The following is a 56816-nucleotide window of genomic DNA, read 5'->3' on the forward strand; positions in this document are numbered from 1 at the left end:
CGGCGGGGCCTATCCAGCGGCTGATCGCCGATAAAGCCTACGATGCCAATAGTTTGCGAATGCTCCTCGCCGAGCACGGGGCCAAGGCCGTCATTCCGTCCACCACCAGCCGCAGCCAGCCGATCCCCTACAGCAAAAGACTCTACCGCCGGCGCAACCTGATCGAGCGCATGTTCGCTCGTCTCAAGGACTTCCGTCGTATCGCTACCCGCTACGACAAACTCGCAAGAAATTTCCTTGCTGGCGCCTTCATCGCCGCAGCCGTAACTTGGTGGCTCAATTGAGTCCGGACCCTAGCGCTGCAGCCACGGCCCGGTCGCTCGCTTCGCGACCGGGCCGCCAGCTTTCACAAGCGCGGCTGCTGCTGCGTCACGCAGTGGATGCCGCCGCCACCGGCGGCGATGCCGTCGATATCGAGCTGGATGATTTCCCGGTCCGGGTACAGGTCGCGCAGCTTGTCGCGCGCGTTGCGGTCCGCCGCCGCATCACCGAATTCCGGCGCGATCACGGCACCGTTACAGACATAGAAATTGATGTAGCCGGCGGCGAAGCTGTCGTCGTTTCCGTACTTTGGACGGACCGTCGACGGTCCCTGCAACTCCACGACCTTCAGGTGTCGACCTCTTGCGTCTGTCGACTTGCGCAGGATTGCCAGGTGTTCTCTCGTCACCTCGTAATCGTCGAACGACGTATCCATCTCCAGGCCCGCGACAACGACGCCCGGGCTGCTGAAGCGCGCGTAGAAATCGGTATGGCCATCGGTAATGTCGTCTTTGTTGTGACAGCCGGGTAGCCAGATGATCTTCTGCAGCCCGAGCAGGCGGAAGAGTTCAGCCTCGCATTCATCCTTCGTCAAACCGGGATTGCGATTGTCGTTGAGAACACAGCTTTTGGTGATGATCGCTGTCCCCTCGCCGTCGACTTCGATGCCGCCGCCCTCCAGCTTCAGGCCGGCCTTGATGAACTCAGCTTGCGCAAGCTCGGCCACACGTTCCGCGATCTTGGCATCATGCGCATGCCTTTGCTTCCCGCCCCAGCCGTTGAAGTTGAAACCGATGGCGCCGAGCTGCCCTGACGGGTTCGTTACAAAGACCGGTCCGGTGTCCCTGATCCAGATGTCGTCGAGCGGTTGAACAATGAGGTTCACCCGAGGGCCGCATAGCCGCGCGGCAATATCGTAGTCTTCCTTGCGCACCAGCATGTTCACGGGCTCGTCATGGGCCGCGATCGCCTGTGCCACCAAGGCAAGGTTTTCCCTGACCACTGGAAGCAGCCGTTTGCCCCAGATGTCCGTGTTGTGGGCGAAGGCCATCCAGGTGGCGGCATGCGGAGTGCTCTCGTCCGGCATCCGCCAACGGCCGCCAGCATCCTCTGCAGCACGATCCATGGCAGCGCCGCCCCGCCGCCCTAACCGGCCCGGTCAGCCGTCCCCACCATCCGCGCGGCGACACGGTCGCGCTTGACGAAGTGGTGGAAGGCGACCGCGGCGAGGTGCAGCACGATCAGCGCCAGCAGCACATAGGCGAAGAAGATGTGGCGATCCTCATAGGCATCCGCCGCCGCCTTGTCGGGCGAGGTGATCTGGGGAACGTGAAACAGGCCGAAGAAGCTCGAATAATCCTGTGCGCGGGCGCCGGAATGCGCCCAGCCCAGCATCGCCACCAGGATGGTGACGGCATAGAGCGCGCCGTGGCTGACCCGGGCGGCGATCCGCTGCCAGGAGGGCATCTCGGCCGGCAGCGCCGGCGTCGGGTTGACGCCGCGCCAGAGCAGCCGCAGCACGGTGAGCAGCAGCACCAGGTAGCCGATATCGGCGTGGATCGAGCGGTAGAAGAACTTGTCCGCCCGCGCCGGGACGTGGTTCATCCACCAGCCATAGGCCAGCATGCCGATGATGGCGATGCCGAGCACCCAGTGGAACGCGCGGGCGAGCGAGCCCCAGCTCGCGGTGGTATTGCGGATCATGTCACGTGGCCCCCTTGCGGCCGCATTTTTGGATTTCACACGTCGCAGCAATAGTTTGCCGTGATACTTGCAGCTATCGGTCAAGGCCATGTGAAATTCCCGGCTTCACCGCCTTTTGTCGGCCGAAGCGGCCGGATAGCCAAAAACAACTGAATGGTAACCCTGCTTCGGATAGAGTTTTCGCGTGTCCACTCCCCCGACCATCCTTGTGTTCGATTCCGGTCTCGGCGGCCTCACCGTGCTGCGCGAGATCGTCCGCGCCCGGCCCGATGCGCATTACGTCTATGTCGCCGACGACGCCTTCTTCCCCTATGGCCACCACGGCGAGGACGAGATCATCGCCCGTGTGGTGCCGCTGGTCGGCGAGCTGATCGCGGCCCACGCGCCCGACCTCGTCGTGATCGCCTGCAACACGGCATCCACCCTGGTCATGTCGCATCTGCGCGACGCCTATCCTTTGCCCTTCGTCGGCACCGTGCCGGCGATCAAGCCGGCCTGCGCCTCGTCGAAAACGAGGCGCGTGTCGGTGCTCGGCACAAGGGGCACCGTGAAGCGCGAATATACCCGCAAGCTGATCTCGGACTTTGCGCAGGGCTGCGAGGTGACGCTGGTCGGCTCCGGCGAGCTCGCTTCGCTGGCGGAGGCCGCCCTCAGCGGCGCGAGCGTGCGCGACGAGGATATCGCGGCCGAGCTCGCGCCCTGCTTCGTCGGCGATGGCGCCCACGACCCCGCCCGCACTGACACCGTCGTGCTCGCCTGCACGCATTATCCGCTGCTGCTGGAACGCCTTAAGAGGCTCGCGCCCTGGCAGGTCGACTGGATCGATCCGGCGCCGGCGATCGCACGCCGCGTCGCCGACCTGCTCGGCCCTGCCGGCCACGAGAGCGACCAGGCCGGCGCCGAGATGATCTTCACCTCGAAGCGCCCGCACGCGCTGACGGAAGCCTTGACGCCATTCTTCGGCGGCCGCGTCCCGGCCTGATCCTTTTCGCCGTCACAACGCGCTGCTAGCCTCTGCTCTCCTTCGAGGGAGGACCAAATTTGACCGCAGCCCCGCTGACACCGCTCAATCGCCTGCGCGAGGCGTGGCGCGACAAGTGCCCGACCTTCGGCGCGATCGCGACCATTCCGAGCATCCAGACCGTGCAGATCATGGCGCAGTCGCTGGACTGGATCATCGTCGATCTCGAGCACGGCCCGATCGATCTCGGCACCGCCCATGCGATGATCGTGGCGACCTCGGGCACGCCCTGCGTGCCGATGGTGCGGATCGCCGCCAACGAGCCGCATCTCGCCAAGGCACCGATGGACATCGGCGCGCTCGGCATCAATTTTCCGATGATCTGCAACGCAAGCGATGCGGTGAAGGCGGTGCGCAGCGTGCGCTATCCGCCGCAAGGCGACCGGCTCTGGGGACCGTTCCATGCGCCGTTCCGCTGGGGCGTCTCGATGAACGACTACATGGCGACCGCTGACGACGACATGATCTGCATGATCACGATCGAGCACGTCGATGCCGTGAACCGCATCGACGAGATCATGGCGACACCGGGCATTGATCTCGCGGTGATTGGACCCGGCGATCTCGCCACCTCGATCAACAAGCGCGGTCTGCCCGACGATCCCGAAGTGGTCGCGCTGATGCAGCGCGCCGAACAAGGCATCATGAAGAGCGGCGTGCCGATCGGCGGCGTCGCGCGCACCGCCGAACAGGCCAATGCGATGATCGAGCGCGGCTACCTCGCGCTCGCGCTCGGCTTCGACTGGTCGCTGTTCCAGCGCGGCATTGCGGCCGCGTTCGCGGGGATCAAGCGGTAGGCGTCAAACGCGGCCGCGCGGCGCTCCCGCTTGTTCACAGCTGCCGGCGAGCAGGTTCCAGTCACGTCGTGAAGGAACCGCGGGTGCAACTTCCGGCATCGCGCCTGCGACGGAGTGAACGATGCGTGTCGCCGATACAGCTCGTTCGCCTGAGTAGCTCATGAATAAGCGGCACAAACCCGCGCTGTTCGATGAACGGACTAATCCCAACGTCGCAAGTGCACATCACATATCGCCCGCTTTCCGCCGCGATTCCGCGCTGCTAGAGTTTTGCGGGTTGGGAGGAAAATGCATGTTCAGGAAATTACTGCTTGGTCTCACTGTGATTGCCCTTGCCGGTGCCGGCGCTGCTTTGGCGCAGCAGAGCGGCATCAAGCGGACGCCGCTGCAGAAGGTCGATTTTCCGACAGGCTACAACACGATCACCGCGATCGCCGAGGTTCCGGCCGGGGGTGCGTCGGGGCGTCACACCCATCCCGGCGCTGAAACCGGCTATGTGCTCGAAGGCGAGCTCGAGCTTCTGATCGACGGCAAACCGCCGCTGAAGCTGAAGGCGGGCGATTCCTACCAGATCCCGGAAGGCGCGGTGCACGACGCCAAGACGTCCGGCGACAAGCCGCTCAAGGTGCTCGGCGTCTATGTGGTCAAGGCCGGCGAGCCGTTGGCAAAACCCGCGCCGTGAGCAGAACCCTTTGGTCTCCGACCAGTTGGTTCATCTGAGCTTCAGGTGCGGCGAGCAACCATTTGAGCTCGCCGGGCCTTTGATTTTTTGCCTGTTTGCTAAGGAACTGAACCGAACGGATGCGCGGTAAATTTCGTCAGATTTCATTGCCGCGCCGTCTCGTCGCCGATCTGATGCATGCATCGGCCGGCGTGCCGCTGGTCTCCCTGAAGCGCACCCTGAACGTGCGGGCAATCGTCGAGGCTCGTGCACGTGCGGCGCAGGCACCGGGCTGGGCCGCCATCTTCGTCAAGGCATTCGCGCTGGTCGCCAGGACCGAGCCGACGTTGCGCACGCTGCACGTCAAATGGCCGTGGCCTTGCCTCTACGAGTTGCCGCGCAGCGTCGGCATGGTGGCGATTGCCCGCGTTGAGAAGGGCGAGGATTGCGTGCTGTTCGAGCGCATCTGTGCCGCCGACGAGATGCCGCTCGCCGAGGTCGACGCGCTGATCCGCCGCGCCAAGACCGCGCCGCTGCACGAAATCCCCTCGTTCCGCAAAATGCTCTGCGTCACGCGCCTGCCGCTTCCGCTGCGCCGCCTGGCGTGGACGATCGGGATGAATTTTGGCCGGCAGCGCGCCAATTTCTGCGGCAGTTTTGGCGTGACCTCGGTCGCGGCCTATGGCCCCGGCGAGTTGCACGCGCTGAGCCCAGGGCCATTCCTGTTGAGCTACGGCGTGATCAGGCCGGACCACACTGTCGACGTGGTGCTGCGCTGGGACCATCTGGTCTGCGACGCCGCCCTGATCGCGCAGACCTTGATCCGCCTCGAGCAGGTGCTGGGCGGCGAAATCGCCGCGGAACTGGGCGCGGGCCGGCCGCAAGCCGATGCCCGGCTGGTCCGGGCGGCCGGAAGCCGCCTCTGAGGGGCAAAATCGGCGAATTTTGACGCCAATTCGGCCCAAAATGCCCTGCGTTTTGTTTGACAGAACCGGACTTTCTCCTTAAGACCACCTTGCTCGCGGGCCGGTTTTCGGCCCGCGATGCGTTTCGCGACCCGTGGTCCTCCCCGAGCTTTCGAGGCGGACCTGTCGGTACAGGCCTTTTGGCCGGTACACAGGAGGGCGCGTCTCCTCAAACCCTAGACTGACAAAACGCCGGGCGCTGGGTGCGACGGCTGTACAAAGAGGACGCGATGACAAAGCGCAGTGAGGCGAAGTACAAGATCGATCGCCGCATGGGCCAGAATATCTGGGGCCGCCCGAAGAGCCCCGTGAACCGCCGCGAATACGGCCCCGGCCAGCACGGCCAGCGCCGCAAGGGCAAGCTCTCCGACTTCGGCGTGCAGCTGCGCGCCAAGCAGAAGCTCAAGGGCTACTACGCCAACATTTCCGAGCGCCAGTTCCACGGCATCTATGTCGAAGCCAGCCGCCTGAAGGGCGACACCGGCGAGAACCTGATCGGCCTCCTGGAGCGCCGTCTCGACACCGTGGTCTACCGCGCCAAGTTCGTCTCCACGATGTTCGCCGCGCGCCAGTTCATCAACCACGGCCACATCAAGGTGAACGGCCGCAAGGTCAACATCGGCAGCTACAAGCTGAAGGTCGGCGACCTCATCGAGGTCAAGGACTCCTCCAAGCAGCTGACGCCGGTGCTGGAAGCGGCCCAGCTCCCTGAGCGTGACGTGCCTGACTTCATCGAGGTCGATCACTCCAAGATGACCGCGACGTTCGCGCGCACCCCCGGCCTCTCGGACGTGCCATTCCCGGTGCAGATGGAGCCGCATCTGATCGTCGAATTCTATTCGCGCTGATCGCTGCAGCATTGCGATATCCGAAAGGCCCCGGTTTTGCCGGGGCCTTTTTGTTTGCCCACAAGACGACTATGATATTCGGGACTTGGCAGATGACTGCCCGTTGAGGTTTCTTGCCGATGACCCGGTTACTGGAACAGGCCTTCGAGACAGTTTCAAACTTGCCTGACACAGAGCAGGACGAGCTCGCGCGCATCATGCTGCAGCTTGCCGGCGTCGACCAACCACCGCTTCAGCTCGCGCCGGAAGAAGACGCCGATCTGGCTGAAGCCGACTCCGAGATTGCACGCGGCGAGCTGGCAACGGCCGAGGAAGTCCGTGCGATGTGGGCAAAGCACGGGCTGTGAACGTCCGTTACACGCGACGCGCTCTTGTTCAGATTGATCAGGCACTCTCCTATATCGAGACACGATCGCCCCAGGGGGCGGTCGACGTGCGGGACCGCATCTTGGCACTTGTCACGCTGCTGCAAGAGCAGCCGCGTGCAGGGCGCCCGACAAGCCGCTCAGGCGTCCGCCGGCTTTCGGCGACACCTTATCCCTACCTGATCGACTATCGCGTGACGCCCAACGAGATCATCATTATGCGGTTTCGTCACGCTGCCCGGAGGCCTATACGCTAGCGGCGATTCCGCACGCCAGCGGAGCGATGAGGAAAGCCCATGCACTACACCCCTGCCCGGCCCGATCCCAAGGCCCCGCCCGTCCGCATCAACCTTCTGTCCGATACGCAGACCAGGCCGACGCCGGCGATGCGCGAGGCGATGGCGAAGGCGGAGGTCGGCGACGAGCAGGTCGGCGACGATCCGACCACCAATGAGCTCTGCGCCCGCGTCGCCGATCTGCTCGGCAAGGAGGCTGCCGTCTTCATGCCGTCGGGCACCATGTGCAACGTCGCGGCGACGCTGGCCTATTGCCGCCCCGGCGACGAGATTTTGGCGCATGCGACCGCGCATATCATTGCGCGCGAGGGCGGCGCCCATGCCGCGCTCGGCGGTTTCCAGATCACGCAGCTGCCGGGCGATGACGGCCAGTTCACGCCTGAGACCTTCCAGGCCGCGCTGCATCCGCGCACCCGCTACCAGCCCCCGCAGGTGCTCGTCAGCGTCGAGCAGACCGCCAATATCGGTGGCGGCACGATCTGGAAGAAGGCGGCGCTCGACGAGGTCGTGCGCATCGCCAAGGCCCACGGCCTTGTCACCCACATGGACGGCGCGCGGCTGCTCAATGCGACCGTCGCGTCCGGCATCTCGCCGCGCGACATGACGGCAGGCTGGGATTCCGCCTGGATCGATTTCTCCAAGGGCCTCGGCGCACCGATCGGCGGCGTGATCGCCGGCACCCGCGCCTTCATCGACGATGTCTGGCGCTGGAAGCAGCGGCTCGGCGGCTCGATGCGGCAGTCCGGCGTCTGCGCCGCCGCCTGCATCCATGCGCTCGATCACCATGTCGACCGCCTCGCCGACGACCATGCCAATGCGCGGGCGCTGGCGCGCGGCCTGTCGCAGATCAACGGCATCGCGGTGCAGGCGCCGGAGACCAACCTCGTCTTCTTCAAGCCCGACGGCGCCGGCGTCTCAGGCGACAAGATGGTCGCCGAGCTGCGCAAGCGCGGCGTGACCCTGGCGATGATGGACGGCCGGATCAGGGCCTGCACGCATCTCGATGTCACCGCGGCGATGATCGAGGAAGCGGTCGGACACGTCAGGGACATCGTGCGCGCGGCGTAACTCCCGTAGCCCAGATTGCGCTTCGCTTCATCCGGGCTTCGAAGCTGAATTCTACCGTCCCATCGCCTGGTAGATCAGCGTCTTCAGCTCCTGCTGGATCCGGCCACGCTGCGACGGCGTCTGCACCATGAAGATCCCGAACAGGTCGTCCGCGGGATCGATGAAGAAGAAGGTGCCGCCGACACCGTCCCAGCGATACTCGCCCAGCGGCCAGTCTGTGTTCGCCGGCACCGAAGTGCGGACCGCGAAGCCGAGGCCGAAGCCGGAGTTCGGACCGGGATAGTAGTTCTGGTCGCGCACGACGCCGGTCTCCGGACCGATATGGTCCCTCGCCATCAGCGCGATGGTCTCCGGCTTCAGATAGCGCCTGCCCTCATAGCTGCCGCCGTTCAGCAGCATCTGCGAGAAGCGCGCATAGTCGCCGATGGTGCCGACCATGCCGCCGCCGCCGGATTCCCATCGCAGCGGCTTGCGCGGATTGCGGACGTCGGCGACCGGACTGATGGTGCGATCCTTCGGCATCGGCTCGGCGATCAGCGGCCATTTCGCCCGGTCGGCGACATAGAACGCGGTCTCGTTCATCCCGAGCGGGCCGAGCAGCCGCTCCTTCTCGACCTGAAACAGCGATTTCCCCGTGATCACCTCGATGATGCGGCCGAGCACGTCGGTGGAATGGCCGTAATCCCATTGCGTGCCGGGTTGTTCGGCCAGCGGCAGCGCCGTGAGCCGCGCCACGAATTCGGCATTGTCGGGATCGTTGTTGAACAGGCCGGCATCGGCGTAGGTCTTGTTCACGACACCACCGCCGTAATAGCCGTAAGGCAGGCCGGCGGTGTGGCGCATCAGGTCTTCGATGGTGATGGGGCGCCTCAGCGGCTCCAGCGTCATCGCCATCTTGCCTTCATCGCCGCGCTTTTCCACCCCGACCTTCATGTCGGCAAAGGCCGGGAGATATTTCGACACCGGATCGCCGAGGGCGAGCTTGCCTTCCTCGACCAGCATCATCGCGATGACCGTGGTGATCGGCTTCGACATCGAATAGAGGCGGAAGATGGTATCGGCGCTCATCGAGAACTCGGTGGCGACGTCGCGAACCCCGAACTTCTCGTAGTAGACCGGCTTGCCGTGCTGCTGCAGCAGCAGGATCGCGCCCGGAATCTTTCCGGTCGCGACCTCGTTCCGGACATAGTCGGAAACCTTGGAAAGGCCCTCCGCCGAGAAGCTGTGCGCGGCCGGCCCCGCGGAGCCGGCCTTCGCAATCGTTGCGACCAACGCGAACGCGAGTGACGCGACGAACGCGCGGCCCCCACGCATGCAAGCGCATGAGCCGATCCGCCTGAATCGGATCATGCCGTCATTCCCTTCTTTTCAACGCGTTTGTTCACGCGAACCGGTATCCACTTCGCTCGAAAACGCTCTAGTTTTCCATGGCTTCATAGACGAGCTGCTTCAGCGTCCGCTGGATGCGCTGACGCTCGGTCGGCGTCTGCTCCAGCAGAACGAAGAAGAAATCCTGCTTGCGGTCGATGACATAATAGCAGCCGCTGGCGCCGTCCCATTTCAGCTCGCCGAGATCGCCGGGCGGTGGTGGCTTCGCAGTGCCGGGATCGGTGCGCACCGCGATCCCAAGCCCGAAGCCGAAGCCGTCGCCGGGGAAGTAGAAAAAGTCGCGCTCGACGCCGGAGCGAGGCCCGACGCGGTCGGTCGTCAGCTCCTTGAACGTCTCGGGCTTCAGGATGGTCTTGCCGTCGAGGGTGCCGCCATTGAGCAGCATCTGCGCGAAGCGCGAATAATCCGCCATGGTCGAGACCATGCCGCCGCTGGCGGACTCCCATTTCTTGACCTTGGTCGGATCGTTGACCCGGCCGACCCGGAAGTCGCTGTCGTTCGGCATCGGTTCGGCCATCAGCTTCTGCTTCTCGGGATCGGTGACGAAGAAGCCGGTGTCCTTCATGCCGAGCGGATCGAGCAGCCTTTCGCGCTCGATCGCCGAGAGCTTCTCGCCGGTGGTCACCTCCATCACGCGCGCCAGAATGTCGGTGGAATGGCCGTATTGCCAGAGCGCGCCGGGCTGGTTGTGCAGCGGCAGCTTGGCGATCCGCTCGGCGAATTCGGCGAGATCGAAATCTCCGCCGTAGATATTGGCTTCCTTGTAGGCCTTGCGGACCAGGCTGTCGCCATAGAAGCCGTAGGTGATACCCGACGTATGCGTCATCAGATCGAGGATCGTGAGCGGCCGCTTTGGCGGCACCAGCTCCAGAGTCTTGGTGCCGTCCTCGGCCTTCTTCTCGACGCCGACCTTCACGTTGGCAAAGGACGGGATGTATTTCGAGACCGGATCGTCGAGCTTGTATTTCCCTTCCTGCAGCAACTGCATCGACACCACGGCGGTGATCGACTTGGACATCGAGGCCAGCCGGAAGATGGTCTTGTCCGTGATCGGCACCTTGCTGACCACGTCCTGCACGCCGAAGGCCTCGTGATAGACCGGCTTGCCGTGCTGCTGGATCAGGACGATGGCGCCGGGAATCTTCCCGGTCGCGACCTCGTTCTTGAAGAACTCGCTGATCTTGGCGAGCTTGTCGCGGTTGAAATGCGCACCCGCCGGAATCTCGTAGGTGCCCTCGGTGTGCGGGTACGCCGGCGCCGCCAGCACCACCGCGGCGGCCGCGGCCGCGCACGTCAGACGAAATGAATGCATTTGGATTATCCCTCCCCGGAAATCACGGGGAAGTGTAGCGGCGGCATCATCAGGCACAAGGGCTGCCAAAGGCCCCCAGGACCTTCTGATGAAGCTCGCCGCTTTGGGCAGAAAAGCAGCAAAAGATCACCTGCGCGAGGCCGGGTGCGGCGGCCAGGGCATCGACGACGGCCTTGACCGCGATGTCGGCGGCGCGATCCGGCGGGAAGTGATAGACGCCGGTCGAGATGGCGGGAAATGCGATGGAGCCCAGCTGATTGGCGTGGCACAGCTCGATGCCGCGGCGATAGCAGGATGCGAGCAGCGCATCCTCGTTTTGAATGCCGCCGTGCCAGATCGGGCCGACGGCGTGGATCACGTGCTTCGCCGGGAGCCGATAGCCTTTGGTGATCTTGGCATCGCCGGTCTTGCAGCCGTGCAGGGTGCGGCACTCAGCGAGCAGCTCGGGGCCCGCGGCACGATGGATCGCACCGTCAACGCCGCCACCGCCGAGCAGCGATGAATTGGCCGCGTTGACGATGGCGTCAACGCGCAAGGTCGTGATGTCGGTAACGATGACTTCGAGCCGCGCCTTGCCGATCTGGCGCGCCGTCAAGGTCAGGCAGCCACGTCGACCGGGATGCCCTTGTCGGCAAACAGCTGCTGCAATTCGCCGGCCTGGAACATCTCGCGGATGATGTCGCAACCGCCGACGAACTCGCCCTTCACATAGAGCTGCGGAATCGTCGGCCAATTCGAATAGACCTTGATGCCGTTGCGCAGTTCGGCGGATTCGAGAACGTTGAGGCCTTTGTAGCCGACGCCGATGTGGTCGAGGATCTGCACGACCTGACCGGAAAACCCGCACTGCGGGAATTGCGGCGTGCCCTTCATGAACAGGACGACGTCGTTCGACTTCACTTCGTTGTCGATGAATTGCTCGATGCTCATTTTCGCTTCCTTCGGGGGCGACGCTCTCAGGCCTTGACGGGCCGGCCCGCCCTTCTAACCCGTGACTGACTATATATGTAGCTCAAACCATTGTGCATCCAAAGCAAAATGGCGGAAATCTGGCATGCGCCGGGCGCTGCCGGCGCCCCAAATGGGCCGGGATTATCTGACGGCCCCAATATCATCGCGGGGGGAGGCTTTTTTCCCGTAACGGAGCCCCTATCTAGGACGAACTGTCCGTTGGGAACCAGTTTGCCGAAGCAACGTTCTCTCCATTGAATCGGAGACCCCTGTGACGAAACCAGCCTCTGCCGCGGCCGCCCTTCCCGCCGTCCCCCCGTCACTGTCCTCCGAATCCGGCCCGCTCGCCCAGCGCTTGGTGGACGCCTATCGCGCCGTCCGCGACGAGACCGAACGGCGGGCCGCACCGCTGTCGCCCGAAGACCAGCTGATCCAGTCGATGCCGGACGCGAGCCCAGCCAAATGGCACCGCGCCCATACCACCTGGTTCTTCGAGCAGTTCCTGCTCGGCGAGCACGTCAAGGGCTACACGCCATTCCATCCGGACTACGCTTATCTGTTCAATTCTTATTACGTCAGCGCCGGGCCGCGGCACGCCCGCCACCAGCGCGGCCATTTGACCCGCCCGACCGCCGACGAAGTCACCGCCTACCGCCGCCATGTCGACGCCGAGGTGGTGAAATTCTTCCAGACTGCCGGAGCCGACACGCTCGAGGCGCTGGTGCCGCTGGTCGAGGTCGGGCTCAATCACGAGCAGCAGCATCAGGAGCTGATGTACACCGACATCCTGCATGCCTTCGCGCAGAACCCGATCCCGCCGGCCTACGATCCGGCGTGGCGCTTCCCGGTGTCGCAGCACGGGCCTGAGGAATGGGTGACGCTCAACGAAGGCATCCACACCGTCGGCCATGGCGACGACAGCTTCCATTTCGACAATGAGAAGCCCGCGCATCGCGCTTTGGTCGGCCCGGTCAAGCTCGCGAAGAACCTCATCACCAATGCAGAGTGGCTCGCCTTCATGAAGGACGGCGGCTATTCCACCGCCACGCTGTGGCTGATGGATGGCTTTGGCACCGTGAGCAACGAGGGCTGGCAGGCACCCGGCCATTGGCGCGAGATCGACGGCGAATGGAGGATCATGACGCTGGGCGGCCTGCAGCCGATCGATCCGTCCGCGCCGGTTTGCCATGTCAGCTATTACGAGGCCGACGCCTTCGCCCGATGGGCCGGCAAGCACCTGCCGACCGAGATGGAATGGGAGGTCGCCGCGCGCGCCGGCCTGCTCAACGACGCTTACGGCATCGTCTGGCAATGGACCCGCAGCTCCTATTCGCCCTATCCGGGCTACCGCGCGATCGAAGGCGCGCTCGGTGAGTACAACGGCAAGTTCATGGTCAACCAGCTCGTGCTGCGCGGCTCGTCGCTGGCGACGCCTTCGGGTCACAGCCGCGTCACCTATCGCAACTTCTTCTATCCACACCATCGCTGGCAATTCACGGGGTTACGCCTCGCAGACTATGCCTGATTGAGTCCTGTCGACATCAATAACGCGTCGGTAAGCGCGTTCGGGAGAGTATCATGAATGTGCATGCCGCCGCTTTGGCCAAAGCGTATCCGTTCGACGAAGCGACGTCGGTGTTTGCCGGCGACGTGATTGGCGATCTCGCCCGTCACCCGAAACGGCTGTCGCCGAAATATTTCTACGACGCCACCGGCTCCGAGCTGTTCGAGCAGATCACGGTGCTGCCGGAATATTATCCGACGCGCACCGAGCTTGGCATCCTGCGCGACCGCGGCGACGAGATCGCCGCGATCATCCCTGACGGCGCAGCGCTGGTCGAGTTCGGCGCCGGCGCGACCACCAAGGTGCGCCTGCTGCTCGAGCATTGCGAATTCGCAGCCTATGTGCCGGTCGATATCTCAGGCGATTTCCTCAAAGCCCAGGCCGACGGGCTGCGGAAGGATTTCCCTCGCCTCGGCATCTACCCGGTCGCTGCCGATTTCACCACGCCGTTCACGCTGCCCGAGGCCGTCGCCACGATGCCGAAGGTCGGCTTCTTTCCCGGCTCGACGCTCGGCAATTTCGAGCCGAGCGAGGCCTTGGCCTTCCTGCGCAGCGCGCGAAAAATCCTCGGCCACGGCGCGCAGATGATCATCGGCGTCGACCTCGAGAAGGACGAGCGCGTGCTGTACGACGCCTATAACGACGCAGCCGGCGTCACCGCGCGGTTCAACCTCAATGTGCTGGTTCGCATCAACCGCGAGCTCGGCGGCAATTTCGATCTGTCGGGATTCACGCACCGCTCGATCTACAACCGCGATCGCCATCGCATCGAGATGCACCTGATCAGTCGCAAGGCGCAGACCGTGCGCATCCTCGGCAACACCTTTGCGTTCCGTCCGGGCGAGAGCATCCACACCGAGAACAGCTACAAATACTCGCTCGAGCGCTTCACCGCGCTCGCCCGCAGCGCGGGCTGGACGGTGCGCGAAAGCTGGACCGACGCCAACACGATGTTCTCGGTGCACGCACTGGTCGCGGACTAGCGCCCAAACCAGGACGGGGCAAATCATGGGCAGGCGTCCGCTGCAGATCGCGACGGCGTTGCTCGCCCTAGTCCCGATCCTGACCGGCATCATCACCATGCTGGGCGTCAGCGATCCGCTCTACGCCTCAGCGGGCGTTCCGGCGCTGCCGGTGCTCGACAGCAATCTGCGCTTCTTCGGCGGGGTCTGGCTTGGTCTCGGCCTCGCGCTGCTCTGGCTGGTACCGCGGATCGAAAGCGAGAGCGTGCTGTTTCGGGTGGTCTGGGGCGGCATCTTCCTCGGCGGCATCGGCAGGCTGCTGTCGATGCTGATGGTCGGCTTGCCGCCGCTGCCCTTCGCGGGCTTCACCGCGCTCGAAGTGATCGGCGCACCGCTGTTCGTCTATTGGCAGCACCTGGTAGCAAAGGCCGGCCGCGAGTAACGGCCGCCGCTATTCCTCTTCCCCCGTCGACCGCAGCGAGATCGACTCCCACGCGGCGACCACGATCATGATCGCGGTGGTGACGATTGAGAGCACCAGCGGCGACATCTCGCGGGCGAAATAGGCCGTGATCGCCAGCGCGACGATGCCGACGCCGTGCGAGAGCTGGAGGAAGTTGCGGATCACATATTTGAACAGGATGGTCCCGACCAGGAACAGCATGGGCCCGCCGACCGAGCTGACGATCGTGTTCAGATCGGAATGACCGGACGGGTGCTTCAGCACCAGTTCGTCGGCCACCGCGGTAAGGATGATGCCGCCGACGATCGGCATGTGCAGATAGGTATAGGCGATCCGCGCCACGCGGCCGGATTCCTCTGACTTGGAGATCATGTCCGAGCCGGCCTCGGCGCCCTTGTGGAAATAGATCCACCACATCGCGATGCTGCCGACCAGCGCCGAGATGAACGCGGCGACGTTCTCCGGCGTCCAGGTCAGCTCGGCAAAGGTCGCGCCGTCAACCACGATGGCCTCGCCGAGCGCAATGATGATGAAGCCGGCGCAGCGCTCGGCCATGTGGCCGCCCTCGACCGACCACGCCTCGATCGAGGAAAAGCCGAGCCCAGGGGTCCAGAACCGCGCGGCCGGCGCGATATATTCGATGGTCAGCGCCGCAATCCAGAGCCACATCCGCGTCTCGTGCTCGGCGAATCCGCCGAGAATCCACAGCACGGCCGAGCAGGACAGCCAGGTCAGGATGCGGATGGCGTTGTGGCGCACCGCCGTCCGGCGCCGCGGCGTCGCCAGCAGCCAGAACGTGGTGCGGCCGACCTGCATTGCCGCATAGGTCCCGGCGAACCACAGCCCGCGGCCCTCGAAGGCGGTCGGTATGGAGGTCGACAGCAACAGCCCGCCCAGCATCAGCACGAACAGCAGCAGGCGGACCGGCGTCAGCTCGGGATTGAGCCAGTTGGTGACCCAGGTGGTGTAGACCCACACCCACCACACCGCGAGGAACAGCAGCGTGACCTGCACCGCCCCAAGCAGGGTGAAGTGGTGCAGCAGCGTATGCGACAGCTGCGTGACGGCGAAGACGAAGACGAGGTCGAAGAACAGCTCGGCATTGGTGACGCGGCTGTGCTGGTTCGGCACGATGACGCGAAACATCGCGCCACGCGGATTGTCCACCATGCTTGAGGCCCCCGCCCGCAGCTTTGCCGGGCCCTAGCCTTCCGGCACGCCGGTCTGCAGGGCCAGCGCGTGCAGCACGCCGCCCATCTGGCCCTTCAGCGACTGGTAGACGATCTGGTGCTGCTGGACGCGGGACTTGCCGCGGAATGACTCGGAAATAACAGTGGCGGCGTAGTGGTCGCCGTCGCCGGCCAGATCGCGGATCGTCACCTCGGCATCGGGAATCGCTGCCTTGATCATCGATTCGATATCACGGGCGTCCATCGGCATCCCAGTCCACCTCCGTCAGGTCGTTCGAATCAGGGCCAGATCGGCCAGATAAACCTAAGGATAAAACCTAGCCCTTGGGGTCTTCTAGGTCATCCCGGGCACACTATATTCCCATTCCCAGCGATTTAAACCTGCATCAATCGGTCACAAGCCATCACACCGAAATGACCAGAAGAGGCGCAGAATCATGAAGCTCCCCGGCCCCGATCATCCCATTGCGATCACGCCCAATGCCAAGCGCGTCCGCGTCACCGCCGACGGCGTCGTGATCGCCGAGACTACCCATGCGCTGACCTTGAAGGAAGCGAGCTATCCGGCCGTGCAATACGTCCCCCGGCAGGACGCCAACATGGAGCTGTTGACCCGCACCGAGCGGACCACGCATTGCCCGTACAAGGGGGACGCGAACTACTTCAGCATCAAGGCCAACGGCAAGACGCTGGACAACGCGATCTGGACCTATGAGGAGCCCTTCCCGGCGATGACCGAGATCGCCGGCCACCTCGCCTTCTATCCGGACAAGGTGAAGATCGAGGAAGTCGCCTAGGGTCGCCTGCCGCAAGCGCCGGGCCTCGCCCGGCCTTTGGTCGCGCGCTGACCCAGCCTGCAAAACGGCAATGCCCGGGCGAGGCCCGGGCATGACGTCGGGAGCGCTTGGCCCCGATCCCAGCTATACCCTGAATATCGTGAGCCCGAGGATCAGGAGCACCAGGAAGATCACGACGAACACATAGAACAGAAAGCGCGCGATGTCGGCGGAGGCGGCGGAAATGCCGGTGAAGCCAAGCAAACCCGCGATGATCGATACGACAAGGAAGATCAGCGCCCATTTCAGAATTGTCATTACCCGCTCCTCATACCGCGCGTGTCCGCCAGGTCGGACGAGAACGCCCGCACCCGACCGCAGTTCCAAAGACGAAACAGCTTCGCCGAGATGACCGACCTCGATACTCCCCCGTCCAGCCGATTGGGCCTTGCTGAATCAGGTTCCCGACTGCAACATCAGGGTGCAGACCCGGCTGGTGGCACCATGAAATCGATTGCTCACGCGGCTCCGGCCGTCGACATCCAGGCAGCACCGAAGCTCCACAAGCGCAATGTCGCGCTGGACCGCGCGCGCACCTTCCTGACCCTGGTCGTGCTGCTGCACCACGCGGTGATCCCCTACACCTATTTCGGGCACACCGACCCGACATCGTGGATCGGCTTCGACTGCGTGGTGCTCGCCACCGACAGCTTCTTCATGGCGATGTTCTTTTTCCTGTCGGGGCTGTTCGTCTGGCCGGGGCTCGGCAACAAGCCGTGGCTGATCTTCCTGCGCGACCGGCTGCTGCGGCTCGGCCTGCCGTTCGTGATCTGCGCTGTCACGGTCATTCCGATCGCCTATTACGCGATCGCGCTGCGCGCGACGCCGGGGCTGAGCTTCTCCGAATTCTGGTGGAGAACCATGACGATCGGGCCGTGGCCAAGCGGCCCGATCTGGTTCGTCTATGTCCTGATGGCCTTCGACCTCACGGCGAGCCTGCTGTACCGGGTGTCGCCGCGTCTGCTCGATCCGATCAACCGCCTGTCGATCAAGGGATTTCAACGTCCCTCGAAGTTCTGGCTGTTCCTCGTCATCGTCAGTGTCGCCGCCTACCTGCCGATGCTGGTCCATTACGGCCAGAACTACTGGTTCGAGTTCGGACCGTTTTCGGTGCAGGCGAGTCGCGTGCTGCTGTACGCGTCCTATTTCTTCATCGGAGCGGGAATCGGGGCGGCGAACCTCGAGGGTGGCGTGCTCAGCGCGCACGGACGGCTGACCGAGCGCCGCTGGTTCTGGACCGGCATCACGCTGATCCCCTACTGTTTGATGTGGGTGATGATCTACATCAAGCGCATGATCATCGGTAACCCCGATCCGCTGCCGGGCTGGTATCTCGGGATCTACGGTACCTTCTATGTGCTGTTCAGCGCCTCGATCCTGTTCGCGATCCTGGCCTACTTCCTGCAATCGAAATCGTCGGGCCCGACGCTGCTCGACCGGATGCAGGGCGACGCCTACGGCATGTTCCTGGTGCACTATCCGATCGTGCTGTGGCTGCAATACTGGCTGTTCGATATGGAGTTGCCGGCCTTCGCCAAGGCCGCGATCGCGTTCTTCGCCACCGTGGCGCTGAGCTGGGCGGTCACGGCCGTGTTGCGCAAGATTCCCGGCTCGAGATACGTGCTTTAGTTCGATGAAGCCGTAGGATGGGTAGAGCGCAGCGAAACCCATCACTTTCGTGCCGTGCATCGAGATGGTGGGTTTCGCTGCGCTCTACCCACCCTACGCCTACGCAGCGATCTCGCCCCTCGCCGTCACGCTTTCCAGCCGCGGGGCGGCCGCGGCGCGATGGTCGCGGGCGATCAGGATGTAGAAGGTCGGCAGCACGAACAGCGTGAACAGCGTGCCGATCAGCATGCCCATCACCACGACGATGCCGATGGCGAAGCGGCTCGCGGCGCCGGCGCCGTCGGCATAGAGCAGCGGGGCAAGGCCCGCGACCATCGCGGCTGTCGTCATCAGCACCGGCCGCATCCGCACCGCGGCCGCCTTCTGGATCGCGGCGACCCGGTCGAGCCCTTCGTGGTGCTGGATCTCGTTGGCAAAGCTCACCATCAGGATGCCGTGCTTGGAGATCAGCCCGATCAGGGTGACGAGGCCGATCTGCGTATAGATGTTCAGCGTGGTGAAGCCGAAATACAGCGGCAGCAGCGCGCCGCAGACCGCGAGCGGCACCGTGACCATGATCACCAGCGGATCGCGAAAACTTTCGAACTGCGCCGCCAGCACCAGGAAGATCACGATCAGCGCCATGCCGAAGGTGACGATCAGGCGGTTGCCCTCCTGCACATATTGCCGGCTGTCCGACAGCCAGTCGACCGTCATGCCCGGCGACAGCTTCTGCGCCTGCATGAACGACACCGCCTGCCCCATGGTGACGCCAGGCTTGAGCACTGCCGAGATCGTCGCCGCGTTCATCTGATTGAACTGCGGCAGCCGGTTCGGCTCCGGCTTGACGTTGACCTTGATCACCGTCGACAGCGGAAACATCTGTCCCGAGCTCGAACGGACGTTGAAGTTTCCGAGCCCTTCGGGCGTGACCCGGTCGGCCTGGCGCACCTGCGGGATCACCTCGTAGGAGCGTTCAAAGAAATTGAAGCGGTTGACATAGTTTTCGCCGACCAGCACCGCGAGAGTGTCGGCGATGGTCTGCATGCTGACCCCGGCCTCTGCCGCCTTGGCGTGATCGATTGTGATTCGCGCGGTCGGGCTGTCGAAGGCGAGATCGCTGTCGACGAAGGCGAACAGCCCGCTCTTCCAGGCCGCCCCCTTCAGCGTTTCGACCTCCTGATAGATGGTGGCGAAATCGCCGGCCGAGCGCACCACCATCTGGAACGGCAGGCCGCCGGTCGCCGCCGGCAGCGCCGCCGGCTGAAACGGCGTCACGCTGGCGCCGAGCACGCCGTAGGACATGCCGTAGAGCTGGTTCTGGATGTCGTTGGCCGAGCGCTTGCGCTTGTCCCAATCGGTCAGGGTGATGCCGCCGAAGGCATGGTTCTGCCCGTCGGTACCGTTGATGAACCAACTCGCATGGTATTCGGGAAACGAGCGAAACAGCTGCTCGATCTGATCAGAGGAGCGCGTGGTGTAGTCGACGCTGGCATATTGCGGCGCGCGGAGCACGGTGAACACATAGCCCTGGTCCTCGGAGGGCGCGAGCTCGCGCTGGCTGCCGAGGAACAGCACCACGATCGCCGCCAGCACGCCGAATGCCACCAGCAGCACTGCTGCGCGCATCTTGAGCGTCGCGGCCAGCAGCCGGCCATAGCCGCGCGACAGCCTTGAGAACTGATGCTCGACGAAACGGGCAAACCGGCCGTGCGAGGTGGCTTCGCCGAGCAGCTGCGCGCTCATCATCGGCGACAAGGTCAGGGCGATGACGCCCGAGACCACCACCGAGCCCGCCAGCGTGAAGGCGAATTCGCGGAACAGGCTGCCGGTCAGGCCACCCATCAACCCGATCGGCGCATAGACCGCGGCGAGCGTGATCGTCATCGCGATCACGGGACCGATGATCTCGCGCGCGCCAATCAAGGCGGCGTCGCCGGGGCTCCGTCCTTCCTCGATGTGGCGATGGATGTTCTCCACCACCACGATGGCGTCGTCGACCACGAGCCCGATCGCCAGCACCATCGCGAGCAGGGTCAGCAGATTGATCGAAAAGCCGAGCGCCAGCATCATCGCGGCGGTGCCGACCAGCGACAGCGGCACGGTCACCACAGGGATCAGCACGGAACGGAACGATCCCAGGAACAGCAGGATCACCACCACCACGATCGCGATGGCCTCGGCCAGCGAATGCTGCACCTCCGATATCGAGGCCTTGACGAAGTGCACGATGTTGAAGACGTCGGCGACCTTCAATCCGGGCGGTGCCACGCGGTTGAGGTCCTCGATCACCTTGGCGGTGGCGGCGACGATCTCCAGCGGGTTGCCGTCGGGCGTCGGCTGCACCGCGATGTAGACCGTGGGCCTGCCGCTGTCGCGCGCATTGGAATCGTAGTTCTCGCCGCCGATCTCGAGGGTGGAGACGTCGCCGAGCCGCACCAGGCCCCCGCCACCTGTGCCGGTCTTGATCACCATCTTGCGGAAATCGTCGAGATTGCGCAGATCGGTCGCCGCGGTGATGTTGGTGACGGTCATCTCGCCGCGCAGCCGCCCCGGCGCCGCCTGCACGTTGTTGGACCGTAGCGCGGCGGAGATATCGGCCGCGGTCAGCCCGCGTGCCGCGAGCTTGAACGGATCGATCCACACCCGCATCGCCAGCGACGATCCGCCCGAGGTGTCGGCCGACGCCACGCCGGGCACCGAGGTGAGCAGCGGCTGCGCCACGCGGGTCGCGAAGTCGGTAATCTGCGCCGGCGTCAGCGTGTCGCTGGTGAAGGCGATGTACTGCACCGCCGACGCGCCGTCGGTGATCTTGGTGATGACAGGGTCGAACACGCCGGCCGGCATCCGGTACTTGACCTGCTGCACCTTGGCGAGCACCTCGGTCATGGCGCGGTCGGCATTGGCGTTGAGCACCAGCTTGGCCTTGATCTGGCTGAGGCCGAGCGTCGAGTTCGAGGTCATGTACTCGATGCCGTTGGCGGTCGCGATCGACTGCGCGATGACGGACGTGACGAAGCCCTGCATCACGTCCTGGGTCGCACCGGGGAACGAGACGTCGACCTGGATCGTCGCGCTCTCCATGTTGGGATATTGCCGCACCGGCAGCGAGACCATCGCTGCGGTGCCGATCAACAGGATCAGCAGGTTAACGACCGTCGCCAGAATCGGCCGGCGGATGAAGATGTCGGTGAAATGCATGATGCTTGCCTTTGGTCGCCTACCGCTCGCGGGTCAGCGTCCCTTCTCCGGCGTCTCCGCCATGATCGTCTGGACGGCTGCACCGGGCATGACGCGGAGCTGGCCCGCGGTGACGATGTGATCGCCGGGCGCAAGCCCCTGCTCCACCACGACACGCTCGCCGATCCGTTGCCCGGTCTTGACAGCGACGCCGACCGCCTTGTTGTCGCGCACGACCAGCACGCTCTCGCCGGATGCGCTGGTCTGGATCGCCGTGACCGGCACCACGATGGCGTCGGCCTGCGGCGGCAGCACGACGTTCACCATCACGAAGAGGCCCGGCCGCAGCAGCCGGTCGGGATTAGGAAACAGGGCTTGCACGAGGACATTGCGGGTGTCCTCGGCGACCTGCGGCTCGATGGCGTTGATCTTGGCCTCGAACACCCGATCGGGGAAAGCATCGGTACGGATCGTCACCGCGCCTCCCACCTTCAGATTTGACAGGCGCTGCTGCGGAACGGTGAAATTGGCATAGAGCTGGTCGAGCGCGGTCAGCGTCGCGAGCGCATCGCCGGCATTGACGTATTGGCCGAGATTGACCTTGCGCAGTCCGATCTGGCCCGCGAACGGCGCGCGGATCGTCATCTGCGCGATCTGCGCATCGAGCTGATCGAGCGAGGCGTCGGCCTGCTTCAGATCCTCCTGCCGCTGCTGCAGCGTCTCCTGGGTCACGAAGCCGGACGGAGCGAGGCCCTGCGAACGCTTCTCCTGCAATTGCGCGAAACGTCCCTTGGAGACCGCAACCGCACGCGCGGCGCGCAGCGGCGCGTCATAGAGCTGCACCAGCGGCGCGCCCTCGGCGACATCAGTGCCGGCATCGAAATTGATCGCGGTGACGCGGCCGGCAACCTCCGGCGCCAGAATCACCTGACGCACCGCCTGCAGCGAGCCGATCGCCTCGATCGACCGCGGCAGGGTTTCGGTCCGCACCACCATCGCCGCGACCGGCGTCGGCGGGGCTTCGGCGGTGGGCTTGGCCGAGGCGCTGGATCCGCCTGCGCGCCAGGCAAACAAGCCGGCCGCGGCACAGGCGAGCAACAGAACGGTGATGCCGAACGGCCTGGCACGAAGCCCGAGCCAGCGGCGCGACGAAAATGATGCGGACGGCATATTGCTTCCAAGAACGAACCCCGGCGTGTCGGCCGGAAGCTTGCCCCTGCAAGCCCGCAACTGATATAGAACCTCAAGTATGGTTGAGGTCAAGGCTGGCAGCTTGCAGGACTTCTAATCCAGGATTTGCAATGACGCTTGCGCAGGAGCTTTCAGTCGGCGAAGTGGCGCGGCGCAGCGGGCTTGCCGTCTCCACCCTTCACTTCTACGAGAGCAAGGGACTGATCGCGAGCCGGCGCACCGGCGGCAACCAGCGCCGCTACATGCGCGGCGTGCTGCGGCGGATCGCGGTGATCAGGATCGCGCAGCGCGCCGGGATCCCGCTGGAGGAGATCAGGCAGACCTTCGCCGCGATACCGCTCGATCGCGCGCCGACCGTGCGCGAATGGGAGCGCGCGATGCGGGCCTGGACCGAGACGCTCGAGCAGCGCATCAACGATCTCACCGATCTCCGCGACAAGCTGTTCAACTGCATCGGTTGCGGCTGCCTGTCGGTGACCGATTGCCCACTGCGCAACTGCGACGACAAGCTCGGCGCCCAAGGGCCGGGCCCGCGCATCCTGATCACCGCGGCCGAACGCCGGGCGCGGCGCAAGCGGCGGGGCTAACGGCATTTTCGCGGCCGACAAGTTGCGCACAACCTGCCTTTGGTCACATCCCGCCAGGTGATTCTCAGGTATGCTGGCCGGACTGCTTGACCCTAGGGAGTCTTGAGATGAACGACCCTCAAGTTGGATGGATCGCCGCCATCATCGTCGGCGGACTGGCGGGCTGGCTCGCCGAGATGTTCATGAAGTCCGGAACCGGCATCTTCATGAATATCATCCTCGGCATTGTCGGCGCCGCGCTGGCGAACTGGCTGTTGGGTCTGCTCGGCGTGTCGCTCGGCGGAGGCTGGCTCAGCTATCTCGTCGCCGGCTTCATCGGCGCCTGCATCATCATCTTTGCCTGGCGCGCGGTCCGCGGCGCGACATAAGGCATGATCCGAAGGGATCACGTTCGGAATAGAAATGGCGCGATGATGGGTTCATCGCGCCATTGAGATCTTTGCTATGCGCCGCAGCCCCCGATTCGCTCGAATCAGGCGGCAGCGCCGTGCATGTAGTTCGGCAGCCAGTGCTCGAAGGCGCGCGACAGGCTTTCGACCGCAACCGGCGACTCCCCAGCCACCGCAATCGCGTCGCCGCCGGTGGTGCCGATGCGCGCGCAGGGCACGCCGGCGCCCTTCATCTTGGCCAGCACGAGGCCTGCGTCGGCGGCCGGCACCGTGACGATGTAGCGGGCCTGATCCTCGCCGTACCAATAGGCATGCGGCACGATCGAGGACGGCGCGGCCAGGAGCTGCGCGCCGATGCCGCTTGCGATCGCCATTTCGGCGAGCGCGATCAAAAGACCGCCGTCGGAGACGTCGTGCACCGCGGTCGCGGTGCCGGCGTGGATCATGCCGCGCACCACGTCGCCATTGCGCTTCTCGGCAGCGAGATCGACCGGAGGCGGAGCGCCCTCCTCGCGGCCGCAGACGTCGCGCAGATAGACCGACTGGCCGAGCCAGCCCTGCGTGTCGCCAACCAGGAGGATCGCCTGGCCGGCCGCCTTGAACGCCAGGGTCGCGGACTTGGTGAAGTCGTCGAGCAGGCCGACGCCGCCGATCGAGGGCGTCGGCAGGATGCCGCGGCCGTTGGTCTCGTTGTAGAGCGAGACGTTGCCGGACACGACCGGGAAATCCAGCGTGCGGCAGGCCTCCGAAATGCCCTTCAGGCAGCCGACGAACTGGCCCATGATTTCAGGCCGCTCAGGATTGCCGAAATTGAGATTGTCGGTGATCGCGAGCGGCCGGCCGCCGACCGCAGTGATGTTGCGCCAGGCTTCGGCGACCGCCTGCTTGCCGCCCTCGAACGGATCGGCCTCGCAATAGCGCGGCGTGACGTCGACGGTGAGCGCAAGGCCCTTCGGTCCGTCCTCGACGCGAACCACCGCCGCATCGCCGCCGGGGCGCTGCATGGTATTGCCGAGGATGACGTGGTCGTACTGCTCCCACACCCAGCGCTTCGAGCACAGCTCGGGCGTGCCGATCAGCTTTTCCAGCGCGTCCGCGATGCCGAGCGGCGGCTTGACGTCCTGGCCACGGATCACCGGCAGCGCATTCAAGGCGACGTGCGGACGGTCATAGACCGGCGCCTCGTCGCCGAGCTCCTTGATCGGCAGGTCGGCCATCACGTCGCCGGCATGCTTGACGACGAAGCGCTTGGTCGGCGTCGTGTAGCCGACGATGGCGAAATCGAGCCCCCATTTGCGGAAGATCGCCTCGGCCTCTTTCTCCTTCTCGGGCTTGAGCACCATGAGCATGCGCTCCTGGCTCTCCGAGAGCATCATCTCGTAGGCGCTCATGCCGGTCTCGCGGGTCGGCACCGCGCTGAGGTCGAGCTCGACGCCGAGATCGCCCTTGGCGCCCATCTCGACCGCCGAGCAGGTCAGGCCCGCCGCGCCCATGTCCTGGATCGCGATCACGCAACCCTTTTCCATGATCTCGAGGCAGGCTTCCAGCAAGAGCTTCTCGGCGAAGGGATCGCCGACCTGCACGGTCGGGCGCTTCTCCTCGGAGGCGTCGTCGAATTCGGCCGAGGCCATCGAGGCGCCATGAATGCCGTCGCGGCCGGTTTTGGAGCCGAGATAGACGATCGGCATGTTCACGCCGGAGGCCGCCGCGTAGAAGATCTTGTCGGCATCGGCGAGGCCGACCGCCATCGCATTGACCAGGATGTTGCCGTCGTAGCGGGTGTGGAAACGCACCTGGCCGCCGACCGTCGGCACGCCGAAGGAATTGCCATAGCCGCCGACGCCCGCGACCACGCCGGACACCAGATGCCGGGTCTTGGGGTGCTCGGGCGCACCGAAGCTCAGCGCGTTCAGGCAGGCGATCGGGCGGGCGCCCATGGTGAAGACGTCGCGCAGGATGCCGCCGACGCCGGTGGTCGCGCCCTGGTAGGGCTCGATGTAGCTCGGATGGTTGTGGCTTTCCATCTTGAAGACCACGGCCTGCCCGTCGCCGATGTCGATCACGCCGGCATTCTCGCCGGGACCCTGGATCACCCAGGGGGCCTTGGTCGGCAGCCCGCGCAGATGGATGCGCGACGACTTGTACGAGCAGTGCTCGTTCCACATCGCCGAGAAGATGCCGAGCTCGGTGAAGGTCGGAACCCGCCCGATCAGCTTCAGGATCCGCTCGTACTCGTCCGGCTTCAGCCCGTGGGCGGCGACGAGTTCGGGGGTGATTTGGGGCTCGTTCTTGGCGTCGTTCTTGGGCGCGTTCATGGGACCCTTAATAGGTAGATAGAACGGGGGCGAAAAGGCCTTTTAGGGCCCATTTCCGGCCTGTCCAGAGCTTTGCGGCAGCTGGCCGCGGCCCGGGATTTGGTCCCGGGATTTGCACAATGGGGATGGATCGGATTTAAGGACCCGAACCCGATAATTGAAGGCCATATTTCGTGAACGAGCTCGCCAAAACCGCATTCAACCGCCGCCCCGACCTGCACGTCGAAACCGAGGGCGAATTCGCCGGCTGGCGAACCTGGACCCGGGACAATTTCGAGACCCATACCGGCCCGTTCTACCACCGCATGGACGAGAACGGCCGCATCACCTGCGCGTTCCGGGTCGGCAAGAAGCACCTCAACGGCTCCGGCAACGTCCACGGCGGCTGCTTCATGACCTTCGCGGATTACTGCCTGTTCGCGCTCGCCGGCTCGGTGCTGCAGGGCCCCGGCGTCACGGTGTCGTTCGCCTCGGAATTCCTCGACGCCGCCCGCGAGGGCGACCTGATCGAGTGCACCGGCGAGGTCACCCGCGCCGGCATGTCGCTGATCTTCGTGCGGGGCATGCTGACATCGGCGGAGCGGCCGCTGTTCACCTTCTCTGGCACCATCAAGCGGGTGAAGCGCAGGGCGCCGGCGCAGGCAACGGCGTAAAGCGTGTGACGTCTGTGGACGCTCGCCGTCATCCAGCCGTTACATCGCCACGGATTGAATCGACAGCACAGCTCTAGCGCGTTGTGTTCACGCGCGTTCTTCGCGTGAGGCAATGCGAACTGCGGTTGTGACGCATCGACGCACTGTCGTTGCGTCGTCGCGCGCGCGTCACATGCGCGTCAGGCAAGCCCCCGAAGATTGCTGAGCGGTTTCCGTTTGTGCGTTCGCGCAGCGAAGTTGGGGCATTCTCATGAAGTTGAAGACGTTCGTTTCCGTTACGACGGCGATGTCGCTTGTCGCATCGCTGGTGTGGACTGCAACTCCGGCGCGCGCCGGTCAAGACGGCGATAATGGTGATCGCGGCGTTGGCGATGCTCGCGGTCACGATCAGGATCAAGACCAGGATCATGACGGCGGTCATCACGGCCGCAAGCCGCGCGTGGTGATGATCTCGCTCGACGGTGCCAAGCCCGATTTCATCCAGAAATTCATCGAGGAAGGCGTGCTGCCGCGCGACGGCGGCCTCGCCCGGCTCAGCCGGCGCGGCGCAGTGGCGTTGCAGAACGTGACGGCGTCACCGTCGCTCACCGCGGTGTCGCATATCGCGATCGCGACCGGCTCCACGGCGGTCCACAACGACATCCCCTCGAACACGTTCGAGCCGATCGTCGGGCCGATCTCCGGCAGCATCAGCGGCTTTGCGGCACCGATCGGCGGCTACAGCGAGAATCCGCTTGGGCCATCGCCGCATCCGACGGCGGTGCCGTTGTGGGTGCAGCTGCGCCAGCAGGGCAAGAAGGTCGTCACGGCGACCTGGCCAGGCGGCGACGGCGCCGACATCTCCATCAACAAGACCGTGGTGCAGCCGGCCCAGCCGACCCGCATCACCGACTTCACGGTCCCGTTCGGCGCGTTCGGCGGCATCGGGGCCCAGGGCTTCTCGCTGTCGCGAGGCGACTTCACGGCCGACCCGAGCATCGTGACGGCACTGCAGGCTGCCGGCCATTTCTCGTTCAGCCCGGTGCTGGTGACCTCGGCACCGATCGAGACGTTCTCCTGCTCGGCCGCGGCAACCGCGACCTGCACCAACGCCTCGACGCTCGACGTCAAATATTCGATCCGCGTCGCCGCGATCGACACCACCAACGATCGCAAGGTGAACTACGACACGCTGGTGTTCTTCGATGCCAACCGCGGCATCACCGCAGGACCGTTCCACGCGCCGTCGACCGGGCCGGCCTATGTCAAGTTCGGCGGCGAGAACGCACCGTTCTTCTTTGAAGGCAGCGGGGCGAAGGTTGGTGCCGCGTACTTCGTCTCTGCGCTGTCTCCCGATCTCTCGGTGGTGCGCTTCGCCCGCTACGGCGCCAACTACATCCCGCGCAACACGCCTGTTCTCGCCGACGTCGACGACATCAACAACAACATCGGGTTCTGGCGTCCGCAGGCCGACTTCCGCATCCCGGAGCGCCTGAGCCCGGGCTTCACGGGCTTCCCCGACGTCGAGATCGAGACGATGTTCGAGGACATGGTGAAGACCTTCGTGCGCTACCAGGCCAATATCGGTGAGCGCGCGATCAAGACCCATCCGGACGCCGACCTCGTCATGGTCTATATCGAGCAGCCCGATGGCTCCGAGCACCAGTTCCTGCTGACCGATCCCCGTCAGGGCACCAACCCGACCGATCCGAATTCGATCGGCGCCAACCAGGATGCTGCCAAGGTCAAGCGCTACGCGTCCTACATCCGTTTCGCCTACCAGACGGCCGACAAGGCGGTGAAGCAGATCGCCGATGCGGCGGGCCGCGACAGCAACGTGATCGTGGTGTCGGACCACGGCTTCGCGCCGTTCCACACCTCGGTCAATCTCACCAACATCCTGCGCAACGCCGGTATCGACACCAGCAAGGTCGGGATCCGCACGTCCGGCCCCGCCGCCGACATCTACATCAACCTGCAGAACCGCGAGCTCGGCGGCACCGTCGATCTGGCGACCTACCGCACACTGGTGGCGCAGATCACCGACGCGGTGAAGAACGCGGTCGACCCCAACGCCCGCTTCAACTACTCACTCAAGGACCAGCGCATCTTCACCGTCGTCGAGACCCGGCCGCTGCAATGCGACGCCGGAACCGGACAATGCATCAGCAAGACCATCGGCCAGGACTATGGCGACGTGTTCGCGCTGATGGCGCCCGGCTACAATTTCGACGGCATCCAGAACCCCGGGGTCGCGCGCCAGGGCGACGCGCCGTTCAACGCGGCAACCACCATGCTGTCGATGCCGAACTTCTATGGCGCCCACGGTCACGACCCCGAGCTTCCGGTGATGAGCGCGACGTTCATCGCCGCGGGCCCGCAGATCCGCAAGGACACCGTGGTGCGGCACATGCGCAATATCGACGTGGCGCCGACCATCATGCGGATCCTCGGTTCGGCACCGCAGCAGGTCGACGGCGAGGTGCTGGGCCAGGTCCTGCGCTAGAGCATGGTCCGGCATTTCAGGCACAGCTCACGCGATGGACGCCGGAGCGGCGTCCATCGCTGATTCGTTCTCGCCAATCCTGCGCCACTGGCGTTCACCGAACGGAAGTGTCAAAATCAAATTTATTCGCCGTTATTTGAAATGACGCCGTGGTGAACCCCTGCCACCCTCCCGGCGCACCAGGCCCGAACCAGGGACGACATGTTCACCCGGCTGCACCAGCAGTGACAACCAATTGGGATCAAGTCATGAGCGCGGCAACACCGGAACATATTATGCAGATTGGTCTGGGCTTTTGGGCGTCCAAAACGCTCTTGAGCGCCGTCGAACTGGGCGTGTTCAGTACGTTGGCCGATGGCCCCGCCGACCTGCCGACGCTGCAAAGGACGCTTGCGTTGCATCAGCGATCGGCCCGCGACTTCCTCGATTCGCTGGTGGCGCTCAGATTGCTTGAGCGCGAGAACGGCATCTACAGCAACACCCCGGACACGGACCTGTATCTCGATCGCGCCAAGCCATCCTACATCGGAGGCATTCTGGAGATGGCGAATGCCCGGCTCTATGGCTTTTGGGGATCGCTCACGGAGGCCCTGCGCAGCGGCGAATTGCAGAACGAGGGCAAGGGCGGAGGAGAAGACTTATTTGCGGCATTGTATGCCGATCCGGATCGGTTGCGGGGATTTCTGACCGCGATGAGCGCAATAAGCGCGGGTGCGGCGCATGCTATTGCCGGCAAGTTCCCTTGGAGCGAGTACAAGACTTTCATGGATCTCGGTTCGGCTCAGGGCATGGTGCCTGCCACGCTCGCACACGACCATCCGCACCTCACCGGCATCGGCTTCGACCTTCCCGCGGTCAAGCCGGTGTTCGAGGAATTTATCGCTCAGCGCGGGCTGGAGGATCGGGTGCGGTTTCGGGGAGGAAACTTCTTCGAGGACCCGCTGCCGGAGGTTGACGTCATCATCATGGGTCACATCCTTCATGATTGGGACCTTGCCAAGAAACGGGCGCTTCTCGGCAAGGCATTCGATGCGCTTCCGAAAGGTGGCGCAATCATTGTTTATGACGCCATCATCGATGACGATCGCCGCGAAAACGCTTTCGGGCTTTTGATGAGCTTGAATATGCTGATCGAAACCGCCGGTGGGTTTGACTACACAGGCGAAGACTGTCAGGCTTGGATGCGCGACGTCGGATTTTCCCGAACGCGGGTCGAACCGCTCGTTGGCCCGGATTCGATGGTGATCGGATTTAAGTAGCGTATCCGCGTGGTCTACCGATCAGTCCGCTTTCCGGACGTCGCTGCCGACGCCGTGAGCGCCTCGAAATTGTGCTGCCAATATTGCTCGATCTGCTCGACCAGCGTGGCCGGCAGGGGAACGTAGTTGAGCAATTGAGCCTGCGGCTTGCCGCTCTGCAATGACCAGCGCAGGAAGTCGATCGCGGTTGTCGACCCGTCGGGCGATTTCGGCTGCTTGTGCATCAGGACGAAGGTCGTGGCCGTGATCGGGTATGCGTCCTCGCCGGGAGCGTTGGTGAGGACCTGGTAAAAATCCTGCGTCGTCGTCCAGTCCGCACTCGACGCCGCAGCCTGGAACGATGCGGCGTCCGGAGTGACGAAATTGCCGGCACTGTTCTGCACCAGACCGAAGGAAATCCGGTCAAGCCGTTGCAGCGCGTAGGCATATTCGAGATAGCCGATCGACCCGGGAATCAAACTGACGAGCGAGGCGACGCCATCATTACCCTTGCCGCCGAGCCCTACCGGCCACTCGACCAACGAGCCCTCTCCGACGCTTGCCTTCCACTGCGCGCTGACCTTCGCAAGATAGTTCGACCAATTGAACGTCGTCCCCGACCCATCGAGGCGATGCACGACGGTGATCGCCGTGCGCGGCAGCTTCAGATCGGGATTGACCGCCTGAATGGCCGGATCGTTCCACGATTTGACCTTGCCGAGATAGATGTCGGCGAGCAGCTGCCCGGTGAACTGGATCTGGCCGGGCTTGACGCCCGCGATGTTGACCACCGGCACGACGCCTCCGATCACGATCGGGAATTGCACCATGCCGAGCTTGTCCAGTTCCTTCGGATCGAGCGGCATATCGCTCGTCCCGAAATCGACGGCGGCCTTCTTGATCAGGCCGACGCCGATGCTCGAGCCCACAGATTGATAGCTGACGGTGTTGCCGGTCTTGGCCTTGTAGGCATCGATCCATTTCGCCATCACCGGCGACACGAAGGTTGAGCCGGCGCCCCTGGTCTCCGCAGCGAAGCATTGCGTTGCGACGACGAGCGCAGTGAAAATGGTCGGTAATCTGAAATGCTTCGTCATGGTGCTGAGCCTAGCAGGACGAGCCAGACGCCCGTGTGGGCCAAGTCACAAAACGGTAACATCCGCCGGAGGCGTCGGGACGCCTCCAGCCTCAGTCCCTCAGACGCGCCCGCACCAATTCCTCCAAGCGGGATATCGGCGTAGATTCAATACCCTAGCCTTGCACCGCGCCGCCACGCTAGATTGCTGCTTCGCGCGCCAATGCGCGAAGGGAGCCAAATCAAGGTGCCGAAGAGCACAGCGAAAACGGGCGGCGTGACGGCTCCCGCGAAAGTGCCCACCTCGCCCACGCCAGCGCCGGGCGCGCGCGGCTGGCGCGACTATGCGCTGCTGCTGGCGCTGGCCTGCTGCTGGAGCTCAACCTACCCGCTGACCAAGATCGGGCTCGGCTCGATCCCGCCGGTCACCTTCATTTCCGCGCGCTCGCTGGTGGCCGCCGCCTTCCTGCTCATCGTGCTTCGCATTCGCGGCATCCGCATCCCGACCGACATCAAGGCCTGGAAACTGTTCGCCTTCCAGCAGACCATCAACTCCACGATCCCTTTTTTGGTGATCACCTGGGCGCAGCTTTACGTGCCGGCATCCAACACCGTGGTGCTGGCCTCGACGACGCCGATCTTCGCCTTCCTCATCACCTGGGCGATCACGCGACACGAGCCGGCCTCTCTGCTCAAGCTGGTCGGCGCGATCCTCGGCCTCGCCGGCACGGTCGCGATCATCGGCCTCGACGCACTCTCAGGCTTCGGCAAGGAGATCTTCGCCGAGATCGCGATCCTGCTCGCCACCGTCTCGTTCGCCTGCGCCACGATCTTCGGGCTTCGGCTGTCGGACTATGATCCGATGGTCGTGGCGGCCGGCTCGCTCTTGTTCGGCGGCACCGTGCTGCTGCCGGTCGCCCTGATCGTCGACCATCCCTGGACCCTGCACCCGACGCCGCAGGCGCTGGTCGCCACCGTCGTGATGGGCATCTTCTCCAGCGCGTTCGGCCTGATGCTGTTCTACATGTGCCTGACCCGACTCGGCACGCTCACGACCAATGCGCAGGGCTATTTGCGCATTCCGATCGGCGTTGCGCTGTCGGTGATCCTGCTCGGGGAATCCGTGCCGTCGAATCTCGCGCTCGGCCTCTTGCTTGTCATGGCCGGCGTCGCCGCGATGACGGTGCCCGCCGAAGCGGTCAAGCGCTGGCTCAGGCGGCTGTGAGCACCATAGCAGTCTCAGCAAGCCACGTCATTCCGGGGCGATGCGCTAGCATCGAACCCGGAATCTCGAGATTCCGGGTTCGCGTCTAACGACGCGCCCCGGAATGACCAACAAGAATTACTTCTTGTCGTCCGCCAGCAGTGTGCGGTACTTCGCAACGTCGCGGGTCACGAGTTGCTGCAGCACCTCGGCGCGCGAGTTCATTGGCGTCGGGTACGACCGTCGACAGGTCGACGAACCGCTTCTTCACCGCTTCGCTCGCACTCGGGCGCAGCCATGCGGGCGACGATGCTGGATCCCGGCTTATTGCACGCTGACCAGCGTGAGGTCGACGAACCACGATTGGGGCGACACAAAACCCTTCACCTTCGGACTCATCGCGCGAGGGTTCAGATCGTGGACAATATAGAGCCAGGGCGGATCGTCGACGAGGCGCTCATGCGCCTTGCGGTAAGCCGCCGAGATCACTTTCGGATCGGTCGCTTCCGAAATCGTCTTGAGTGCGGCTTCGAACTCGTCGTCCTTCCATTGCTCGAAATTGAAACCGTTCGGTGAAAAATTGGCGGCCAGGAAATAGCGCGCCATCACGCCGGCGTCCGACGAAGGCGAGCTGATATTGAGCGCCATGGCGCCGCGCAAAGTTGGGCTGTCGGGCGTGGCCCGGGCCGCCGTCAGGAGCACCTGCCACTCGATGACGTCGAATTCCACATCGACCCCGCAGGCTTCCTTCAGGTTCTGCTGGAGGAATTCGTTCATCGGCAGGGGCAGCATCTGCCCCGAGCCTGAATTCGAGATCAGCACCTTGAACGCCAATGGCTTCGCCGACGTGTAACCCGCCTCGGCAAGCAGCGCCTTGCCCTTGGTCGGATCGAACTTGTAGTGATTGACCGGCGCGCCGAAATCGGGATCGCTGGCCTTGAGCCAGCCGACCGACGGCTCTGCGGTCCCGTTGAGCAGGGACACCAGCCCGTCCCGATCGATGCAGTAGTTCAGGGCCTGGCGAACCCTGACGTCCTTGAACGGGCTGTTGGCGGCGCCGATGTTGTAGAACCACGGCCAGACATGCGGATAGGAGCCGGTGGTAATGGTGAAGCCGGCGGATTTCAGCGAGTCGACGCCATCGGCCGGCGGCACTTCGATCCAGTCGACCTGGCCGGCACGCAAGGCGGCCAGCCGCGAATTGGCCTCGGGGATCGGCAGCAACACGACATTGTCGACCTTCGCTGTCTTGCTCGTGTCCCAATACTTGTCCCAACGCGCCAGATCTGCCTCTTGCCGCGGCACAATCCTGGTGATGCGGAACGGCCCGGTGCCGGCAGCCGGCAACGTCGCGACCTTGGCCCAGTCGCGGCCGGCCTTTTCGAATGAGGCGGGCGAGGTGAACAGAAGATAGACCGCCATATAGGGAAAATAGGATGCCGGCTTCGTCGTCGAGATCGCCACCGTTACGTCATCGATCTTTCGGTAACTGCCCATCACCGGGACCCGCGCCCGCGACATCGCCGAACTCGGCGGCTCAAATTGCGGGCTCTCGCTGTTGAAGTAGCGATCGAGATTCCAGATCACGGCATCGGCATTGAAATCGGTACCATCGTGGAATTTGACGCCCTGGCGCAGATGGAAAATCCAGGTCTTGTTGTCGACGGGGTCCTGTTCCCATTTCTCCGCGAGTCCGGGACGCAAAGTCGCCAAGCGGTCGGTTCCGCTCAGATTCCACAGCACCAAACCTTCAAAGATCGGATAACCGAGAAAGCGCATGCCTTCGAAGCCGTTATTCGGCAGCCCGGTGGCCGTCGGGATATCGGACGCCGTCATGGCGATGCGCAACGTGGTCACGGCCATCGCCCAATGCGACCACAGCAGCGCGCATAGGAACGCAATCGTGCAGTGAGCCTTGCGAATGAGCATGATGCGCTCCCGTCCTGATCGATCGGGAGATCACCAGCAAATTTCAGGCCAGTCTGGCGAGCGGCTTGACGCAAGGCTCGCCGCCTCGGCGACCGCGTCGAGGGCAGAGCCAACGCAGCGACGATGACCCTCTACTTCTTATCGTCCGCCAGCAGCGTGCGGTATTTCGCGACGTCGCGGGTCACGAGTTGCTGCAAGACCTCGGGCGCGAGCTCATCGGCGTCGGGGGCGACGGTCGACAGGTCGGCGAAGCGCTTCCTCACCGCCTCGCTCGCAACCGCGGTGCGCGCGGCGGCGTTGAGCTTGGCGATGATCTCGGGCGGTGTGCCCTTCGGCGCGAACAGGCCGTTCCAGCCCTGCGCCTCGAACTCGGGCAGTCCGGCCTCGGCCGAGGTCGGCAGTTCCGGCAGCGAGGCCAGCCGCACGGTCGAGCCAACGACGACCGCTTTCACCAGCTTGTCGTCGATCGCCTGCGACACCGAGGCCGCGGCATCGCAGACGCCGTCGATCTGGCTGCCGATCGCGTCCGTCAGCGCAAGCGCCGCGCCGCGATAGCCGACCAGCTGCACGTCGATGCCGGCGGCATGAACAAAGCTCTTGCAGATCAGGTAATTCGAGGAGCCGACGCCGGCATGGCCGAGATTGACCTTGCCCGGATTGTTCCTGGCGTAGTCGATGAATTCCTTGAGGTCCTTGGCCGGAAAATCCTTGCGCAGCGCGACGATGCCGAAGGTCTTGGCGACCACGGCGATCGGCGCGAAGGAGTCAGGCGTAAACGGCAGCTTCGGATAGATCGTGTAGGTCGCGGCGTTGGTGCCGGCATTGCCGATCGCGATGGTGTAGCCGTCCGGCTCGGCGCGCGCGGCGCGGGCGAGTGCGGTCGAGCCGCCGGCGCCGCCGACATTCTCAATGATGATGCTCTGGCCGAGCGCAGCGCTCATCTGGTCGGCCACCGCGCGGGCGATCACGTCGGAGGTGCCGCCGGCCGTGAACGGCACGATCATCGTGATCGGACGCTTCGGGAAGTCCTGGGCGTAGGCCGACGTCGCAAGCAGAAGCGCCGCAGCCGCGGCAACGCACCACCGCCGCATTTTATTCTGACGCGTTTTCTTCACGCGAACCGGTCCCCACTTCGCTCGAAAACGCTATGGTGATTACGCCGCCTTTTCGAACTGCTGGACCAGGCCTGCGAACAGGCCGCGGCCGTCGGTGCAGCCCATGATCTCTTCGACGTGGTTTTCGGGATGCGGCATCATGCCGAGCACGTTGCCGCGCTCATTGACGATGCCGGCGATCGAATGCGCGGCGCCGTTCAGATTGGAGGCCTCGTCGACCACGCCCTCCGGCGAGCAGTAGCGGTACAGCACCCGCCCGTCGCCTTCGAGCCGCTTCAGCGTCTCTTCGTCCGCCTCGTAATTGCCCTCGCCGTGGGCCACCGGCACGCGGATCACCTGGCCGGCATTGTAGCCGCGGGTGAACGGGGTGTTGGAGCGCTCGACGCGCATATGCACGTCGCGGCAGATGAACTTCAGCCCCGCATTGCGCATCAGCACGCCCGGCAACAGCCCGGACTCGCAGAGGATCTGGAAGCCGTTGCAGACGCCGAGCACGAGCCCGCCCTTGGCGGCGAAGTCGCGCACCGCGTCCATCACGGGCGCGCGCGCCGCGATCGCGCCGCAGCGCAGGTAATCGCCGTAAGAGAAGCCGCCGGGCACCACCACGAGGTCGGTGCCCTTGGGCAGCGAAGTCTCGGCGTGCCAGACCATCGCGGTCTCATTGCCGGATGCGAGCTTGAGCGCGCGCGCCATGTCGCGCTCGCGGTTGATGCCGGGGAAGACGAGGACGGCTGATTTCATTTTCGATGCGGCCTAGAGCAGTTCGACCCGATAGTTCTCGATCACGGTATTCGCCAAGAGCTTGTCGGCGGCGGCCTTCAGCGCCGCCTCTGCCTTGGCCTTGTCGGTCGCGGCGAGCTCGATGTCGAACACCTTGCCCTGGCGAACGCTGGCGACGCCATCGACGCCGAGCGATTTCAGCGCCCCCTCGATCGCCTTGCCCTGCGGATCGAGGATGCCCGACTTCAATGTCACAGTCACACGTGCCTTCACGGTCGTCCCTTCAGCTTAGCTCTTCACCAGCACCGGGCCGCTGCCGGCCGGCCGCTCGTTTTCAATCAGAATGCCGAGCCGCTTCGCGACCTCGGTATAGGCCTCGAGCAGGCCGCCGAGATCCCGGCGGAAACGGTCCTTGTCGAGCTTCTCGTTCGACTTGATGTCCCACAGCCGGCAGGAGTCCGGCGAGATCTCGTCGGCGACGATGATCCGCATCATCTCGTTCTCGAACAGCCGTCCGCACTCCATCTTGAAGTCGACGAGGCGGATGCCGATGCCGAGGAAGAGGCCGGTCAGGAAGTCGTTGACGCGGATGGCCAGCGCCATGATGTCGTCGATCTCCTGGGGCGTCGCCCAGCCGAAGGCGGTGATGTGCTCTTCCGACACCATGGGGTCGTTGAGCTGGTCGTTCTTGTAATAGAACTCGATGATCGAGCGCGGCAGCTGGGTGCCCTCCTCGATCCCGAGCCGCTGCGACAGCGAGCCGGCGGCGACGTTCCGCACCACCACCTCGAGCGGCACGATCTCGACCTCGCGAATCAGCTGCTCGCGCATGTTGAGGCGGCGGATGAAGTGGGTCGGCACCCCGATGTCGTTGAGGTGCTGAAACAGGTACTCCGAAATCCGGTTGTTGAGGACGCCCTTGCCCTCGATCACCTGGTGTTTCTTGGCGTTGAACGCGGTCGCGTCGTCCTTGAAGTGCTGGATGAGGGTTCCCGGCTCGGGGCCTTCGTAAAGCACCTTGGCCTTGCCTTCATAAATACGACGTCGACGGCTCATAGGGATGTACCGTGTTTTGTTGAAATCCATGGATTTGGGTGCTCCGGATGACTTGGGGTTACGACCCACGACGGAGCTGCCGCGGAGGCCTGGAACCTGGGCAATCCAACTGGAAACAGAACAAGAACCATGCCTGTTGGCAACCTATCCGATTGACCCATCCAGCACAATCGATAGTGCCCCCTTGAGGGCACTTATACCGCCCTATCATAAAGGGCCGATTCCGCCAGTTTTGCCTGCGGCTTAACGGCTCGTTGTCTTGCCGATTCCTCCCACCTATTTAGGCAGGCATCGGGGCTGCCGCAACGCGCGGCGGCCTCATTCAGCAAGGGAATTGGAACTTCAGCCATGAGCGAATTCAACAAGCGCGAGGAAGGTTTCGAGAAGAAGTTCGCCCTCGACGAGGAGCAGAAGTTCAAGGCTGAAGCCCGCCGGAACAAGCTGCTCGGCCTGTGGGCCGCCGAGAAACTCGGCATCACGGGCGACGCCGCCAGCGCCTACGCCAAGGAAGTGGTCGCCGCCGACTTCGAGGAAGCCGGCGACAACGACGTGTTGCACAAGGTTCTGAAGGACCTCTCCGCCAAGGACCAGGCCGTCACCGAGCGCGATATCCGCGCCAAGATGGACGAGCTGCTGGCGGTGGCCGCGGCCCAGGTCAAGGCGGGAAGCTGAGTTCCCGGGACACGACCAAGTCGACTTTTACGCGCGCCGGACACCGTTCCGGCGCGACGTGTTTGTGCCCATCGTCTTGGTGAAGTCGGCACGGAGTGTGTCGAGCAGACGGCGTGAGGCGGCGCTAAGGAAGCCGCCATGCCGCGTCACGGCGACGACCTCGTGAGTTGCGGCGAGATCGCCGACGCGGATCGTCGCGATCCTCGAGCTATCCAATTCCTCCGCCGCATTGCTTTGTGACAGCAGCGCGATCCCGAGCCCGGCCTCGACCAGGCGCTTCTGCGCCGTCAGGCTGTCGACCGGCGTCCAGGCGACCTCGCCGAGCCCATGCGTCAGGAACAGGGCGAAGACGTGCGAGGCGGTGATTTCGCGGCGTCCCGGCACCTCCGGGAAGGCGATCCACCGCTCATCCCTGAGATCGGCAAGCTTGCCGACCCGGCGTCCCGCCAGCGGATGGTCCGGCGCGCAGACCACCCCGAGCGGCTCGGCAAACAGCACCTCACAATCGAGGTCGCGCGAGCGGTCGCGGTCGTAGCGCAACCCGATCGTCGCCTCGCCGCGCCGGATCAGGTCGCTGACCTCGGCGCTGGTGGCGGTGCGCAGCGTCAGCGCAACGTCCGGGTGCCGGCGGGCAAAGCGCTTCAATACGTTCGAGAGCCGCTCGCCGGCGAGCGTGCCGGTCACCGCCAGCGCCACCGGGCCGGAATTGTCGCGCAGCAGCGCGCGCACCGCGTTCTCGGCATCCTGCGCCGCCGCCACCGCGCGTTCAGCATAGGGCACCATCACCCGCCCGGCATCGCTCAGCCGCGTCTTGCCCGCGATCCGCTCGAACAGGGGCACCCCGAGTTCCTGCTCGAGCAGCGCAATGCGCCGCGAAATCGCCGGCTGCGAGCGGTGTAGCGCCTTGGCGGCATGCGAGATCCCGCCGCGCCGATGCACCACCAGGAACGTGTTGAGCGCGTCGCTGTCCATCGCTCTCCCCATGCAAAAAGCTGATGATATCGAGAGAAATAACAAATTTGTCTGATGGGCGAAACCACCCTATCGCTGCTTTCAGTCGCTTTTGACAACAGCAGGAGTTCACATGCGCACCCAGGCGGACAAGGCAGCACGGTTTCGCGAGCTGCATCAGCGGCCCGGCGCCTTCATCATTCCAAATCCGTGGGACGCCGGAACGGCGAAGCTGCTCGCATCCATGGGCTTCGAGGCGCTGGCGACCACCAGCCTCGGGCTCGCCAACACGCTCGGCCGTTCGACCGTCAGCCTCGACGAGATCATCGAGAATTGCCGGGTGATCGCCGAGGCCACCGACCTGCCCGTCAATGCCGATCTGGAAAAATGCGGCGCCGACATGCCGAAGCTCGCGGCCGAGGCGATCCGCTTCGCCGCCGAGGCCGGCGCGGTCGGCGGCTCGATCGAGGACTCGACCGGCGACCCGCAGCGCCCGATCTATGACTTCTCGCTGGCGGTCGAGCGGGTCCAGGCGGCGGTTGAAGCCGCACGGGCCCTGCCCTTCCCGTTCACGCTGACGGCGCGGGCGGAAAACTTCCTGCACGGCCGCAAGGACCTCGACGACACCATCAAGCGGCTGCAGGCGTTCGAGGCCGCCGGTGCCGACGTGCTGTATTCGCCGGGCCTCTACGATCTTGCCACCATCAAGACCGTGGTGTCGTCGGTCAACAAGCCCTTCAACCTGGTGATGGGCTATGCCGATCCGACCCTGACGGTCGAGCAGCTGTCGGCCGCCGGCGTCAAGCGCATCAGCGTCGGCGGCGCGATGCAGCGCCACGCGCTGGCTGCGTTCCTGCGCTGTGCCCGCGAGATGAACGACAACGGCGCATTCGGCTTCGTCCGCGACATGGCGCCGGTGAAGGAGGTCCGCGCGGCATTCGCCGCAGCGAAAGGCGAATAGGGCGCAGCGAATGGCGAATCGGAAAGCATCCATTCGCTATTCGCGCTTCTCTCATCTCCTCGAAATCCGTCTCCCGCCAAGTCGCCGCTCACGTCGCGGCGCGCCTTGCGCGGCCGCGATTCTCAGTCTGCGCACGACATATATGGCCTCCTCCTCCAGGGTGAGTGAACAGCTTCACACAACCATCGGTGAATCGGACGTAGAACACGACGGGCGCAGGCGTACGATCAGTTCATTCCGTTCGATCCTGCGCACGTCGATCAATCTACACCGATGATCAGAGGCGGCGTCTCGTCGCCATGGGGGATTTCCAAAATGAAGAGCTGGTTGTTTTCCCTGCACAAGGGCGTTGGAAACAGTCCGCAATTTTTTACGAACGTCTTCAACGGCGAGGCCTGGAGCGGCGATGTCCCGATGCCGGGGAACACCTGGATCAGCAACACGCCGGCAGCCGTCGTCTTCAACACCAACCTGTATGTGTTCTATCCGATCAACCAGTCCCTCTATTACAGGGTCTATGACGGCGAGCTGTGGACGGCGGCAGCCCAGGTGCCCAACATGGCCGGCGTCGGCGGCGGCGTGGCGGCCGCCGTGTATGACGGCCTGATCTATCTGCTGTACTCGAATCCCGGCCAGTCCGACCTGATGTACAAGACCTACGACGGCACCAGCTTCGGACCCGAGATCAACACATCCGGAACCAACCATCTCATCTCCGTCGCCTACCAGAACGTCGACACCCCGGCCGCGGTCGTGCGCGGCGACACGCTCTACGTGTTCGGCCGCGGGCCCGGCTATAGCGAACCCGGCAACATGAACCGCTTCTGGTACGCAACCTTTGACCGCAGCACCTGGCGAAGCAATCCGGTTGCCGGCACGGAAGGCCTCAGCAACGGTCCGGGCGCAGCGTCCTACAAGGACTGGATCTACCTGTTCTTCAACGACCCCACGGGTCTCTTCTTCTTCAAGCGGTTCGACGGCATTGGCAGCTGGGGAGCCGACCGCCAGGTCCCCGACACGCCGGGCAATTTCGGCAATGCCGCGCCGGTCGTGTTCAACGACACATTGTACGTCCTGCACCAGGGGCCCAACGGCCAGTTCCTGTACAAGACGACCGACGGCGAGGACAACTGGACCAGCGACACGGCCGTGCCGAACACGGCCGGCCTCAGCTGCGGCCCCGCCGCCGTGACGTTTTCGCTCTAACGCGGGGTGAAGCATGCCTGCGCCGCCCCGGATTGCCCGAGGCGGCGCCTTCCAGAATCTGGTATGCTGGCGCCAGCACCGCAAGCCCGGCCGAGGCGTTATCAGACCTGACAATTCATCGCAGGTCGCGGCTTGCAGCCAGCCTCAGGCAATGCCAAGAGAGCGGGATGTCACAAGATCATATTTCCAACGTCCTCGCCGAACGTTACGCCTCGCCAGCCATGCGCGCCATCTGGAGTGGCGAAGGCAAGGTCCGCCTCGAACGCGACTACTGGATCGCCGTGCTGAAGGCCCAGCGCGATCTCGGCATCGCGGTGCCGGATGGCGTGATCGAAAGCTACGAGCGCGTCAAGGACCAGATCAACCTGGCCTCCATCATGAAGCGGGAGCGCGTCACCCGCCACGACGTCAAGGCGCGCATCGAGGAGTTCTGCGAGCTCGCCGGTCACGAGCACCTGCACAAGGGCATGACCAGCCGCGACCTCACCGAGAACGTCGAGCAATTGCAGGTCTACCGCGCGCTGCAGCTCATCGAGGCCAAGAGCATCGCCGCGCTCATCCGCTTTGCGGCGCGTGCGAAGCAATTGCGCGACGTCCCGTTCACCGCGCGCACCCATAACGTGGCCGCGCAGGTCACGACGCTCGGCAAGCGCATCGCCATGTCCGGCGAGGAGATGCTGCTGGCGCATCAGAGCCTGGTCAATGTGCTGCAGACCTATCCCGCCCGCGGCCTGAAGGGCGCGGTCGGCACCCGTCTCGATCAGATCACCCTGTTCAACGGAGATGCCGGCAAGGCGCGCGCGCTCGAGCAGCGCGTCCTCGTTCACCTCGGCCTGCCGAAGGCCCTCGATGCCGTCGGCCAGGTCTATCCGCGCAGCCTCGACTTCCGTGCGGTCAGCGTGCTCACCGAGCTCGCCAGCGGGCCCGGCAATTTCGCCAAGACCATCCGCCTGATGGCAGGCCACGAACTCGCCAGCGAAGGTTTTGCCAAGGGCCAGGTCGGCTCCTCCGCGATGCCGCACAAGATGAACAGCCGCTCCTGCGAGCGCATCAACGGCCTGCATGTGATCCTGAAGGGCTATCTCGCGATGGCCGCAGGCCTTGCCGGCGATCAGTGGAACGAAGGCGACGTCTCCTGCTCGGTCGTCCGCCGCGTCATGCTGCCCGATGCCTTCCTCGCCATGGATGGCCTGCTCGAAACCTTGCTCACGGTGCTCGACCAGATGGAGGTGTTCGAAGCCGTGGTCGAGACCGAGCTCAACCGCTATCTGCCTTTCCTGCTGACCACCACGGTGATGATGGAAGCGGTCAAGAAGGGTGCGGGCCGTGAAGGCGCCCACGAGGCGATCAAGGAGCATGCCGTCGCGGCCATCGGCGACCTGCGCACCGGCAAGATCGTCCAGAACGATCTGCTGCAGCGCCTCGCCGCCGACAAGCGTCTTGGCTTGAGCGCAGCCGAGTTGCAGCACGTGCTCGACCAGGGTCGCGCCAACTCCGGCGACGCCGGCGCCCAGGTCGATTTCTTCGCCGAGCAGGTCGAGGCTTTGGCCAAGGCCAAGCCTGAGGCGGCTCGCTACAACCCGGGCACGATCCTGTAGCGATTGGTGAGGTGCGAGTAGCGAATGGGCAGGAATCCATTCGCTACTCGCCATTCGCCCCCTCGCCTCACTCTTCCTTGAAGCCGTATTCAGGCACGTTGCCGCTGGCGCCGTAATATTTGTACGGCAGGAACTTGCCGCTCATGGTGATCTTGACGCGGTCGCCCTTCGGATTGGCGACGCGCTCCAGCGCCATGTCGAAGTCGATCGCCGACATGATGCCGTCGCCGAATTCTTCTTCGATCAGCGCCTTCCAGGCCGGGCCGTTGACCATCACCATCTCGTAGAAGCGGTAGATCAGCGGATCGGTCGGCGGCATCGGCGTGCCGGTGCCGCGCATCGGCACCTCGTTGAGCATCGCGATCTCGGCCTTCGACAGCCCGAACAGCTCGCCGGCATTCGCCGCCTGCGGCTTCGTCAGTTTCATCTGGCCGAGGATCGCGCCCGTGATCAGCACGTCGGAATAGCCGCCGATCTTCTCGCAGATGTATTTCCAGCTCCAGCCCTTCTCGCGCTTGATGTCGAGCAGCTTCTCGGTGAGGTCTTCGCGTTTCATCAGGTTTCCTCCTTGGGCTTCAGCGCGCAGCGCTCTGCGCGGGATTGAGTTCGACGGCGCGTGGCGGCGAGACGATCACGGGCTCGCCGACGCCGGGCCGCACCGTCGGCACGTGGCGCGGATCGTGACTGGTCACCTCGGCGGCAAAGCTCTTGCTGCGGCTGACCAGGAAATCGACGATATGGTTGCGCAGCGCATAGTAATAGGGATGGCGGTGCAGGTCGATGCGGCCGCGCTCCTTCGGCAGCGGGTTCTCGACGATCTCGGCCAGCACGGCGCCGGGACCGTTGGTCATCAAAAATATCCTGTCGGCGAGGAAGATCGCCTCATCGACGTCATGGGTGATCATGAAGGTGGTCTGCCCGGTCTCCAAGCAGATCCGCCGCACCTCGTCCTGCAGCGTGCCGCGGGTCAGCGCGTCCAGCGCCGAGAACGGCTCGTCCATCAGCATGATCTTCGGGGTGATCGACAGCGCCCGCGCGATGCCGACGCGCTGCTTCATGCCGCCGGAGAGCTCGGACGGATGCTTGTGCTCGGAGCCGGTGAGCCCGACGAGATCGATGAACTTCTGCGCATGCGCCTTCACCCGCGCACGGTCCCATTTGCGCCATTTCGAGCCGACGGCATAGGCGACATTGCCCGATACGGTGCGCCACGGCAGCAGCGCATGGCTTTGGAAGATTACGGCGCGGTCGAGGCTGGTGCCCTCGATCCCCTGCCCGTCGACGATCACCGTGCCCTCGCTCGGCTCGTCGAGGCCGGCGAGGATGTTCAGCACGGTGGTCTTGCCGCAGCCGGAATGGCCGATCACGCAGCCGAACTCGCCGCGCGCCATCGACAGCCAGAAATTCTCGAACACCGTGGTGACGCCGCCGCCGGCGCCGGGATAGCGCCGCGCGATGCCCTCGATCGAGATGAACTTGTCGGTCATCCGCGGTAGCTCCACGAATGGACTGCGCTCCCTCGCCCCGCTCTTCGCGGGGAGAGGGTTGGGGTGAGGGGCTTCCTCCGCGAGCACGGCGGCAGATAGACTCGCGGAAACTCCCCCTCACCCGATCGCTTCGCGATCGACCTCTCCCCGCAGGCGGGGCGAGGTGAAGTGGCTGCAATGCGGCTGTCGGTCATCGCTACTCCGGAAACGTCACCATGCGGGTGAACCGCGCCAGCACCTGGTCGAGCAGCATGCCGACGAAGCCGATCAAGAGGATTGCGATGATCACATTGGTGATCGACAGGTTATTCCACTCGTTCCAGACGAAGTAGCCGATGCCGGTACCACCGACGAGCATCTCGGCGGCGACGATCACGAGCCAGGCGATCCCGATCGAGATCCGCATGCCCGTCAGGATCGTCGGCGCCGCCGCCGGCAGGATCACCGTGAAGGCGCGCCTGACGGTGCCGACCTCGAGCGTGCGCGCAACGTTGATCCACTCCTTGCGCACACCGGCGACCCCAAACGCGGTGTTGAGCAGCATCGGCCACACCGAGCAGATGAAAATGACAAAGATCGCCGAGATCGAGGAATCCTTGATCGTGTAGAGCGCGAGCGGCATCCAGGCCAGCGGCGAGATCGGCTTCAGCACCTGGATGAAGGGATCGAGCGCTCTGCTGATCAGCGGCGACATGCCGATCATGAAGCCGAGCGGGATCGCGACGACGACCGCGATCAGATAGCCGAGCCCGACGCGCCCGATCGAATAGGCAAGCTGGATGCCGAGCCCCTTGTCGTTCGGGCCATTGTCGTAGAACGGCCGCTTCAGATGCTCCCACAGCTTGGCACCGACATCGAGCGGCCCGGGCATCGCCGACTTGCCCTGCGTCGCGGTCAGCCCCATCAGCCTGGCGTATTCGGGGCTCATGGCCGCCGTCGTGCCGCTGCTGCGGGTGGCGAGGTGCCAGGCGCCGAGGAAGCCGGCAAGCAGCGCGATCGAGACGATGGCGGCGCGGAGACGGAGGGACAGCGTCATCGCGCCCACTCTTTCAACCCGTCGTCCCGGCGAAAGCCGGGACCCATACGCCGTGCCGTCGCGATAAGGCACGCGGGGAGACGCCGTGCCGAATCACTGGCTGTTGGGGTTATGGGTCCCGGCTCCGTGCGCAACCGCGCACTAGGCCGCGACGACGCCGTGGAAAAAGCGTCTCGCCTCACGACGACTTCCTGATCTTGAAGCTCGCGAGATAATCGTCGGGCTTGGCCGGATCGAAGCTCTTGCCCATCACCGAGAACGACTTGTACGAGGTGGCGGGTGGCGCGAGGCCCATCTCGGCCATCACCTTCTTGGTATCGGTGGCGAGATAGACTTGCTCGGCGACCGCCTCGTAGTCGACATCGCCCTTGATCTGGCCCCAGCGCTTCATCTGCGTCAGCATCCACACCGCAAAGGACTGCCAGGGGAACGGATCGAAATCGACGCGCTTCGGATCGGTCTTCACGCCGCCGAGCCCATCGGCATAGGTGCCGGTCAGCACCTGCTCCAGCACCGTCACCGGCGCGTTGATGTAGTTCGCCGGCGCAATCGCTTCCGCGATCTGCTTGCGGTTCTCGGCCTTCGCCGCGTAGCCGGTGGCATCCACGATCGCGCGGGTCAGCGCCGCGAAGGAATTCGGCGCCGTCGTGATGAACTCGCGGCTGGCAGCAAAGCTGCAGCAGGGATGGCCGTCCCAGATCTCCTTGGAGAGGATGTGCAGGAAGCCGACCCCGTCATAGATCGCGCGTTGGCAGATGTTGTCGGGTGCGAGGAAACCGTCGATGTTGTCGGCACGCAGATTGGCGACCATCTCCGGCGGCGGTACCGAGCGCAGCTGCACGTCGGTATCCGGATCGAGCCCGTGCTCGGCGAGGTAATAGCGCAGCAGGTAATTGTGCATGGAGTAATCGAACGGAATGGCGAACTTCATGCCCTTCCAGTCCTTCGGATCGCGCCTGTCCTTGTGCTTCATCGCCAGCGTAATGCCCTGCCCGTTGATGTTCTCGATCGCAGGGACCGTGAACGGTATGGCGTTGGCACCAAGGCCGAGCGAAATCGCGATCGGCATCGGCGCCAGCATGTGGGCGGCGTCGTATTCCTTGTTGATGGTCTTGTCGCGAATGACCGCCCAGCCGGCGGTCTTCACCACCTCGACGTTGAGGCCCTGCTTGGCATAGAAGCCGAGCGGCGCCGCCATGATGATCGGGGTCGCGCAGGTGATCGGGATGAAGCCGACCTTGAGGTCCTTCTTCTCCGGCGGTCCGGCGTCGGCGAACGCCTCTGTCGCCGTCTTCAGCGGGAAGAACTGCGACAGCGCGGCGAGCGCCGTCGCGGCGCCAACCGATTTCAGGAAAGCGCGGCGCGCGACATCCTGCGGAAACACCGCCCGCATCACCGCCGACGCGACGATGCCTTCGTAACGCTGCTGTTCGCTGAGGTCGGCGACCGGCTCGCAGCGCAGGGGGCGCGCGGCCTGCTCATGCTCGGCGGCTGAGCGATGCCAGCCGCAGGCGCAACCCGATCGCGTGAGCACGCGGTCGGCGTCGAAGGGATCATCTGACGTAGGCATGCTGCGCCCCATTGTCGCACCGAAACGAGGAGAGCCCCCCGATCCGGTTCATTGATCGGCGTCCGGCCGCGTTTTGCGCCGCCGGACACCAACAAACATGCAGGTTCTATGCCGCCTTGCCGGTGACGACGGGCGCGGTCGGCAAGCCCTCGTCGATCGGCAGCGACGGGTCGCGCGACCACTCGTTCCAGGAGCCGAAGTACATCCGCACGTCCTTCACGCCGGCGTTCTTCAGCGCCAGGAAGGTGTTCGAGGCGCGCGCGCCCTTGAAGCAATAGAGATAGACTGGCGTGGTCTGCGAGATGCCGACGGTGGCGCATTCCGCCAGAATCTCGTCCTTCGATTTGAAGCGCGGTCCCTCGGCGGTTGGCTTCATCATGCGGTACCATTCGAGCCACACCGCGCCGGGAATGCGGCCCTTGCGCGGGCAGAAATCCTTGCCGTAGGGCGAGGAGCTTTCGCCGATCCACTCGTCGACGTCGCGCACGTCGAGGATCGCAACGCCGGGCTTGCCGACCGCCGCCAGCATCGCTTTGGCGTCGATCATGATATCGCCGGCCTCCGGTACGATCGCAAAGGCGGCCTTCGCCGGCACCGCAACGTCGGTGGTCACCGGCAGGTCGGCCGCCTTCCAGGCATCGAAGCCGCCATGCAGCACCTTGATCCTGGGATAGCCCAGCATCGTCAGCAGGTAGTAGCCGCGGCAGGACTGGCCGAAGCCGGAATTCATCGACTGCTCGTAGATCACCGCGGTCTCCTTGCCGGAGAGACCGGCGGCGCCGAACGCGTCGGCGAATTTTGTCTTGAGCTCGTGGATGCCCTCCGGCGTCGAGGTCGCGAGGAAAGTGAAGACGTCATGCACATTGACGGCACCGGGCAAATGGCCGGCCGCATAGGCATCCGGATTCCGAGTGTCGATGATGACACACGGGTCTTTCTTGACGAGCTCGGCAAGTTCGCCGGCGGTGATCAGAACGTCCGTCATGGCAGCCTCTCCTGTCTGTGGTTGCAGTTGTGGTGGTCCCGAACTCGTTTGAGCATGATCTCCGCGCAAACGCGTTCCGCGTTTGTCGCGAGGGAAAACCGGTTTCCACTTTTCCGGATCATGCTTCAGCCGTCCGCCAGCATCTTGCGCAGCTGCTTGGTGGCGGGCGTGACGATGGCGACGAAATAGGCCTCGCGCAGCCTGCGCTGGGCGCGGTGGCTCATCAGGTAGCCGCGCGCGCCGCAATGGAGCATCGCGGCATGCGCGAATGCGACGCTGGCATCGCCGATCCGCAGTCGCAGCGCGACGACGCGGCGCCAGTAGCTGTCATCGGCATTGTAGGGATCGCTTGCCAGCGCCATCGCCTCCTTCTCGAACTCGGCATGGAGCTCGCGGAATTGCAGCGGCTGTTGCGGCAGATAGCGGTTGACGTGTCCGAGCGGCGCATGGACCTCGTCCATGATGTTGATGCAATCCTTCATCAGCCCGAGGCCCATGCCGGCCTGCAACAGGATGAAGCCGGCGCGGATTTTCTTGACGAACGGCGCAGCCGGCTCGGCCAGGATCAGTTCGTCCGGCACGAACACGTCGCGAAACTGGACGCCATAGGTACCGGTGCCGTCCATCGCCAGGAACGGCTTGCAGGGCGTCAGCGTGATCGCGGGATCGGAGCAGTCGGCGAGGAACATCACGGTGCCGCCCGGCTCGCCGCCTGCGATGCCGCCCGGCTCGCCCTTGGTGCCCTCGTCCTCGCGCTCGAAGATCGTGCCGAAGTAATGGCCGGGCCCGAGGTTCGACACCCAGGGCAGCGCACCGCGGACGATGTAGCCGCCATCGACCTTGCGGCCCTTCAGCTTCAGCCGCTCGATGCCGAAGAAGCTCTTCATCGGGTTGGAAAGCCCGGTGCCGCCGAGCGCGCGCCCGCGGGCGAAGCAGTCACCGAAGCGCGCGGCGAGCTTCATGTTGGTGGAATTGGCGACGTACCAGACCAGCGTGTTCTGGCACCACGCCATGAAGGCGGTGGCGCCGCAGACCTCGCCGAGCGCGGCCATCGACTGGATCGCCCAGCGCAGATCGGCGGGACCCTCCTGCGGCACATGGCTGCTCCAGGCGCCGACCTTGCCGAGCCGGCGCAGGAATTCGCCGGGATAGACCGAGCCGGCATCGACCGCGGCTGCGATCGGCGCCAGCTCCTGACGGGCAAGGCGGGCAACCTCGTCCGCAATGGTCGGTGCGGGATCTTGAGCTGCGACCCGCGACAAAGCCAGTGAACCCATGGATGGTCTCCGCACCTTGAATTGCCGGTCGGGCGCTTACGCGCTGACCTCGAGATTGACGGGACGGGTGAAGGTGTTGGCGACCGGCGACCACTTCTTCACATGCGCGACCAGCGCGTCGATCTCGGCCTGCGGGACGCCCTCGCATTCCATGTCGACCTTGACGCGGACGTCGGTGAAGCCGACCGGCTTCTCGCTGACGTCGCCGGTGCCCCACACCGCGGTGATGTTGAGATCGCCCTCGAGCTCGAGCTCGAGCTTGTTGACGATCCAGCCGCGATGCACGGCGTTAGCATGCAGGCCGACCGCAAGGCAGGAGCCGAGCGCGGCGAGCGAGGCCTCGGAGGGATTGGGCGCGGTGTCGTCGCCGAGCAGGCCCGGCGGCTCGTCGACGATGTAGGGCGCGAGGTTGCGGATGTAGTTGGCGTGGCGGAACTTGCCCTCGGCCACCGTTTTGCACTTCAAGGTCTTGATCACCTTAGGGTTGGCCTTGCCGTTGGCAATCAGCTGCTCGAGCCCGCCTCTGTCGATCGGCGCGAGGCAGCCGGTCAGTGCGGTTTTCTGGGCGACAGCGGTCATCAGTTTTCTCCCTGGGAGCGATGGAATTTCAGGATACCGAACGGTCTGTTTCCTGCACGAAGCGTGCCAGTCCCGCCGCAAATCAAAAGGCGAAATCCCGCAGGCGCTTAAGCGGGGCTGCCTGCGGATTGATCAGTGCCGGCCTGCTCAATCGCCAAGCAAATGCCGCACGACCGCGATGATTTTCAGCGCATCGATGCGGCCGTGAAGATGCGACTTGATGATTCTGCCGCGCTCCGATTTACTGCCGCGCATGGCCAAATCGCTTGCGAAGAAAAAACCTGCCGCGGCGTTCACCGCCGGCGACGATGAATCGGCGCGCGGGCGCCTGCTAAACGCCGCAACCCATCTGTTCTGCAAGAACGGCATCAACGCCACCGGCATCGATGCGATCATCGACGAGGCCGGAACCGCGAAGACTACGCTCTACAAACTGTTCGGCTCGAAGACCAACCTCGTGCATGCGGTGCTGGAGAGCGAAGGCCGCCAGTGGCGCGAATGGTTCATCGGCGCGATCGAGGCCGGCGGCGGCGATCCACAGACCAAGCTGTCGCGGATCTTCCCTGCCCTGAAGACCTGGTTCGCCGAGGAGCGCTTCTACGGCTGTCCCTTCATCAACGCGGTCGCCGAGCACGACAAGGACGCCAAGCAGTTCCGCAACATCGCGCTGAAGCACAAGAAGGTGGTGCTGGCGCATATCGAGAAGCTCGCCGGCGAGATGGGCGCGGCCGAGCCGGCCGTGCTCGCGCACCAGCTCGCGCTCTTGATCGACGGCGCCATCGTCGCGGCCATGGTGTCGTGTGATCCGACCGTCGCCGACACCGCGGGCCTTGCCGCGAGCAATCTGTTCGCGCCCGCCAAGGTGAAGAAGACGAAGCGCGCCGGCGGCGCGGCCGAACAACAGCTCCTCGCCGTGTAACGCAACGGCCGCCGCAATCCGCGGCAGTGCTGCCCTTTTCACGTGTCATAGTCTGCCGACGCGGCGTCCGCGCTGTTTCAGCGCGTCCGCCACCCTGGCAAGGTCGGCATTGGCGCAGACTTCATCCTTCTCGCCGCCGGCCGAACCCGACCAAGCCGCATCGCGACCTCCGGCGTCGGTATTTCTGCGGCACGATCGCCCGCCGGGTTTACCTGCCGTCAATCACGCCGCGCGATCGGCGTCGGCCTTAAACACCTGTTAGGTCCGGCCGGGTCAGTTGCGCGGTGAAAGTACGAGGCAAGAACAATGCAGTCCGAAAAAGGACGATACAGCCAGCCGCGCTGGGGCGTGACGCGCTGGCTCGCCGACGCCGGACCGGGCGTACCTGACGACATCCGCGCAGCGCTGATCGGGGATCTCTACGGCTCGCTGCCGGTGTTTGCGGCTGGCGCGGTCAATACGGTCGCAGTCGCAGCCGTGATTGCGATCCGCGAGCCGACCGCGCTGTTCATCACCTGGGTCGTCCTCGAACTCGTCATCTGCCTCTCGCGCCTCGCCGTGCTCGTGGTTGCGCATCGCGCCGCGCGCGAGCAGCGGCCGACCCCGACCGATTTGCATCTCGTGCTTGCCGTCGCCTGGAGCGCCAGCGTCGGCTTCGGCATCCTGATCAGCCTCGCAAGCGGCGATTGGGTGGTTGCGCTGCTGGCTTCGCTATCGGCGGCGGCGATGGTCGGCGGCATCTGCTTCCGCAATTTCAGCGCCCCGCGCCTTGCCGGCACCATGATCCTGCTCAGCCTCGGCCCGATCGTTCCGGGCGCGGCCCTTGCCGGCGAGCCGCTGCTCTTCATCGTCGTCATGCAGGTGCCGCTGTATCTCGCGGCGATGACGGTTGCGGCCTTCCGCCTCAACAAGATGCTGATCGCCACAATGCGCGCCGAGCGCGAGAACGGCCATCTTGCCCATCACGACACCCTGACCGGCCTGCGCAATCGCGCCGGCTTCGTCGCGGCGCTGAGCGCAAAGCTGGCGGCCCCCGCCGGGAATGGCGGGCCCTTTGCGCTGCTGTTCTTCGACCTCGACAATTTCAAGCCGGTCAACGACACCTATGGCCACGCCGCCGGCGATCAGGTGCTGATGCTGACCGCGGAGCGGCTGCGGCGTGCGCTGCCCGAAACCGCGGTAATCGCACGGCTCGGCGGCGACGAGTTCGTGGTGCTGGTCAACGGCGTCACGGCGGAACAGGCGCTCACGGCCGGCCAGCGCATCATCCAGACCGTCACGATGCCCTATCAGCTCGCGGGCGGCATCTCGGCCGAGGTCGGCGTCAGCGTCGGCATCGCGGTGTCGCCTGAGCACGGCACCGAGGCCGAACAGCTGCTGGCGTCCGCCGACGCCGCGCTGTACGAGGCGAAATCCGAAGGCAAGGCGCGGTGCCGGATGGCTTCCGTCGCGACCAATGTCGCCGCGCTGCGCCGCCTCATGCAGCACGGCCACGCGCCCGCCACCGATCGCAGCGCCGCCTGAGGCGCGGCGCTCGCCGTTACAGGTCGAAGTTCGTCGGCAGCATCACGACGTCGCGGATCGTCATGCCGCGCGGCCGGGTCAGCATGAACATCACGACCTCGGCGACTTCGCTGGCCTCCAGCAGGCTTCCGGCCGCCTTGGCCTCCGCAAGCTTCTCGGGCGGCCAGTCCGCCAGCAGCGCGCTGATCACGGGCCCGGGCGAGATCGAGCCGACGCGGATGCCGTGCTTGAACACCTGGCGCCGCACGGTCTGCACGAAGCAGTTGACCGCCCATTTCGACGACGCATAGACCGGCTCCCACGGCGTCGGGAAATGCGCGGCGAGCGAGCTCGTGACGATGATGTCGCCGGTGCCGCGCGCGATCATGTGCGGCAGCACGTCGTGCACGTTCTTCATCACGACGTTGACGTTCAGGTTCAGCATCCGGTCGATCGCCGCGGTGTCGGCATCGACGAGGTCGCCGCCGACATAGATGCCGGCATTGGCGTGCAGGATGTCGAGCTGGCCGGTGTTCTCGAGCACCTTGGGCAGCAAGCTCGCACACTCCCCGGGATCGAGCAGGTCGATCACCAGCGGGACCACCGCATCGCCGTGCTTGCGCCCGAGCGCCTTGAGCGCGGCGGCGTCGCGGTCGACCATCACCACGCGCGCGCCTGCCGCCAGCATCGCCTCGCTGCTCGCTAGTCCAATCCCCGACGCCGCCCCGGTCACGGCCGCCACCTTGCCTTCCAACACTTTCGCCATCGGTCCACCCTGCTGAGATCACCACGACAGTCGTCGCAGTATAGCAATCCCGGACGGCATGTCGGTAACCGAGGATGGGGAACGCGGCCTCCGCGGCCGACATCGCGCGAAAATTTCAGATGGTAGCGACTGCACACAAGTCCCAAGGCACCGCTGTGGAATGCTGCGCGCCGACATGCCCGTCAGAGGCTGCCAGACGGCCAATAATGCCAAAACGGCCAACAAGAAGAAGCGGAGGACTGCAATGACAAGGAACCGTTCGCCCCGGCTATCGCGCCGTCATCTCATCAAGGGCACCGCCGCCACGTCAGCCACGCTGCTGCTCGGCAGGCCCGCGATCGCCAAGGGCAAGGCGGAGGGCAAGACCGAGATCGTCATCGGCAACATCGACGCCTATTCGGGACCGGCTGCGGTCTATTCGTCGATCGGCCGCACCCCCGGCGGCTATTTCAAGATGATCAACGAGCAAGGCGGCATCAACGGCCGCATGATCAAGTACATCACCTATGACGACGCCTACAGCCCGGCCAAGACCGTCGAGCAGGCGCGCAAGCTCGTCGAAAGCGACGAGATCGATGTGCTGTTCGCGCCGCTCGGCGCGCCGACCAATGCGGCGATCATGAAGTACATGAACCAGAAGAAGGTCCCGCACCTCTTCATCGCCTCGGGCGCGACCAAGTTCGGCGACTACAAGAATTTTCCCTACACCATGGGTTTCCAGCCCTGCTACCAGATCGAGGGCCGCGCCTTCGCGCAGCATGTGCTGTCGACACAGAACGATCCCAAGATCGGCATCGTCTACCAGAACGACGATTTCGGCCGCGACGTGCTGAAGGGCTTCAAGGACGGACTTCGTAGCAAGACGTCCGCAATCGTGGCGGAGCTGTCCTATGAGACCGCCGATCCGACCATCGACAGCCAGGTGGTCCGTTGCAAATCCGCCGGCGCCAACGTGTTCATGAGCATGACCACACCAAAATTCGCCGCCCAAGGCATCAAGAAGATCGCCGAGCTCGGCTGGCAGCCGGCGCACTACATCGGCAACAACGCCTCATCCGCCGGCTCGACGCTGAAGGCCGCGGGCTTCGACGTCTCAAAGGGCATCATTTCGAGCGCCTACCTGAAGGATCCTGTCGACGCCGCCTGGGACAACGATCCCGCCATCCAGAAATGGCGCGCCTTCCTCGACAAATATGATCCGGCGGCGGCCAAGAACGACATCTACGCGGTCACCGGCTATCTCACCAGCCAGATCCTGGTCCAGGTGCTCAAGCAGTGCGGCGACGACGTCTCGTCTGAAAGCATCATCAAGCAGGCCGCCAACCTGAAGGATTTCGAATCCGACATGCTGCTGCCCGGCATCAGGATCAACACCTCGCCATCAGACTATTATCCGCTCGAGCAGTTGCAACTGGTGCGCTTCAGCGGCGAGCGCTACGAGCCGATGGGACCGGTGATCGACGGCGGCATCTCCAAGGCCTGACCGTCTGGGCGTGCACCGCAAATGTCGACTTCCGATGGCAAGCGGAAATCGCCCGGCTTGGGCGCCATCGGCGGCTCATGACCCGAACCGGATATTGCCCGAATAGCCATTGTTAGCTCATTTGGCTCAACTGGCTCAGTTGACTAAAGGACCGGCAGGAGAATCCGGCTCTTGTTTCCGGTCGCAAAGTCCTGTTTGCTTCAATGCAATGAGCACCACTCGCGAGACGAGTCCCCACGGCAAAACTGACTTCCTGCCGAGCGGGAGCGAATTGAGTGCGCTCATTCGCGCGCTCGATTGGTCCACGACCAGTTTGGGACCCATTGACGGATGGCCGGCACATCTCAAGAGCGCGGTCAGCCTTATGCTGCCTGCCAACGCACAGATCGTGCTGTTCTGGGGCGCGGACTTCGTGGCCCTGTACAACGACGCCTACGCACCAACCATCGGTGAGAAGCATCCAAGGGCACTTGGGCGACCCGCGCGCGAGAACTGGGCGGAACTCTGGGACGATCTTGAACCTTTGCTAAGGCGCGTCCTCGACACTGGTGAGACCGTCTTCGCCAAAGATCGTCCGTTCTACATCGAGCGGCACGGCTATCCGGAGAACGTCTATTTCGACATCTCCTACTCTCCGGTTCGGAACGAGGCGGGCGACATAGGCGGCGTCCTCTGCATCGTGAACGAGACAACTGAACGGGTTGTGGCGCAGCGAGAACTGGCCAGAGCGGAGAAACGGCTCACCCAAGCACTAAGTGCCGCCGGAATGATAGGCACGTTCGACTGGCATGTGCCGACGGACACGTTCTATTCGGATGCGTATTTCGCACAAATGTTCTCAGTCGATCCCGCCAAGGGCGAGAAAGGCGCACCTTTGTCGGAATATGTCGCGGGCGTCCATCCGGAGGACGTGGAGCGGACTACTGCGGCCGTGAATCTTGCGGTCGCCACCGGGGAAAAGTACATCCAGGAATACCGGTTGCTCCAGAAAGACGGAACCATCCGCTGGGTCGAGGCGCGGGGCGAGTGCCTGAGAGACGAAAATGGCGAGCTTACCAACTTCGTCGGTGTGGTGGTGGACATCACCACTCAGAAGGAAGCGCAAGAGCATCAACGGTTGCTTGCGCGAGAAGCGAACCACCGGGTGAAAAACCTGTTCGCGATCTTCCACGGCATCATCAGCCTTAGCGCTCGATCAGCTCGAACGCCGCAGGAAATGGCTCATTCGCTTCGCGGTCGGCTGGATGCCCTTATGCGGGCCAAGGACCTTATACGTCCGGGGATCATGGGTACGGAAGCGCATAGCGAACGGACGACGGTTGACGAGGTCGTGCGAACCGTCATGCAACCCTATGACGATGGCTCTCGTGACCGCATCATGGTCGGCGGCCCCGATGTGCCTGTAGGCGTGATGGCCGTAACAAGCTTCGCCCTTGCGCTGCACGAAATCGCGACGAATGCAGCCAAGTACGGGGCACTCTCGGAGCCGAGCGGGGCGATCCGTATCAAATGGGAGACGCAAGACGGCGACTTGCATTTTGAGTGGGATGAGACGGGCGGTCCCATGATTGCCGCCCCGCCGAAGGCTGCCGGCTTTGGCAGCGTACTCACGGAGCGTAGTATTGCTGGTCAGCTCGGGGGCAAGATCGAATACGACTGGCGGCAGAACGGGCTTGCGCTCAGGATGAAGGTTCCTCTGGATCGCCTTGCGGTTTGAGGAGAGAAAAGGACAACAAACCGCGCGCCGAAGCGCGCGGCGGTATCGTCCATCCCGATGCCCCTGCTACTTCGGCGGCGGCGGCTTGGGCATCGCCGACAGCAAGCGAATTTTGAGCTTGCCTCCCTCGGTCACGTAAGTTGCTGTCCAGATGCCCCCTGTCTCGATAGGCGCCCCGCTTTGGTTCTTGCCCGAGAGACGATACCCACCGATGGCGAGCGCCATGTCCGAGCCCAATGGCCATGCCTGGTCCACCGTTATTTCCTCATGGTCGAACCCGGCCTTGAAGGCGCCTTGATAAAACTCCGCAATGTCGGAGCGCGGCCCCGCGGGATTGACGTGGATGCCACCGGCCGCGAACAGCGCGGCAATTCCCGCACCATCCTGCTTGTTGAAACTCGCCGCATATTCGGAAGCAATCGCTTCGGCCTTCTGCTTTGGATCACCGTCGGCGGCCATTGCAGACAGCGAAAAGGCAGTCACGAACAGGCATGAGAAGTACGTCCGCAGCATCGCAATTCCTCCCTGAAAAATGTCCGTAGAAAAATCGCCCGACCTGGGACAAGGACGACAATAAGACATCAACTACGGATTGTCGGCAATCGTTTCAGGCGTTGCGACGCAACAGGCGGTTGCCTGCCTGACGTATCCAACCGACGGATTCTGAGGTAGCCTGTAGCGACCTCGAACGTGGCGAGCCATCATGCT

57 protein-coding genes and 1 pseudogene (1 of these 58 running past the window's edge) are annotated in these 56816 nt (G+C 64.3%); 29 read left to right on the forward strand and 29 right to left on the reverse strand.

The window, feature by feature from the left end:
* Positions 1-284: transposase (locus tag J6525_RS29295; RefSeq protein WP_225647230.1), on the forward strand; the 284-nt coding region annotated here is incomplete at its 5' end.
* Between the two features lie 62 nt (positions 285-346).
* Here J6525_RS29295 and J6525_RS29300 read toward each other — a convergent pair.
* Together J6525_RS29300 and J6525_RS29305 are read right to left on the reverse strand one after the other, a co-directional pair.
* Positions 347-1387, reverse strand: coding sequence for an agmatine deiminase family protein (locus J6525_RS29300; protein ID WP_225647231.1), 1041 nt, complete (start codon positions 1385-1387; stop codon positions 347-349).
* Positions 1388-1407: 20 nt separating this feature from the next.
* Positions 1408-1965, reverse strand: a complete 558-nt coding sequence (locus tag J6525_RS29305) for a cytochrome b (RefSeq protein ID WP_225647232.1) — start codon at positions 1963-1965, stop codon at positions 1408-1410.
* 184 nt (positions 1966-2149) lie between these two features.
* Here J6525_RS29305 and murI point away from each other — a divergent pair, with 184 nt between their 5' ends.
* From murI to J6525_RS29345, 8 genes are all read left to right on the forward strand, one after another.
* The gene (gene murI, locus J6525_RS29310) at positions 2150-2947 is read left to right on the forward strand and encodes a glutamate racemase (RefSeq protein WP_225647233.1); all 798 of its coding nucleotides are present in this window, start codon (positions 2150-2152) and stop codon (positions 2945-2947) included.
* 59 nt (positions 2948-3006) lie between these two features.
* Positions 3007-3783: an HpcH/HpaI aldolase family protein gene (locus J6525_RS29315; RefSeq protein WP_225647234.1), complete on the forward strand. Its 777-nt coding sequence runs from the start codon at positions 3007-3009 to the stop codon at positions 3781-3783.
* Positions 3784-4075: 292 nt separating this feature from the next.
* The gene (locus J6525_RS29320) at positions 4076-4465 is read left to right on the forward strand and encodes a cupin domain-containing protein (protein WP_225647235.1); all 390 of its coding nucleotides are present in this window, start codon (positions 4076-4078) and stop codon (positions 4463-4465) included.
* Positions 4466-4584: 119 nt separating this feature from the next.
* Positions 4585-5370 (forward strand): acyltransferase, encoded by a 786-nt coding sequence (locus J6525_RS29325; protein WP_225647236.1) that lies wholly within the window; start codon positions 4585-4587, stop codon positions 5368-5370.
* 269 nt (positions 5371-5639) lie between these two features.
* The gene (rpsD, locus tag J6525_RS29330) at positions 5640-6257 is read left to right on the forward strand and encodes a 30S ribosomal protein S4 (RefSeq protein ID WP_076828559.1); all 618 of its coding nucleotides are present in this window, start codon (positions 5640-5642) and stop codon (positions 6255-6257) included.
* 119 nt (positions 6258-6376) lie between these two features.
* Positions 6377-6604: a hypothetical protein gene (locus tag J6525_RS29335; RefSeq protein WP_076828477.1), complete on the forward strand. Its 228-nt coding sequence runs from the start codon at positions 6377-6379 to the stop codon at positions 6602-6604.
* On the forward strand, positions 6601-6879 hold the full coding sequence (locus tag J6525_RS29340) for a type II toxin-antitoxin system RelE/ParE family toxin (protein ID WP_312009925.1): 279 nt from the start codon (positions 6601-6603) through the stop codon (positions 6877-6879). Before J6525_RS29335 ends, J6525_RS29340 begins: the two co-directional genes overlap by 4 nt.
* Positions 6880-6918: 39 nt before the next feature.
* Positions 6919-7986: a threonine aldolase family protein gene (locus tag J6525_RS29345; protein ID WP_038385921.1), complete on the forward strand. Its 1068-nt coding sequence runs from the start codon at positions 6919-6921 to the stop codon at positions 7984-7986.
* A 51-nt stretch (positions 7987-8037) separates the two neighbouring features.
* Here the strand turns inward: J6525_RS29345 and J6525_RS29350 are convergent, their stop codons facing one another.
* The 4 genes from J6525_RS29350 to grxD form a co-directional block, all read right to left on the reverse strand.
* The gene (locus J6525_RS29350) at positions 8038-9300 is read right to left on the reverse strand and encodes a serine hydrolase domain-containing protein (protein WP_225647238.1); all 1263 of its coding nucleotides are present in this window, start codon (positions 9298-9300) and stop codon (positions 8038-8040) included.
* A gap of 103 nt (positions 9301-9403) precedes the next feature.
* Positions 9404-10687: a serine hydrolase domain-containing protein gene (locus J6525_RS29355; protein ID WP_225647239.1), complete on the reverse strand. Its 1284-nt coding sequence runs from the start codon at positions 10685-10687 to the stop codon at positions 9404-9406.
* Positions 10688-10736: 49 nt separating this feature from the next.
* On the reverse strand, positions 10737-11288 hold the full coding sequence (locus J6525_RS29360; protein WP_057018462.1) for an O-acetyl-ADP-ribose deacetylase: 552 nt from the start codon (positions 11286-11288) through the stop codon (positions 10737-10739).
* Positions 11285-11617: a Grx4 family monothiol glutaredoxin gene (grxD, locus tag J6525_RS29365; protein WP_016843475.1), complete on the reverse strand. Its 333-nt coding sequence runs from the start codon at positions 11615-11617 to the stop codon at positions 11285-11287. Before grxD ends, J6525_RS29360 begins: the two co-directional genes overlap by 4 nt.
* Before the next feature lie 292 nt (positions 11618-11909).
* Here grxD and egtB point away from each other — a divergent pair, with 292 nt between their 5' ends.
* From egtB to J6525_RS29380, 3 genes are read left to right on the forward strand one after another with little or no spacing between them, the layout of a single operon-like run.
* Entirely contained in the window at positions 11910-13163 is a 1254-nt protein-coding gene (gene egtB, locus J6525_RS29370; RefSeq protein ID WP_225647240.1) for an ergothioneine biosynthesis protein EgtB, read from the forward strand.
* Positions 13164-13216: 53 nt separating this feature from the next.
* Entirely contained in the window at positions 13217-14185 is a 969-nt protein-coding gene (gene egtD / locus J6525_RS29375) for an L-histidine N(alpha)-methyltransferase (protein WP_057018404.1), read from the forward strand.
* A gap of 25 nt (positions 14186-14210) precedes the next feature.
* A complete protein-coding gene (locus tag J6525_RS29380; RefSeq protein ID WP_225647241.1) occupies positions 14211-14606 on the forward strand; it encodes a DUF4345 domain-containing protein in 396 nt (131 codons plus the stop codon).
* Between the two features lie 9 nt (positions 14607-14615).
* On the opposite strand, the gene J6525_RS29385 is transcribed toward J6525_RS29380, so the two are convergent.
* Entirely contained in the window at positions 14616-15797 is a 1182-nt protein-coding gene (locus J6525_RS29385) for a low temperature requirement protein A (RefSeq protein ID WP_225647242.1), read from the reverse strand.
* A 33-nt stretch (positions 15798-15830) separates the two neighbouring features.
* Positions 15831-16067 carry a BolA family protein gene (locus J6525_RS29390; RefSeq protein WP_016843470.1) on the reverse strand — a complete coding sequence of 79 codons (237 nt, stop codon included), beginning with the start codon at positions 16065-16067 and terminating at the stop codon, positions 15831-15833.
* 187 nt (positions 16068-16254) lie between these two features.
* Between J6525_RS29390 and J6525_RS29395 the strand changes: the two genes are divergently transcribed.
* The gene (locus J6525_RS29395; protein ID WP_092088543.1) at positions 16255-16614 is read left to right on the forward strand and encodes a DUF427 domain-containing protein; all 360 of its coding nucleotides are present in this window, start codon (positions 16255-16257) and stop codon (positions 16612-16614) included.
* Between the two features lie 123 nt (positions 16615-16737).
* Here J6525_RS29395 and J6525_RS29400 read toward each other — a convergent pair whose 3' ends face one another.
* Positions 16738-16911 carry a DUF1328 domain-containing protein gene (locus tag J6525_RS29400; RefSeq protein WP_024582607.1) on the reverse strand — a complete coding sequence of 58 codons (174 nt, stop codon included), beginning with the start codon at positions 16909-16911 and terminating at the stop codon, positions 16738-16740.
* 186 nt (positions 16912-17097) lie between these two features.
* Here J6525_RS29400 and J6525_RS29405 point away from each other — a divergent pair, with 186 nt between their 5' ends.
* Positions 17098-18282: an acyltransferase family protein gene (locus J6525_RS29405; RefSeq protein ID WP_225647243.1), complete on the forward strand. Its 1185-nt coding sequence runs from the start codon at positions 17098-17100 to the stop codon at positions 18280-18282.
* Between the two features lie 99 nt (positions 18283-18381).
* On the opposite strand, the gene J6525_RS29410 is transcribed toward J6525_RS29405, so the two are convergent.
* A complete protein-coding gene (locus J6525_RS29410) occupies positions 18382-21462 on the reverse strand; it encodes an efflux RND transporter permease subunit (protein ID WP_225647244.1) in 3081 nt (1026 codons plus the stop codon).
* A gap of 33 nt (positions 21463-21495) precedes the next feature.
* Positions 21496-22611, reverse strand: a complete 1116-nt coding sequence (locus tag J6525_RS29415) for an efflux RND transporter periplasmic adaptor subunit (protein ID WP_225647245.1) — start codon at positions 22609-22611, stop codon at positions 21496-21498.
* 131 nt (positions 22612-22742) lie between these two features.
* On the opposite strand from J6525_RS29415, the gene soxR reads away from it, so the two are divergent.
* Complete coding sequence (soxR, locus tag J6525_RS29420; protein ID WP_057018397.1) at positions 22743-23219, forward strand: redox-sensitive transcriptional activator SoxR; 477 nt, start codon at positions 22743-22745, stop codon at positions 23217-23219.
* Positions 23220-23326: 107 nt separating this feature from the next.
* Positions 23327-23587 carry a GlsB/YeaQ/YmgE family stress response membrane protein gene (locus J6525_RS29425; protein ID WP_016843463.1) on the forward strand — a complete coding sequence of 87 codons (261 nt, stop codon included), beginning with the start codon at positions 23327-23329 and terminating at the stop codon, positions 23585-23587.
* Between the two features lie 104 nt (positions 23588-23691).
* On the opposite strand, the gene purL is transcribed toward J6525_RS29425, so the two are convergent.
* Positions 23692-25923: a phosphoribosylformylglycinamidine synthase subunit PurL gene (purL, locus tag J6525_RS29430; protein WP_225647246.1), complete on the reverse strand. Its 2232-nt coding sequence runs from the start codon at positions 25921-25923 to the stop codon at positions 23692-23694.
* Positions 25924-26096: 173 nt separating this feature from the next.
* On the opposite strand from purL, the gene J6525_RS29435 reads away from it, so the two are divergent.
* From J6525_RS29435 to J6525_RS29445, 3 genes are all read left to right on the forward strand, one after another.
* The gene (locus tag J6525_RS29435) at positions 26097-26576 is read left to right on the forward strand and encodes a PaaI family thioesterase (protein WP_057018395.1); all 480 of its coding nucleotides are present in this window, start codon (positions 26097-26099) and stop codon (positions 26574-26576) included.
* Between the two features lie 250 nt (positions 26577-26826).
* Positions 26827-29061 (forward strand): alkaline phosphatase family protein, encoded by a 2235-nt coding sequence (locus J6525_RS29440; protein ID WP_225647247.1) that lies wholly within the window; start codon positions 26827-26829, stop codon positions 29059-29061.
* Positions 29062-29309: 248 nt separating this feature from the next.
* Complete coding sequence (locus J6525_RS29445; RefSeq protein WP_057018393.1) at positions 29310-30320, forward strand: methyltransferase; 1011 nt, start codon at positions 29310-29312, stop codon at positions 30318-30320.
* Between the two features lie 14 nt (positions 30321-30334).
* Here J6525_RS29445 and pstS read toward each other — a convergent pair whose 3' ends face one another.
* Positions 30335-31396 carry a phosphate ABC transporter substrate-binding protein PstS gene (gene pstS, locus J6525_RS29450; RefSeq protein WP_225647248.1) on the reverse strand — a complete coding sequence of 354 codons (1062 nt, stop codon included), beginning with the start codon at positions 31394-31396 and terminating at the stop codon, positions 30335-30337.
* A gap of 225 nt (positions 31397-31621) precedes the next feature.
* Between pstS and J6525_RS29455 the strand changes: the two genes are divergently transcribed.
* Positions 31622-32599 (forward strand): DMT family transporter, encoded by a 978-nt coding sequence (locus J6525_RS29455; protein ID WP_225647249.1) that lies wholly within the window; start codon positions 31622-31624, stop codon positions 32597-32599.
* 117 nt (positions 32600-32716) lie between these two features.
* Here the strand turns inward: J6525_RS29455 and J6525_RS29460 are convergent.
* The 6 genes and pseudogenes from J6525_RS29460 to purC form a co-directional block, all read right to left on the reverse strand.
* Positions 32717-32858 (reverse strand): annotated as a pseudogene (locus J6525_RS29460) (tripartite tricarboxylate transporter substrate binding protein BugD); the annotation flags it as partial.
* A gap of 44 nt (positions 32859-32902) precedes the next feature.
* Entirely contained in the window at positions 32903-34507 is a 1605-nt protein-coding gene (locus J6525_RS29465) for an ABC transporter substrate-binding protein (protein WP_225647250.1), read from the reverse strand.
* A 131-nt stretch (positions 34508-34638) separates the two neighbouring features.
* Positions 34639-35598, reverse strand: coding sequence for a tripartite tricarboxylate transporter substrate-binding protein (locus J6525_RS29470; RefSeq protein ID WP_225647294.1), 960 nt, complete (start codon positions 35596-35598; stop codon positions 34639-34641).
* A gap of 63 nt (positions 35599-35661) precedes the next feature.
* Positions 35662-36363 (reverse strand): phosphoribosylformylglycinamidine synthase subunit PurQ, encoded by a 702-nt coding sequence (gene purQ, locus J6525_RS29475; protein WP_225647251.1) that lies wholly within the window; start codon positions 36361-36363, stop codon positions 35662-35664.
* A 12-nt stretch (positions 36364-36375) separates the two neighbouring features.
* Positions 36376-36615 (reverse strand): phosphoribosylformylglycinamidine synthase subunit PurS, encoded by a 240-nt coding sequence (gene purS, locus J6525_RS29480; protein WP_026192985.1) that lies wholly within the window; start codon positions 36613-36615, stop codon positions 36376-36378.
* 15 nt (positions 36616-36630) lie between these two features.
* Positions 36631-37398 (reverse strand): phosphoribosylaminoimidazolesuccinocarboxamide synthase, encoded by a 768-nt coding sequence (gene purC, locus J6525_RS29485; RefSeq protein ID WP_016843454.1) that lies wholly within the window; start codon positions 37396-37398, stop codon positions 36631-36633.
* Positions 37399-37746: 348 nt separating this feature from the next.
* Between purC and J6525_RS29490 the strand changes: the two genes are divergently transcribed.
* On the forward strand, positions 37747-38070 hold the full coding sequence (locus J6525_RS29490) for a DUF1476 domain-containing protein (protein ID WP_057018385.1): 324 nt from the start codon (positions 37747-37749) through the stop codon (positions 38068-38070).
* 27 nt (positions 38071-38097) lie between these two features.
* Here the strand turns inward: J6525_RS29490 and J6525_RS29495 are convergent, their stop codons facing one another.
* Positions 38098-39042, reverse strand: a complete 945-nt coding sequence (locus J6525_RS29495; protein WP_225647252.1) for a LysR family transcriptional regulator — start codon at positions 39040-39042, stop codon at positions 38098-38100.
* A 112-nt stretch (positions 39043-39154) separates the two neighbouring features.
* Here J6525_RS29495 and J6525_RS29500 point away from each other — a divergent pair, with 112 nt between their 5' ends.
* The 3 genes from J6525_RS29500 (at position 39155) to purB (ending at position 42786) form a co-directional block, all read left to right on the forward strand.
* Positions 39155-39982 (forward strand): isocitrate lyase/PEP mutase family protein, encoded by an 828-nt coding sequence (locus J6525_RS29500; protein WP_225647253.1) that lies wholly within the window; start codon positions 39155-39157, stop codon positions 39980-39982.
* A gap of 315 nt (positions 39983-40297) precedes the next feature.
* Positions 40298-41188, forward strand: a complete 891-nt coding sequence (locus tag J6525_RS29505) for a hypothetical protein (RefSeq protein ID WP_225647254.1) — start codon at positions 40298-40300, stop codon at positions 41186-41188.
* A 167-nt stretch (positions 41189-41355) separates the two neighbouring features.
* Positions 41356-42786, forward strand: coding sequence for an adenylosuccinate lyase (gene purB, locus J6525_RS29510; protein ID WP_225647255.1), 1431 nt, complete (start codon positions 41356-41358; stop codon positions 42784-42786).
* A 67-nt stretch (positions 42787-42853) separates the two neighbouring features.
* Here the strand turns inward: purB and cynS are convergent, their stop codons facing one another.
* From cynS to J6525_RS29545, 7 genes are all read right to left on the reverse strand, one after another.
* The gene (gene cynS / locus J6525_RS29515) at positions 42854-43342 is read right to left on the reverse strand and encodes a cyanase (protein WP_050387665.1); all 489 of its coding nucleotides are present in this window, start codon (positions 43340-43342) and stop codon (positions 42854-42856) included.
* Positions 43343-43361: 19 nt separating this feature from the next.
* Complete coding sequence (locus J6525_RS29520) at positions 43362-44273, reverse strand: ABC transporter ATP-binding protein (RefSeq protein ID WP_225647256.1); 912 nt, start codon at positions 44271-44273, stop codon at positions 43362-43364.
* Positions 44274-44469: 196 nt separating this feature from the next.
* Positions 44470-45309: a nitrate ABC transporter permease gene (gene ntrB / locus J6525_RS29525; RefSeq protein WP_225647257.1), complete on the reverse strand. Its 840-nt coding sequence runs from the start codon at positions 45307-45309 to the stop codon at positions 44470-44472.
* 178 nt (positions 45310-45487) lie between these two features.
* Positions 45488-46879, reverse strand: a complete 1392-nt coding sequence (locus J6525_RS29530) for a CmpA/NrtA family ABC transporter substrate-binding protein (protein WP_225647258.1) — start codon at positions 46877-46879, stop codon at positions 45488-45490.
* A 106-nt stretch (positions 46880-46985) separates the two neighbouring features.
* On the reverse strand, positions 46986-47864 hold the full coding sequence (locus J6525_RS29535) for a sulfurtransferase (RefSeq protein ID WP_092088506.1): 879 nt from the start codon (positions 47862-47864) through the stop codon (positions 46986-46988).
* Between the two features lie 125 nt (positions 47865-47989).
* A complete protein-coding gene (locus J6525_RS29540; RefSeq protein WP_225647259.1) occupies positions 47990-49141 on the reverse strand; it encodes an acyl-CoA dehydrogenase family protein in 1152 nt (383 codons plus the stop codon).
* A 36-nt stretch (positions 49142-49177) separates the two neighbouring features.
* Entirely contained in the window at positions 49178-49720 is a 543-nt protein-coding gene (locus J6525_RS29545; RefSeq protein ID WP_225647260.1) for an OsmC family protein, read from the reverse strand.
* A 253-nt stretch (positions 49721-49973) separates the two neighbouring features.
* Here J6525_RS29545 and J6525_RS29550 point away from each other — a divergent pair, with 253 nt between their 5' ends.
* Complete coding sequence (locus J6525_RS29550) at positions 49974-50639, forward strand: TetR/AcrR family transcriptional regulator (protein WP_225647295.1); 666 nt, start codon at positions 49974-49976, stop codon at positions 50637-50639.
* Between the two features lie 306 nt (positions 50640-50945).
* Positions 50946-52163 carry a GGDEF domain-containing protein gene (locus J6525_RS29555; protein WP_225647261.1) on the forward strand — a complete coding sequence of 406 codons (1218 nt, stop codon included), beginning with the start codon at positions 50946-50948 and terminating at the stop codon, positions 52161-52163.
* A gap of 16 nt (positions 52164-52179) precedes the next feature.
* Here the strand turns inward: J6525_RS29555 and J6525_RS29560 are convergent, their stop codons facing one another.
* A complete protein-coding gene (locus J6525_RS29560; RefSeq protein ID WP_225647262.1) occupies positions 52180-52908 on the reverse strand; it encodes an SDR family oxidoreductase in 729 nt (242 codons plus the stop codon).
* A 244-nt stretch (positions 52909-53152) separates the two neighbouring features.
* Here J6525_RS29560 and J6525_RS29565 point away from each other — a divergent pair, with 244 nt between their 5' ends.
* Together J6525_RS29565 and J6525_RS29570 are read left to right on the forward strand one after the other, a co-directional pair.
* Entirely contained in the window at positions 53153-54391 is a 1239-nt protein-coding gene (locus J6525_RS29565; protein ID WP_225647263.1) for an ABC transporter substrate-binding protein, read from the forward strand.
* Positions 54392-54599: 208 nt separating this feature from the next.
* Complete coding sequence (locus J6525_RS29570) at positions 54600-56108, forward strand: PAS domain-containing HWE histidine kinase family protein (RefSeq protein WP_225647264.1); 1509 nt, start codon at positions 54600-54602, stop codon at positions 56106-56108.
* Positions 56109-56174: 66 nt separating this feature from the next.
* Here the strand turns inward: J6525_RS29570 and J6525_RS29575 are convergent, their stop codons facing one another.
* Positions 56175-56621: a YybH family protein gene (locus J6525_RS29575; RefSeq protein WP_092090651.1), complete on the reverse strand. Its 447-nt coding sequence runs from the start codon at positions 56619-56621 to the stop codon at positions 56175-56177.
* 190 nt (positions 56622-56811) lie between these two features.
* Between J6525_RS29575 and J6525_RS29580 the strand changes: the two genes are divergently transcribed.
* Positions 56812-56816, forward strand: the beginning of a protein-coding gene (locus J6525_RS29580) for a glutathione S-transferase C-terminal domain-containing protein (RefSeq protein ID WP_225647265.1). It continues 688 nt past the right edge of the window; only the first 5 of its 693 coding nucleotides appear in the window; its start codon is at positions 56812-56814; its stop codon lies beyond the right edge, outside the window.

Origin of the sequence: Bradyrhizobium australafricanum (genome assembly GCF_020329495.1) — a bacterium.
In the GTDB taxonomy this organism is placed as follows: Bacteria; Pseudomonadota; Alphaproteobacteria; order Rhizobiales; family Xanthobacteraceae; genus Bradyrhizobium; species Bradyrhizobium australafricanum.

Bases quoted from the DNA above. Each gene is read 5' to 3' on its own strand.
- J6525_RS29300 (WP_225647231.1), bottom strand. From the start codon at position 1,387: ATGGATCGTGCTGCAGAGGATGCTGGCGGCCGTTGGCGGATGCCGGAC.
- J6525_RS29305 (WP_225647232.1), bottom strand. From the start codon at position 1,965: ATGATCCGCAATACCACCGCGAGCTGGGGCTCGCTCGCCCGCGCGTTC.
- J6525_RS29320 (WP_225647235.1), top strand. From the start codon at position 4,076: ATGTTCAGGAAATTACTGCTTGGTCTCACTGTGATTGCCCTTGCCGGT.
- J6525_RS29325 (WP_225647236.1), top strand. From the start codon at position 4,585: ATGCGCGGTAAATTTCGTCAGATTTCATTGCCGCGCCGTCTCGTCGCC.
- rpsD (WP_076828559.1), top strand. From the start codon at position 5,640: ATGACAAAGCGCAGTGAGGCGAAGTACAAGATCGATCGCCGCATGGGC.
- J6525_RS29335 (WP_076828477.1), top strand. From the start codon at position 6,377: ATGACCCGGTTACTGGAACAGGCCTTCGAGACAGTTTCAAACTTGCCT.
- J6525_RS29345 (WP_038385921.1), top strand. From the start codon at position 6,919: ATGCACTACACCCCTGCCCGGCCCGATCCCAAGGCCCCGCCCGTCCGC.
- J6525_RS29350 (WP_225647238.1), bottom strand. From the start codon at position 9,300: ATGCGTGGGGGCCGCGCGTTCGTCGCGTCACTCGCGTTCGCGTTGGTC.
- J6525_RS29355 (WP_225647239.1), bottom strand. From the start codon at position 10,687: ATGCATTCATTTCGTCTGACGTGCGCGGCCGCGGCCGCCGCGGTGGTG.
- grxD (WP_016843475.1), bottom strand. From the start codon at position 11,617: ATGAGCATCGAGCAATTCATCGACAACGAAGTGAAGTCGAACGACGTC.
- egtD (WP_057018404.1), top strand. From the start codon at position 13,217: ATGAATGTGCATGCCGCCGCTTTGGCCAAAGCGTATCCGTTCGACGAA.
- J6525_RS29380 (WP_225647241.1), top strand. From the start codon at position 14,211: ATGGGCAGGCGTCCGCTGCAGATCGCGACGGCGTTGCTCGCCCTAGTC.
- J6525_RS29385 (WP_225647242.1), bottom strand. From the start codon at position 15,797: ATGGTGGACAATCCGCGTGGCGCGATGTTTCGCGTCATCGTGCCGAAC.
- J6525_RS29390 (WP_016843470.1), bottom strand. From the start codon at position 16,067: ATGCCGATGGACGCCCGTGATATCGAATCGATGATCAAGGCAGCGATT.
- J6525_RS29395 (WP_092088543.1), top strand. From the start codon at position 16,255: ATGAAGCTCCCCGGCCCCGATCATCCCATTGCGATCACGCCCAATGCC.
- J6525_RS29400 (WP_024582607.1), bottom strand. From the start codon at position 16,911: ATGACAATTCTGAAATGGGCGCTGATCTTCCTTGTCGTATCGATCATC.
- J6525_RS29405 (WP_225647243.1), top strand. From the start codon at position 17,098: ATGAAATCGATTGCTCACGCGGCTCCGGCCGTCGACATCCAGGCAGCA.
- J6525_RS29410 (WP_225647244.1), bottom strand. From the start codon at position 21,462: ATGCATTTCACCGACATCTTCATCCGCCGGCCGATTCTGGCGACGGTC.
- J6525_RS29415 (WP_225647245.1), bottom strand. From the start codon at position 22,611: ATGCCGTCCGCATCATTTTCGTCGCGCCGCTGGCTCGGGCTTCGTGCC.
- soxR (WP_057018397.1), top strand. From the start codon at position 22,743: ATGACGCTTGCGCAGGAGCTTTCAGTCGGCGAAGTGGCGCGGCGCAGC.
- J6525_RS29425 (WP_016843463.1), top strand. From the start codon at position 23,327: ATGAACGACCCTCAAGTTGGATGGATCGCCGCCATCATCGTCGGCGGA.
- purL (WP_225647246.1), bottom strand. From the start codon at position 25,923: ATGAACGCGCCCAAGAACGACGCCAAGAACGAGCCCCAAATCACCCCC.
- J6525_RS29440 (WP_225647247.1), top strand. From the start codon at position 26,827: ATGAAGTTGAAGACGTTCGTTTCCGTTACGACGGCGATGTCGCTTGTC.
- J6525_RS29445 (WP_057018393.1), top strand. From the start codon at position 29,310: ATGAGCGCGGCAACACCGGAACATATTATGCAGATTGGTCTGGGCTTT.
- pstS (WP_225647248.1), bottom strand. From the start codon at position 31,396: ATGACGAAGCATTTCAGATTACCGACCATTTTCACTGCGCTCGTCGTC.
- J6525_RS29465 (WP_225647250.1), bottom strand. From the start codon at position 34,507: ATGCTCATTCGCAAGGCTCACTGCACGATTGCGTTCCTATGCGCGCTG.
- J6525_RS29470 (WP_225647294.1), bottom strand. From the start codon at position 35,598: ATGCGGCGGTGGTGCGTTGCCGCGGCTGCGGCGCTTCTGCTTGCGACG.
- purQ (WP_225647251.1), bottom strand. From the start codon at position 36,363: ATGAAATCAGCCGTCCTCGTCTTCCCCGGCATCAACCGCGAGCGCGAC.
- purC (WP_016843454.1), bottom strand. From the start codon at position 37,398: ATGAGCCGTCGACGTCGTATTTATGAAGGCAAGGCCAAGGTGCTTTAC.
- J6525_RS29490 (WP_057018385.1), top strand. From the start codon at position 37,747: ATGAGCGAATTCAACAAGCGCGAGGAAGGTTTCGAGAAGAAGTTCGCC.
- J6525_RS29495 (WP_225647252.1), bottom strand. From the start codon at position 39,042: ATGGACAGCGACGCGCTCAACACGTTCCTGGTGGTGCATCGGCGCGGC.
- J6525_RS29500 (WP_225647253.1), top strand. From the start codon at position 39,155: ATGCGCACCCAGGCGGACAAGGCAGCACGGTTTCGCGAGCTGCATCAG.
- J6525_RS29505 (WP_225647254.1), top strand. From the start codon at position 40,298: ATGAAGAGCTGGTTGTTTTCCCTGCACAAGGGCGTTGGAAACAGTCCG.
- purB (WP_225647255.1), top strand. From the start codon at position 41,356: ATGTCACAAGATCATATTTCCAACGTCCTCGCCGAACGTTACGCCTCG.
- cynS (WP_050387665.1), bottom strand. From the start codon at position 43,342: ATGAAACGCGAAGACCTCACCGAGAAGCTGCTCGACATCAAGCGCGAG.
- J6525_RS29520 (WP_225647256.1), bottom strand. From the start codon at position 44,273: ATGACCGACAAGTTCATCTCGATCGAGGGCATCGCGCGGCGCTATCCC.
- ntrB (WP_225647257.1), bottom strand. From the start codon at position 45,309: ATGACGCTGTCCCTCCGTCTCCGCGCCGCCATCGTCTCGATCGCGCTG.
- J6525_RS29530 (WP_225647258.1), bottom strand. From the start codon at position 46,879: ATGCCTACGTCAGATGATCCCTTCGACGCCGACCGCGTGCTCACGCGA.
- J6525_RS29535 (WP_092088506.1), bottom strand. From the start codon at position 47,864: ATGACGGACGTTCTGATCACCGCCGGCGAACTTGCCGAGCTCGTCAAG.
- J6525_RS29540 (WP_225647259.1), bottom strand. From the start codon at position 49,141: ATGGGTTCACTGGCTTTGTCGCGGGTCGCAGCTCAAGATCCCGCACCG.
- J6525_RS29545 (WP_225647260.1), bottom strand. From the start codon at position 49,720: ATGACCGCTGTCGCCCAGAAAACCGCACTGACCGGCTGCCTCGCGCCG.
- J6525_RS29550 (WP_225647295.1), top strand. From the start codon at position 49,974: ATGGCCAAATCGCTTGCGAAGAAAAAACCTGCCGCGGCGTTCACCGCC.
- J6525_RS29555 (WP_225647261.1), top strand. From the start codon at position 50,946: ATGCAGTCCGAAAAAGGACGATACAGCCAGCCGCGCTGGGGCGTGACG.
- J6525_RS29560 (WP_225647262.1), bottom strand. From the start codon at position 52,908: ATGGCGAAAGTGTTGGAAGGCAAGGTGGCGGCCGTGACCGGGGCGGCG.
- J6525_RS29565 (WP_225647263.1), top strand. From the start codon at position 53,153: ATGACAAGGAACCGTTCGCCCCGGCTATCGCGCCGTCATCTCATCAAG.
- J6525_RS29570 (WP_225647264.1), top strand. From the start codon at position 54,600: ATGAGCACCACTCGCGAGACGAGTCCCCACGGCAAAACTGACTTCCTG.
- J6525_RS29575 (WP_092090651.1), bottom strand. From the start codon at position 56,621: ATGCTGCGGACGTACTTCTCATGCCTGTTCGTGACTGCCTTTTCGCTG.